The sequence below is a fragment of the Psychrobacter sp. genome (genome assembly GCF_049295055.1).
Taxonomy (GTDB): Bacteria; Pseudomonadota; Gammaproteobacteria; order Pseudomonadales; family Moraxellaceae; genus Psychrobacter.
On record NZ_JBAQQF010000023.1, the window covers coordinates 1 to 45,699 of the forward strand.

The 45,699-nt window shown below is 42.2% G+C and carries 37 protein-coding genes; 26 read left to right on the plus strand and 11 right to left on the minus strand.

Going from position 1 to position 45,699, the window contains the following annotated elements; genetic code table 11:
• Nucleotides 1–443 precede the first annotated feature (443 nt).
• The 7 genes from ahcY (at nucleotide 444) to WAZ74_RS03145 (ending at nucleotide 12,876) form a co-directional block, all read left to right on the plus strand.
• The gene (ahcY, locus tag WAZ74_RS03115; protein WP_422305697.1) at nucleotides 444–1,868 is read left to right on the plus strand and encodes an adenosylhomocysteinase; all 1,425 of its coding nucleotides are present in this window, start codon (nucleotides 444–446) and stop codon (nucleotides 1,866–1,868) included.
• A 13-nt stretch (nucleotides 1,869–1,881) separates the two neighbouring features.
• Nucleotides 1,882–2,727 carry a methylenetetrahydrofolate reductase gene (locus WAZ74_RS03120; RefSeq protein WP_422305699.1) on the plus strand — a complete coding sequence of 282 codons (846 nt, stop codon included), beginning with the start codon at nucleotides 1,882–1,884 and terminating at the stop codon, nucleotides 2,725–2,727.
• Nucleotides 2,728–2,990: 263 nt separating this feature from the next.
• Nucleotides 2,991–3,878: a 16S rRNA (uracil(1498)-N(3))-methyltransferase gene (locus WAZ74_RS03125; RefSeq protein WP_422305701.1), complete on the plus strand. Its 888-nt coding sequence runs from the start codon at nucleotides 2,991–2,993 to the stop codon at nucleotides 3,876–3,878.
• A gap of 116 nt (nucleotides 3,879–3,994) precedes the next feature.
• Complete coding sequence (locus WAZ74_RS03130; protein ID WP_422305703.1) at nucleotides 3,995–5,719, plus strand: putative bifunctional diguanylate cyclase/phosphodiesterase; 1,725 nt, start codon at nucleotides 3,995–3,997, stop codon at nucleotides 5,717–5,719.
• Nucleotides 5,720–6,088: 369 nt separating this feature from the next.
• On the plus strand, nucleotides 6,089–7,882 hold the full coding sequence (locus WAZ74_RS03135) for an acyl-CoA dehydrogenase C-terminal domain-containing protein (protein WP_422305705.1): 1,794 nt from the start codon (nucleotides 6,089–6,091) through the stop codon (nucleotides 7,880–7,882).
• A gap of 279 nt (nucleotides 7,883–8,161) precedes the next feature.
• Entirely contained in the window at nucleotides 8,162–9,946 is a 1,785-nt protein-coding gene (locus WAZ74_RS03140; RefSeq protein ID WP_422305707.1) for an acyl-CoA dehydrogenase C-terminal domain-containing protein, read from the plus strand.
• Between the two features lie 452 nt (nucleotides 9,947–10,398).
• Complete coding sequence (locus WAZ74_RS03145) at nucleotides 10,399–12,876, plus strand: site-specific recombinase (RefSeq protein ID WP_422305709.1); 2,478 nt, start codon at nucleotides 10,399–10,401, stop codon at nucleotides 12,874–12,876.
• A gap of 93 nt (nucleotides 12,877–12,969) precedes the next feature.
• Here the strand turns inward: WAZ74_RS03145 and WAZ74_RS03150 are convergent, their stop codons facing one another.
• The 4 genes from WAZ74_RS03150 to pdxA all read right to left on the minus strand — a co-directional run bounded on the left by WAZ74_RS03150 (nucleotide 12,970) and on the right by pdxA (nucleotide 17,857).
• Entirely contained in the window at nucleotides 12,970–13,812 is an 843-nt protein-coding gene (locus WAZ74_RS03150) for a symmetrical bis(5'-nucleosyl)-tetraphosphatase (RefSeq protein ID WP_422305711.1), read from the minus strand.
• Nucleotides 13,813–13,955: 143 nt separating this feature from the next.
• Nucleotides 13,956–14,819, minus strand: coding sequence for a 16S rRNA (adenine(1518)-N(6)/adenine(1519)-N(6))-dimethyltransferase RsmA (gene rsmA / locus WAZ74_RS03155; protein ID WP_422305713.1), 864 nt, complete (start codon nucleotides 14,817–14,819; stop codon nucleotides 13,956–13,958).
• A gap of 322 nt (nucleotides 14,820–15,141) precedes the next feature.
• On the minus strand, nucleotides 15,142–16,434 hold the full coding sequence (locus WAZ74_RS03160) for an ABC transporter ATP-binding protein (protein WP_422305715.1): 1,293 nt from the start codon (nucleotides 16,432–16,434) through the stop codon (nucleotides 15,142–15,144).
• A gap of 304 nt (nucleotides 16,435–16,738) precedes the next feature.
• Nucleotides 16,739–17,857, minus strand: a complete 1,119-nt coding sequence (pdxA, locus tag WAZ74_RS03165) for a 4-hydroxythreonine-4-phosphate dehydrogenase PdxA (RefSeq protein ID WP_422305718.1) — start codon at nucleotides 17,855–17,857, stop codon at nucleotides 16,739–16,741.
• Nucleotides 17,858–18,197: 340 nt separating this feature from the next.
• Here pdxA and dnaB point away from each other — a divergent pair, with 340 nt between their 5' ends.
• The 3 genes from dnaB to argF all read left to right on the plus strand — a co-directional run bounded on the left by dnaB (nucleotide 18,198) and on the right by argF (nucleotide 21,980).
• Nucleotides 18,198–19,601 (plus strand): replicative DNA helicase, encoded by a 1,404-nt coding sequence (gene dnaB / locus WAZ74_RS03170; protein ID WP_079691662.1) that lies wholly within the window; start codon nucleotides 18,198–18,200, stop codon nucleotides 19,599–19,601.
• A 148-nt stretch (nucleotides 19,602–19,749) separates the two neighbouring features.
• On the plus strand, nucleotides 19,750–20,856 hold the full coding sequence (gene alr, locus WAZ74_RS03175; protein WP_422305722.1) for an alanine racemase: 1,107 nt from the start codon (nucleotides 19,750–19,752) through the stop codon (nucleotides 20,854–20,856).
• Nucleotides 20,857–21,062: 206 nt separating this feature from the next.
• Nucleotides 21,063–21,980: an ornithine carbamoyltransferase gene (argF, locus tag WAZ74_RS03180; protein ID WP_422305724.1), complete on the plus strand. Its 918-nt coding sequence runs from the start codon at nucleotides 21,063–21,065 to the stop codon at nucleotides 21,978–21,980.
• Nucleotides 21,981–22,126: 146 nt separating this feature from the next.
• Here argF and rpiA read toward each other — a convergent pair whose 3' ends face one another.
• Nucleotides 22,127–22,786, minus strand: a complete 660-nt coding sequence (gene rpiA / locus WAZ74_RS03185) for a ribose-5-phosphate isomerase RpiA (protein WP_422305726.1) — start codon at nucleotides 22,784–22,786, stop codon at nucleotides 22,127–22,129.
• Nucleotides 22,787–23,136: 350 nt separating this feature from the next.
• Between rpiA and ilvA the strand changes: the two genes are divergently transcribed.
• The 9 genes from ilvA to WAZ74_RS03230 all read left to right on the plus strand — a co-directional run bounded on the left by ilvA (nucleotide 23,137) and on the right by WAZ74_RS03230 (nucleotide 30,707).
• Nucleotides 23,137–24,690 (plus strand): threonine ammonia-lyase, biosynthetic, encoded by a 1,554-nt coding sequence (gene ilvA / locus WAZ74_RS03190; protein WP_422305728.1) that lies wholly within the window; start codon nucleotides 23,137–23,139, stop codon nucleotides 24,688–24,690.
• 253 nt (nucleotides 24,691–24,943) lie between these two features.
• Nucleotides 24,944–25,360 carry an excalibur calcium-binding domain-containing protein gene (locus WAZ74_RS03195; RefSeq protein ID WP_422305730.1) on the plus strand — a complete coding sequence of 139 codons (417 nt, stop codon included), beginning with the start codon at nucleotides 24,944–24,946 and terminating at the stop codon, nucleotides 25,358–25,360.
• Nucleotides 25,361–25,450: 90 nt separating this feature from the next.
• The gene (locus WAZ74_RS03200; RefSeq protein WP_422305732.1) at nucleotides 25,451–26,098 is read left to right on the plus strand and encodes an FMN-binding negative transcriptional regulator; all 648 of its coding nucleotides are present in this window, start codon (nucleotides 25,451–25,453) and stop codon (nucleotides 26,096–26,098) included.
• 54 nt (nucleotides 26,099–26,152) lie between these two features.
• Entirely contained in the window at nucleotides 26,153–26,593 is a 441-nt protein-coding gene (locus WAZ74_RS03205) for an RNA-binding S4 domain-containing protein (RefSeq protein ID WP_422305734.1), read from the plus strand.
• A gap of 207 nt (nucleotides 26,594–26,800) precedes the next feature.
• Nucleotides 26,801–27,298, plus strand: a complete 498-nt coding sequence (locus WAZ74_RS03210; protein ID WP_422305736.1) for a low molecular weight protein-tyrosine-phosphatase — start codon at nucleotides 26,801–26,803, stop codon at nucleotides 27,296–27,298.
• Nucleotides 27,299–27,499: 201 nt separating this feature from the next.
• Nucleotides 27,500–28,540: a UDP-N-acetylmuramate dehydrogenase gene (gene murB, locus WAZ74_RS03215; protein WP_422305772.1), complete on the plus strand. Its 1,041-nt coding sequence runs from the start codon at nucleotides 27,500–27,502 to the stop codon at nucleotides 28,538–28,540.
• Nucleotides 28,530–29,303 carry a YdcF family protein gene (locus WAZ74_RS03220; RefSeq protein ID WP_422305738.1) on the plus strand — a complete coding sequence of 258 codons (774 nt, stop codon included), beginning with the start codon at nucleotides 28,530–28,532 and terminating at the stop codon, nucleotides 29,301–29,303. Before murB ends, WAZ74_RS03220 begins: the two co-directional genes overlap by 11 nt.
• Nucleotides 29,304–29,462: 159 nt before the next feature.
• Complete coding sequence (gene ccoS, locus WAZ74_RS03225; RefSeq protein ID WP_422305740.1) at nucleotides 29,463–29,753, plus strand: cbb3-type cytochrome oxidase assembly protein CcoS; 291 nt, start codon at nucleotides 29,463–29,465, stop codon at nucleotides 29,751–29,753.
• Between the two features lie 99 nt (nucleotides 29,754–29,852).
• Nucleotides 29,853–30,707, plus strand: a complete 855-nt coding sequence (locus WAZ74_RS03230) for a sulfite exporter TauE/SafE family protein (protein ID WP_422305742.1) — start codon at nucleotides 29,853–29,855, stop codon at nucleotides 30,705–30,707.
• A gap of 97 nt (nucleotides 30,708–30,804) precedes the next feature.
• Here the strand turns inward: WAZ74_RS03230 and WAZ74_RS03235 are convergent, their stop codons facing one another.
• Complete coding sequence (locus WAZ74_RS03235) at nucleotides 30,805–31,995, minus strand: DEAD/DEAH box helicase (RefSeq protein WP_422305744.1); 1,191 nt, start codon at nucleotides 31,993–31,995, stop codon at nucleotides 30,805–30,807.
• 242 nt (nucleotides 31,996–32,237) lie between these two features.
• Complete coding sequence (locus WAZ74_RS03240; protein WP_011513806.1) at nucleotides 32,238–32,453, minus strand: cold-shock protein; 216 nt, start codon at nucleotides 32,451–32,453, stop codon at nucleotides 32,238–32,240.
• Between the two features lie 606 nt (nucleotides 32,454–33,059).
• Between WAZ74_RS03240 and aroQ the strand changes: the two genes are divergently transcribed.
• Together aroQ and WAZ74_RS03250 are read left to right on the plus strand one after the other, a co-directional pair.
• Nucleotides 33,060–33,551 carry a type II 3-dehydroquinate dehydratase gene (gene aroQ, locus WAZ74_RS03245; protein ID WP_422305774.1) on the plus strand — a complete coding sequence of 164 codons (492 nt, stop codon included), beginning with the start codon at nucleotides 33,060–33,062 and terminating at the stop codon, nucleotides 33,549–33,551.
• Between the two features lie 155 nt (nucleotides 33,552–33,706).
• Complete coding sequence (locus tag WAZ74_RS03250; protein WP_422305754.1) at nucleotides 33,707–35,008, plus strand: ABC1 kinase family protein; 1,302 nt, start codon at nucleotides 33,707–33,709, stop codon at nucleotides 35,006–35,008.
• Nucleotides 35,009–35,066: 58 nt separating this feature from the next.
• On the opposite strand, the gene WAZ74_RS03255 is transcribed toward WAZ74_RS03250, so the two are convergent.
• Nucleotides 35,067–35,897 (minus strand): ion transporter, encoded by an 831-nt coding sequence (locus tag WAZ74_RS03255; RefSeq protein ID WP_422305756.1) that lies wholly within the window; start codon nucleotides 35,895–35,897, stop codon nucleotides 35,067–35,069.
• A 353-nt stretch (nucleotides 35,898–36,250) separates the two neighbouring features.
• Between WAZ74_RS03255 and WAZ74_RS03260 the strand changes: the two genes are divergently transcribed.
• Complete coding sequence (locus tag WAZ74_RS03260) at nucleotides 36,251–37,006, plus strand: YebC/PmpR family DNA-binding transcriptional regulator (RefSeq protein ID WP_422305758.1); 756 nt, start codon at nucleotides 36,251–36,253, stop codon at nucleotides 37,004–37,006.
• A 114-nt stretch (nucleotides 37,007–37,120) separates the two neighbouring features.
• On the opposite strand, the gene WAZ74_RS03265 is transcribed toward WAZ74_RS03260, so the two are convergent.
• Both WAZ74_RS03265 and ftsY read right to left on the minus strand, forming a co-directional pair.
• Complete coding sequence (locus WAZ74_RS03265; protein ID WP_422305760.1) at nucleotides 37,121–37,693, minus strand: methylated-DNA--[protein]-cysteine S-methyltransferase; 573 nt, start codon at nucleotides 37,691–37,693, stop codon at nucleotides 37,121–37,123.
• A gap of 65 nt (nucleotides 37,694–37,758) precedes the next feature.
• Entirely contained in the window at nucleotides 37,759–38,670 is a 912-nt protein-coding gene (ftsY, locus tag WAZ74_RS03270) for a signal recognition particle-docking protein FtsY (RefSeq protein WP_422305776.1), read from the minus strand.
• 896 nt (nucleotides 38,671–39,566) lie between these two features.
• On the opposite strand from ftsY, the gene WAZ74_RS03275 reads away from it, so the two are divergent.
• The 3 genes from WAZ74_RS03275 to WAZ74_RS03285 all read left to right on the plus strand — a co-directional run bounded on the left by WAZ74_RS03275 (nucleotide 39,567) and on the right by WAZ74_RS03285 (nucleotide 43,041).
• Nucleotides 39,567–39,719 (plus strand): hypothetical protein, encoded by a 153-nt coding sequence (locus tag WAZ74_RS03275; protein WP_422305762.1) that lies wholly within the window; start codon nucleotides 39,567–39,569, stop codon nucleotides 39,717–39,719.
• Between the two features lie 128 nt (nucleotides 39,720–39,847).
• The gene (locus tag WAZ74_RS03280; protein ID WP_422305764.1) at nucleotides 39,848–41,413 is read left to right on the plus strand and encodes a M16 family metallopeptidase; all 1,566 of its coding nucleotides are present in this window, start codon (nucleotides 39,848–39,850) and stop codon (nucleotides 41,411–41,413) included.
• Between the two features lie 68 nt (nucleotides 41,414–41,481).
• On the plus strand, nucleotides 41,482–43,041 hold the full coding sequence (locus tag WAZ74_RS03285) for a M16 family metallopeptidase (RefSeq protein WP_422305766.1): 1,560 nt from the start codon (nucleotides 41,482–41,484) through the stop codon (nucleotides 43,039–43,041).
• 150 nt (nucleotides 43,042–43,191) lie between these two features.
• On the opposite strand, the gene WAZ74_RS03290 is transcribed toward WAZ74_RS03285, so the two are convergent.
• Nucleotides 43,192–44,124, minus strand: a complete 933-nt coding sequence (locus tag WAZ74_RS03290) for a D-Ala-D-Ala carboxypeptidase family metallohydrolase (protein WP_422305768.1) — start codon at nucleotides 44,122–44,124, stop codon at nucleotides 43,192–43,194.
• 260 nt (nucleotides 44,125–44,384) lie between these two features.
• Between WAZ74_RS03290 and rodA the strand changes: the two genes are divergently transcribed.
• The gene (rodA, locus tag WAZ74_RS03295) at nucleotides 44,385–45,527 is read left to right on the plus strand and encodes a rod shape-determining protein RodA (RefSeq protein WP_422305770.1); all 1,143 of its coding nucleotides are present in this window, start codon (nucleotides 44,385–44,387) and stop codon (nucleotides 45,525–45,527) included.
• Nucleotides 45,528–45,699 lie beyond the last annotated feature (172 nt).

The following is a 45,699-nucleotide window of genomic DNA, read 5'->3' on the forward strand; positions in this document are numbered from 1 at the left end:
TCCCAGAGGCTATCGGTTAATGCTTGTCTGGCCATCTTTTTTATATGCCTCTTATTTTATAAAGTGTACGCCTTATTTTAGAAGATATATGCGTGCTTTCCAATTAGGGACACTCCCTAATAATAAAGGCCATCAGTCGATGGCCTTTTTTTATGGCTGTTAATAATACAAACCAGTTTTATATATCATGACCGCTTACTATTTTCCACAGCCAATAGGTGACAAATTAACCGTCATGAATTACAATAACGAGCTCCGAGAGGTGTTGCACCATATGAATTGATGGTTACGTTTGCGCTTTATAAACAAACGGCACTGATTAATTCGTCATGTTAGGCTCGGTAAACTGTTTGATACTGGTTATTCCAGCCTTTGACAGCATAACAACGGCACCTGCGCTATTATTCTTTTTATCATAAATTAACCACTGATAGGAGCATATTATGGACGCAGTGTCTAAAGCCCCCTCTGCCCATACGATCGACCCCTCTTTCACTGACTATAAAGTCGCTGACATTAGCTTAGCTGATTACGGCCGCCGCGAAATCACCCTTGCCGAAGCGGAAATGCCTGCCCTTATGGGTTTGCGTCGTCGCTACGAAGCAAACCAGCCACTTAAAGGCGCGAAAATCGTCGGCTGTATCCACATGACAATTCAAACTGCCGTCCTTATCGAGACCTTAATTGCGCTCGGTGCTGAAGTACGTTGGACATCATGTAATATCTTCTCAACCCAAGACCATGCTGCTGCTGCGATTGCTGCTGCCGGTATTCCGGTCTTCGCTTGGAAAGGCGAAACTGACGCAGAATACGAATGGTGCTTACGTCAACAAGTACATATTGGTGGCGAAGAATCAGGTCAGCTTTGGGATGCTAACCTAATTTTGGATGATGGCGGTGATTTGACTGCATTGATTCATAACGATTATGCACAATTGCTTGATAACATGCATGGTATCTCAGAAGAGACGACTACCGGCGTGCATCGCTTGATCGAGATGTTGAATAAAGGCACGCTAAAAGTTCCTGCTATCAACGTCAATGACGCAGTCACTAAGTCTAAAAACGACAATAAATACGGCTGCCGTCATAGCTTAAATGACGCGATTAAACGCGGAACCGATATGTTCCTTGCTGGTCGTCGCGCTTTAGTTATCGGTTATGGCGATGTAGGTAAAGGTTCTGCGCAAAGCTTACGTCAAGAAGGCATGATTGTTCGTGTCTCAGAAGTTGATCCTATCTGTGCCATGCAGGCTTGTATGGACGGCTACGAAGTATTGTCACCGTACATTAATGGCGACAACACAGGCGGTGCAGACAGCATCAACACTCGCCTGTTAGATGACACAGACATGGTTGTCACGACTACCGGCAACTATCATGTTTGCGACAAACACATGCTAGCTGCTCTAAAACCAGGTGCGGTGGTTTGTAATATCGGTCACTTTGATACCGAAATCGATACTCAGTTTATGCGTGATAACTGGCGCTGGGAAGAAGTTAAGCCACAAGTCCATCAAATTTTCCGCTCTGATGACGTGAACGATTACTTGATTCTATTGGCTGAAGGTCGTTTGGTAAACTTGGGTAATGCGACTGGTCACCCATCACGCGTGATGGACGGCTCATTTGCTAACCAAGTATTGGCGCAAATGTATCTATTTGAAGAAAAATTTGCTGACTTGCCAGCTGATACGCGTGCTGACAACTTGTACGTAAAAGTATTGCCGAAGAAGCTAGACGAAGAAGTGGCTGCGGCGATGGTTGCCGGCTTTAACGGTACGTTAACTAAGCTGACTGAAAAACAAGCTGAGTATTTAGGTGTGCCTGTCGAAGGTCCATTTAAGCCTGACGCTTATAAATACTAAAAGGAGCCAGACTGTGACTAAGCCTGCTTTCTCCTTCGAGTTTTTCCCGGCCAAAACCGAGCAAGGTCATGAAAAGCTACTCAGTACTTACGATGAGCTAAATAAGCTATCACCGAGCTACTTTTCGGTAACCTACGGTGCGGGCGGTTCAACCCGTAGTCGCACTTTGGATATCGTACAAGCCTTGTGCGCACGTGGTAATACTGATGTCGCGCCACATATGTCTTGTATTGGCGATGACAAAGCGCAAATCGCTGAATTGCTCGATCTTTATAAGAGCTTAGGCATCAAACGCTTGGTCGCGTTACGTGGTGACTTGCCATCGGGGCAAGTAGGTATGGGTGAGTTGCCATTTGCGCTAGACTTGGTAAAGTTTATCCGCGAATATTCAGGCGATCATTTCCGTATTGAGGTCGCAGCCTATCCTGAGATGCATCCGCAAGCGCGTAGCTTTGAGCATGATGTTGATAACTTATTTAATAAGTACCAAGCGGGTGCAAACTCATCGATTACGCAGTTTTTCTATAACGCCGATAGCTATTTATATCTGCGTGATACCTTAGAGAAACGTGGTATTGATACGATTGCGCAGCCTTTGGTTGCTGGCATTATGCCGATTACCAACTCGAGTAATTTGATGCGTTTTGCTGATAGCTGTGGCGCGGATATTCCACGTTACGTGCGTAAGCAGTTGGCTGACTTTGGCGATGATAGCAAAGCCATTCGCGAATTTGGTTTTGATGTCGTCTATCGTTTATGTGAGCGTTTAATCAGCGAGGGCGTACCGGCCATGCATTTTTATAGCATGAATAAGGTTGAGCCTAATAAACGCTTGGTTGAAGCTTTAGGGCTTGCTTAGTGTTTGGCTTATAAGCAATAATTCAATAAATAGTTTAATAACTGGCGTTCTTAGGAGCGCCAGTTTTTTTATTGTAGCTTGCATTTTTTATGAGAATAGCAAGTTGTTAGACCCATAAAATATTAATAATCAATGTTAGAGAACAAGTCTTGGAACATAAGCATTAGAATTATTGTATTCAAGAATATACCTTTACCAAATTAAACGATATTCTGCTAAGATATTTAAAAGTATCAGTATTCAAATTATAGGACTAAGCAACCGTGCGACGTTTTTTTTATGCTACTAGCAATGACATCAGTAATAAAACAGATAATAACTACCCTCACCTTAGCACTTTGCCTATTGGCGCTAGCGTTGAATTAACAGAAAGTATCGCCCATCATTGGTGCCGTGTATTACGCGCAAATATTGGCGATCACGGTATTCTATTCGATGGCTTTGGCGGTGAGTATCAAGTACAGCTACAAACCATGAGTAAAAAGCACGCTACTGCGACGCTGATTACTCATATAAATGATGATCGTAGCGCACCTTTACTGACCAAAATCGGTCTGGTCATAAGTCGCGGCGAACGTATGGATTATGCGATCCAAAAGTCAACAGAGCTTGGTGTGACTGCTATTCAGCTACTTAGCAGCCATCATGGCGAGGTTAATTTAAAACCTGCTCAAGTAGAAAAAAAATTGGCACATTGGCAGCAAGTCGCTATTGCCGCTTGTGAGCAATGCGGTCTTAATCGCCCACCTGTTATTCTTGCTCCATTATCTATCAATGATTGGTTACGCGATCCAGTTACCGATATAGAAATAGCTATCAGCTCTGCGGTTAGCCCTATTGTCGCCGCACTAAGTAAAGACCATTATTATCAATTGTTGCAACAGCCAGCAGATTTACGCTTGCAACTGAGTGTGCCAGCGGCAGGTCAGCCTTTGATTCCAAAAGCACTATCAACTGTATTGGCACAAGAGCTGCCTTATATTGAGTTATTAATTGGTCCTGAGGGCGGATTAAGTGATGAAGAATGTCTAAAAGCACAAAGCGTCGGCTTTGAGCCTTGGCAAATTGGGGCAAGGGTTTTACGCACTGAAACTGCGCCCGTGGTGGCACTAGCAACGTTGCATGCGCTTTTACCTCTTGTTAGTCATTAAGAGCAGCGTAAAAGGCTGACACTTAAAATAACGATTTAGACTTAAGATGACGATTGTCAATTGCCCATACCACAAGCTTTGTTTATCGATTTTAATTCCACTTTATGAGTCTAGTTATGAGCACTTTTACACCAATGCCACTGGCAGACAAACAGCAATTATTGGTCAAATTATGTGAGCAATTTGAAGATGCTATATTCATATTAGATGCAAATTTACGCTATTTGTCAGTCAATGCTACCTATGAGTTGATGCTTGGTTATACGGAATCTTTTTTGATTGGACGCCCACTTGGTGTATACGCGATTGAATTCTTGTCAGAAGAAGAACAAACGGTATTAAAAAACCTGATCAATAGCTTAGACAGTACTGGGTTTTGTGAAATCGATTTTTCCATGGCAACCCGCTACGGTCAAATCCTAGATTGCCATATAACCTACCGCAAAATTTATTTGGAAGACACGGCATATTATGTCGGTACGATTCGTGATACGTCTAGCGTTACTAAAAATAAGAAAAAGATGGTGCATTTACTTAATTACGATCAACTCACCGGACTGCCCAACCGTAAAGTATTTTTGAGTCAGACAAGCGAGCTGCTATTAGAAAGCTACCAAGAAGTGGTTATTGTCCGCTTAAATATTGACGGTTATCGCAACCTTGCTATTCTGTTAGGACCTGATTACATCAATACTTTAGTAGAAAAATTTGTCCTGCGAATTAAAGCGCTAGAGCTGGATCATTTACGCTGTTTTTCTCATTTTGGCGGTGATGACTTTGCGTTATTGTTTGAATGTAGTGACGCCAATACGGTACGCATTCAATTAGACAGCTTAATGCAAATGTGTGAGCGTCCCTTCTTTCTCAATGACGATAAAGTCACAAATACCGAAGTGTATTGTCATGTGTCTGTCGGGGTCAGCTACTTCCCTGAAAATGACAATGAGTTTACTGGCTTATTAACCAAAGCGGAGAAAGCCTTAAATTATGTCAAGCAACACGGTGGCGATGATGTTTGTTGGTATCACAAATCCATTAATGAATTTAACGCTCATCATATACAACTAGAATCCGAGCTTAGAGCGGCCACCAGCGAAGGTCAGTTTATTGCTTATTATCAGCCTAAATTTGCGTTAGATACGGGTGATATTACCGGTTTTGAAGCATTGGTACGCTGGCAACATCCTACTCGCGGATTACTAACCCCTATTGATTTTATTGATGCCATCATTTCTCATAAACTGTCGCTTGAGCTATTTTCTCAAATGGCAAACCAAATCGCTGAGCAGTTGACTGTCTGGCAAAAAATTGGTTTCAACCAACATATCTGTATCAATGCTGATGCGGCTGAATTTAGCCATCCTGATTTTTTTGATCTGGTCAGAAACTTGCTCACAAAACATGAGATTGCAGCGCATCAATTACATATTGAGGTGACAGAATCCTCTTTAATAAAGCGCCATTCTGATGTTAAAAAACAGCTTAATTCGCTTAAAGAGTTAGGGATTCTTCTGGCGTTAGATGACTTTGGTACTGGCTACGCCTCCTTAAGCTATCTACAGGAATACCCCTTTGATTTTATCAAAATCGATAAGAGCTTTATCTCAAAAATTGTTACCGATCAAACCCAACTCGCTATTGTAAAAGCTATTTTGGCGTTAGCAGAGGCACTCGATATGCAGGTCATTGCAGAAGGCATCGAAAACGAGCAACAACGTGATTTACTGTTAGACATGGGTTGCCAATATGGTCAAGGTTATTGGTTTGGCAAGCCTATGACTGCTGAAATTGCAACTGACATGTTAATACAACAGTATTGGTCTAAAAACAAAGGTTGTTAGAGCGCTACCGTAAAAAATATTAATTGAGCTCTCCTACAATTATTATTAAGTATTTTAATGTGTAGGCTATATCGTACATAGGATGCAAGACAGGTTGATGACTTATCAGTATTGTCACTAAACTTGTATATTTGCCAGTGAAAGCCTATCTTTTACCAAGAATTTACGAAACTAAGAATTTACGAATTCATTCATAATTCTTTTTACGCTTCTCAATGTTATCTCATATGATCGGTATCATTGTTTGTTAATAATACAGACAACAAAGCCAGACACTAGCAACTGAGACTTAAATATTATATATAGTCATACTATTGCTTAGTCGCAGTAGCGCTGTCGGTCATACACTAAAAAAAAGGACAGGAAGTTATGCAATATAAAGCACCCCTACGTGATATGAAATTTGTCATGCATGAACTTTTAAACAGCACAGCACATTATCAAACGATTGATGCGTTCGCTCATATTGAAGCTGACATTGTAGACAGCTATCTAGAAGCTGCCGCAAGTTTTGCTGAAAATGAGCTGTCACCATTGAACATGAGCGGTGATGCTGAAGGCTGTCATTTTGATAATGGCGAAGTCACTACCCCTAAAGGCTTCAAAGAAGCTTATAAGCAATATTGTGAGCTTGGCTTTACCTCTTTAACTGCTGATGAAGAGTTCGGTGGTCAAGGCATGCCAATGTCTCTAAACTCCTCTATTTCTGAGTTTGTAGGTACCGCTAACTGGTCGTTTGGTATGTATCCAGGATTATCTGAAGGCTGTGTCTCTACGCTTGAACATCATGGCACTAACGAGCAAAAACAAAAATACTTGCCAAAACTGGTCGCAGGCGAATGGACTGGCGTGATGTGTTTGACTGAACCACAATGTGGCTCTGATTTAAACTTAGTGCGCACCAAAGCTGAGCCTAATACTGATGGCACTTATAAAATTAACGGCGGTAAAATCTGGATTTCGGCAGGCGAGCACGATATGTCTGACAATATCATCCATATTGTTCTAGCGCGTCTTCCAGATGCACCAGCGGGCACCAAAGGCTTGTCTTTATTTGTAGTACCAAAGTTCATGGTAAATGACGACGGTAGCTTAGGCGAGCGTAATGCTGTCTCTTGCGGCTCGATTGAACACAAAATGGGCATCAAAGCCTCAGCGACTTGCGTTATCAACTATGACGGCGCAATCGGCTATTTAATTGGTGAAGAGAACCGTGGTCTAAACTACATGTTCACCTTTATGAATGTGGCACGAATCGGCACCTCTATTCAAGGTGTTACCGCTTCTCAGTATGCTTTCCAAGGTGCCTTGGCTTTTGCCAATGAACGCTTAGCATTCCGTTCGTTAGACGGTGCTAAATTCCCTGAAAAACCTGCCGACCCTATCATCGTTCATCCTGCTGTGCGTGACATGATATTGACCACTAAAGCCTTTGCTGAAGGCGGCCGTGCATTAATCGGTTATATGTCACAGTTTGCGGATACGGTTGCAAAGGGTGAAGGTGATGCTCGCAAATACGCAGATCAAATGTTGTCACTGCTCACGCCTATTGGTAAAGCGTTCTTGACCGAAACGGGTCTTGAGTCTGCTAGACATGGCGTTCAAGCATTAGGCGGCAGTGGCTTCTGTGTCGAATATGGCATGGAGCAAAACGTCCGTGATACTACTATTGCTTGTATCTATGAAGGCACGACTCAAATTCAAGCACTTGATCTGATTGGTCGTAAAGTCTTGGGCTCGCAAGGTAAATTGCTTGCGAACTTTACCACCGTTATTCAGCAATTCTGTGACGACAATAAAGACAATGATGAGATGGGTCAATTCATCCGTCCGCTTGTCAAGCATATTAAAGAATGGGGCGAATTAACGACCCGTATTGGTATGCAAGCCACTGAAAACCCTGAAGCGGTCGGCGGCGCGGCAGTCGATTACATGTACTTTAGCGGTTACGTTACCCTTGCCTACTTATGGGCTCGTATGGCATTAATTGCGCAAACTGAAATAGCCAATGGCAGCAGCGAACAGGCCTTTTACGATGCCAAAGTAAAAACGGCTCAGTTCTACTTTGCTAAGTTATTGCCGCGTACGACTACTCACGTACAGCGCATCGCTACTGGCGTCGAGCCGTACATGAGCATGGATGTTGAGCAGTTTTCATTCTAATAAACGCTTTTAACGGTTAGTTGATTCACCAAAGCTGTTTAATGATCGGCAACATACCAAGGTGTGTTGCCGATTTTCTTAATATGGATTGATAACTAACAAGATAGCTGTCTTGCTAAATAATAAGAACTTTTGGTGTACGCATAATTCACGAAGAAATACAGCGGTTGATACGCTAATTTGCTAAACTTTAGCTATTAATAGTTAAGTTCAACTCAAAAGAACAACTGAAAATCTTTGCCCAACTCACTTTTATTCATTTGAACCAAAGGAATGTTTATGGCTACTTATAATGCCCCTCTTAACGACATGCGTTTTATTTTAACTGACGTGTTTAAAGCTCATGAATTTTGGCAAAATAACGAAAGCTTATCTCATGTTGACATGGAAACGGTCGACATGGTTTTAGAAGAAATGGCAAAAATCTCCAAAAATATTCTGCTGCCGATTAACCGTAGCGGCGATGAAGAAGGCGCTACTTACCAAGGTGATGGCGTCGTGACGACTCCAGCAGGCTTCAAAGAAGCTTATAAGCAATATGCTGAGTCTGGTTGGGTAGGTCTTGGCGGCAACCCTGAATACGGCGGTCAAGGTTTTCCAAAGATGGTAACCATGCTAGCTGAAGAAATGGTTTTTACCGCCAATCAGTCGTTTGCCCTGTACCCTAACCTGACCGTTGGTGCGACACTATGTTTGAACGCTGCTGGTAGTGAAGAGCAAAAACAAACTTATTTAGAAAAAATGTATTCTGGCGAATGGTCAGGTACGATGTGCTTAACTGAACCGCATGCGGGTACAGATTTAGGTATCATCAAAACCAAAGCTGTCCCGAATGAAGATGGTAGCTTCAACATCTCAGGTACCAAAATCTTTATCACTGGCGGTGAACATGACCTAACTGACAATATCATTCATTTGGTATTGGCAAAAACCCCAGACGCGCCTGCTGGCTCAAAAGGTATCTCACTATTTGTTGTGCCAAAATTCTTGGTCAACGAAGATGGCAGCTTAGGCGAGCGCAATACCCTAGCCGCTGGCTCTATCGAGCACAAAATGGGTATCAAAGCCTCTGCGACTTGCGTGATGAACTTTGATAATGCCAAAGGCTGGATGGTTGGCCCAGAAAATACCGGTCTATCATCGATGTTTATCATGATGAACTATGAGCGCGTAACCATGGGTCTGCAAGGTCTTGGTGGTACTGAACTTGCTTATCAAAATGCTGCTCTATATGCACTTGATCGTGGTCAAGGTCGTAGCGACACGCAAATCCAAAGCCCAGAGAAACCAGCTGACGCCATCATTCATCATGCCGATGTACGTCGTATGTTATTGAATGCTAAAGTAAACTCTGAAGCCTCACGCTGTTTTGCGATGTATGTTGCCAAACAACTTGATACTGAAAAATTCAGTACTGATCCTGAAGCAGCTCAAGCGGCGTCGGCTCGTGTGGCACTATTGACACCAGTGGCTAAAGCATTCTTAACGGATAAAGCGCTAGAAGCAACGGTTGATTGCCAGCAAGTATTTGGCGGTCATGGTTATGTGCGCGAATGGGGTATGGAGCAAATCGTTCGTGATACGCGTATTGCCCAGATTTATGAAGGCGCAAACGGTATTCAAGCCCTTGATTTGTTGGGTCGTAAAGTGGCGCGCAATGACGGTAAATATATCACCCATTTCTTAGGTGAGATTCGTGATTATATCAGCAGCATGCAAGCTGATCATGGTATCAAACAAGCGACTTTAGGTGCTGCCGATACCGTTGAAGAGCTAACTAAGACTGTCCTTGCCAATATCAGTACGCGTAAGAGTGAAATTAACGGCTGTGCGGTAGATTATCTACACGCGGTCGGTTACTTATGCTACTCATATATGTTTGCTATGATGATAGAAGCAGCTGACGGCAAAGAAGGTGAGTTTTATACCAACAAAGCCAAACTTGCCGACTACTTCGTTGGTCGTGTATTACCACGCATCGACGCTCATGCCCAAATGGTCAAAGCAGGTAGTGATCCAATTATGAGTTTTGATCTTGACTACTTTAATATTGCTATCAGCTAAGTAGCTCTTACCTAAGTGATTGTCATAAATAATTCATAAAATACTTATTAAAGGGACAGTCCATACTGTCCCTTTTTTTGCCCAAACAATGTAATAAAATAAAAATAATATTAAAAATTTCTTAATAAACTACCTAAAAACTGTCTAAAAATTACCTAAAAATTACCTAAAAAATAACTGCTAACAAAATAATTAACCTTATAGGCGTGCTTGCGATTAAAATAACGCAAAGCTGAAGCAGCTTTAGCTTCACTAAACCACTTATAAAATTTTCAACTCAAAAATCAATAGTGGCATTTATTGCAGACTTACTTCAATGTTATTGCAATATTACCGCAATATTGATAACGCCATTTACTGCAGATAACACTAAAAATCCACTATAAGCACCGATAGCATTGCAAATACTGAATAATAACAATGATTGAATTAATCCCAATGAAGGATGTGATGTGCCAGAAATAAAACACATTTTACAACAGATTACTGCATTAAGTGATGTGCCTGATCCTGCGGTACTAAAACGCTTAATTGATGCGCTGCGGGTCAGTGACAAAGAACCTGCTTTAGCCAATCAAAACATTCAGCATCTGATTGAAATTCTACGCCAGCATCCAGAGTATGGAGATGGACTGTCAAGCTTCGTTCTAAAGCTCATTATTCAATATCGCCAAATTGCGCTCTACACTGACACTGGCATCATGTCAGACCAAGGGTTTTTTAATAGTTTACGCCGTTTAATTGGTCATCGTTTTTTGCCATTATTGCCGCAAGAAGATTCTGTCGTTGAGCTGGTTGGGTATTTGTTTGATAAACGCACTGATGAGCGTTGGCTGAGTAATATCGATACAGACAAGTGGGATGCGCTGGTTGATTTACTAAAAGTGAATGATGAACATTTACACTTAATTGCTACCGCGAAAAATAGTATTTTAAACGCTATTATCATTTTATCTTATCGTATTAGCGGCATTGGTCTGCATCCAGATTTGATGGATTCTTATCCGCAAATGCTGAACTATTCAGCCTCATTTGTGGCGCAAAATCAAGAAGCAGTACTGTACGTCAATCAATATCGTGAAGCGCATGAGCTTGATACTTTAACAGATGTTATCCCTGAAAAAGCAGTAGATCCCGCGCCTTTATTGGTCATGATTGAGCAATGTGAAGACATTGTGGCCACCATACGTAAGCGCATTTATAAAACCGGTATTTCCATCCGCTTAACCAACATGATGTTGCGCTTAGATCAAAGTCTACAACGTATGCGTATTTTAACTGAGCTGGTTTCAGACAACTACGATAAGCGTGATCAGGCAGTGATTGAGCTGATTCAAGCGCTGATTACGACGGCTAGTCGCCGCTATAGCATCGGTTATTTAATTGACAACAATACCAAACTGCTATCACGCAAAGTCACCGAAAATGCCGGCCGTGTCGGCGAGCATTATATTAGTACCGATAAAGCTGGCTACCGAAAGATGTTTCAAAAAGCCTCCATCGGTGGCTTTATCATTGCTTTTATGGCCACGACTAAGATATTGACGTACCATCTAGCACTTGCACCGATGGGACGCGCTTTCATAAACAGTATGATTTATGGATTGGGGTTTGTTTTTATTCATATCGTCCATGGTACGGTAGCCACCAAGCAGCCAGCCATGACTGCTGCTGCCATCGCCTCTACCATATCGGATAGCTCTGGAAAAAAATCACACCAACTTAATAAGTTATCAGAATTGGTAGTCGATATTTTACGTACCCAGTTTGTCGCGATTATGGGCAATATTATGGTAGCAGTACCAGTCGCCCTTATTATCTCTTTTGCGTGGCTACAGTATACGGGTACACCGATGATCAATACTGATAAGGCGGCGCACTTATTACATGAACTAGACCCCTTTCGCTCACTAGCACTGCCTCATGCCGCCATTGCTGGCGTGTATTTATTCTTATCAGGTCTGATTGCGGGCTATTACGACAATTTAGCAGTCTACAACCAAATCGGTGCTCGCATTCAGCGCCATAAACTCCTAAAATATTTACTCCCCAGAGCATGGCTACAACGTTTAGGCGGCTTTGTAGAAGCTAATCTTGGCGCTATTATGGGTAACTTTTTATTCGGGGTCTTTTTAGGTAGTACCGCAACCATTGGCTTCTTATTTGGTTTACCGATTGATATTCGCCATATCGCCTTTGCTTCAGCAAACTTAGCGCACGGATTGTTCAATATATCAGCCAACCAATTAGATTGGCAGATTGTGCTACTTTCTATGCTTGGTGTTGCACTTATCGGTATGGTCAACTTAATGGTCAGCTTTTCATTGGCGCTTTTTGTAGCATTACGCTCAAAAGAGGTGAAGTTTATCGATTGGAGTCGTCTGACCAAGCAGCTTTTCAGTCACGTCTTAACCCATCCATCCGATTTTTTCTGGCCACGCGATAAGCCGATGAAATACGCACGTATCGATAGCCAAGGGCATATGATTTTTGACGATACCAGCTCTAATAAAAGCGGACAACCCATACCCAACAACTATGTCGTGCGCCGCTTATCTGAGGTGAAAATCCTACCTAAATCCAAACAGAAAAGTATGCAAAATCAGCAAGTAGTCACGGATATAGATTATGGTAATCAAACATCAAATGACAATGTCGATGTTGCGTTAAAAAGTCGTGAAATACCTACTATCAATAACCAAGTGAGCACTAGAAAAATAATTGACCTTGATGATGGTCTGATAGATGAGGCACTCAACAGCGTCCCTTATAGTCAGGATATTCAGTATGACAGTGCTCATGCGTTTGATGAAGATAATCAGACGATAGCTGATCATGAAAGTGATGCTAGTAATCCTGACAATAAAGCCGCTGGTGATGCCAAAACGCCACTTCCTAAGCCAAAAAAGCCACCAAATCTGCCCAGTTAATGGGTGATTTGATGGCTTTTGTATTTACAGTAATAGAAGTAAAATTGCAGCAATACATTATAGAACTGAAACTAACATATCCAGATTAAAGCACTAGGATGATGGCGGCAAACAATGTGTACTTGAGGTTATTACTTTGCTGTCACCCAAACGATAGGCCAATAAATAATTACCCCAAACGCAGCCACCATCAAGCGCCCGAGCATGAGGCAAATCAACTTCACCTTTCAGCGCCGCCCAATGACCAAATAACACCTTACGGTTGCGCGGTACTTGCCATTCAAACCATGGCAAAAAATCCTTTGGCATAGGCTCATCTAACCCTGCCGTAAAACTAAATTCAAGTAACCCATCCTGCTTACATAGGCGCATGCGAGTAAAATAATTGGCAATCGCTCGCATTTTGGTAAAACCATTAATGCCTGCATGCCAATCATCGACCGTCTTGCTATATAAATTCGGTAGCAACTTATCAAGTTGTTCTAGACTACTTTGCAGCTGTGACTCTAACTGCTGTGCATAGTTCGCAGCTTCCTCAATACTCCAGTGCGGTGGGATACCAGCATGCACCAGTACCGTATGCTCGTCAGGATAAGCTAATATGGGTTGATGACGTAACCAATCTAATAGCTCATCACAGTCATCGGCTGCAAAAATCGGTGCAGTCTTATCTTTTTTCTTAATTTTCGTCGCTCCGCGCCATACCGCTAGCAAATTTATATCATGATTGCCAAGCACTGTCGCTGCTGCACCTTGCTCACATAGTGCTTTGACATGACGCAACGTATTTAACGAATCTTCACCGCGTGCCACCAAGTCACCGGCAAACCATAATTTATCTTGGGTCGGATCAAAATCTAATATCTCAAGTAACTGCAGATAAGCAGCATAGCAGCCTTGCAAATCACCGATGACATACTGGTGGCGAAAACTCATAAACCCTCTATACTTTTTGTCTGATGGCTCTTTAATAATAATTTTTGGATGACGATTATTTGTGACAGAAATTAGCAATTATGATAGGCAAGCGATATCAGCTAAAGTTAGCAATAACTTCTAGAGGTAGATATCTTAATAACTTAAACCTCTACCTTGCTCGCCTGATTGCTTAAGTTCACAAAATCTTTCACGCTTAGCGTTTCAGGGCGGGCTTGTGGGTCGATGCTACACGCTGCAAAATCCTCTTCGCTCAACGTCGGTAACAAGGTCGACTTCTTAAATATAGCGCGTAACGTTTTACGGCGATGATTAAAGGTTTCGCGCACCACAATGGCAAAATATTCCTCATCTTCTGCTACGACCGGCTTAGTAATATGCGGCGTCAGTCTAAAGACAGCGCTGGTCACTTTTGGCGGCGGATTGAATGCACCGCGGGGTACGGTCAGCAGATAATCTGTATCGCAGTGATATTGCATGATGACAGACAAACGACCATAAGTCTTGCTACCGACATCAGCGGTGATACGCTCGACCACCTCTTTTTGCAACATAAAGTGCATGTCTTGAATCACATCGGCATAGCTGAGCAGATGAAATAAGATAGGCGTAGAAATGTTATATGGCAGATTACCCACTACGCGCAGCTTGCCGCGTTCTTCGCTATACAGCTTACGATAATCGACATGCATGGCATTGTTTTTGATAATCGTAAAGTTTGGATGGCTGTTGGCACCGATACGAATGCGCAGGCTATCTGCCAAATCACGATCGAGCTCGATCACCGTCATTGCATCCACTTCAGCCAATAGCGGCTCAGTCAAAGCACCCATACCCGGCCCAATCTCGATTAAATTATCATCGCGCTCTAGGCGAATGCTCTCGACAATCTCACGGATAACACTACGGTCATGTAAGAAGTTTTGACCAAAGCGCTTACGCGGTTGGTGCTTGGCAGCGCGTAGGCTGTTAGTAATAGACTGAGCATCAAACGAAATTTTGGACATAAAAAGGTCTTAATAGATGAAAAATAAATGGGTGTTAAATTAACGGCAGCAATATGCGGGTTCTATAATGGCAAATTATAACACAGCTCATAATTGCACTGTATTTTTGAGATATTTTATTAGTAAACCACCCATACCTTAGCGCAACCGACACAGTTCTTTTTTGTTCTTAAACTATTTTCTATAATGTTGGTTATATACGGTACCCTAGTGAAGACTTGAATCTTTGGCTATAAATTAATGTTATCCATGTTTTAACTCATTGAGCTAGTCACGGTGTGCTTCATTGTGTACCTATCGATAAGATTAATATCTTTTTAACTCAATGTCTAACCTCTATGACAAGCCTAGTCTGAGCAAGATCATCAATATATTGATCTATGATTTGAGTATTCTTTTTATCCAAATGTGCATCCCATTCATCAAGCATAACAATCGTACTTTGGTCGTTCACTCTAATTTCTTGGATTTGTTTGATAAGTTGTTGTCCTGTTGATCCTTGATGCGTTTGGTCCGTTTTATAATTAAAATACAAATTGTGCTTGGCAGGTAGATAATATGCCTGTTCTTGGTAGTGGTTTTTTAGTTTAAGTAACATACATGATTTACCAACACCATTATCACCACCTAAGGTTATCCTACCTTGCGTGGGCAACTGTGTTGAATCAAAAATCTCTCCTGTTTGCTTCACACGTATTTGGTCTGCTTGAATGTAGGTATCTAAATCGACAGCGTTAGGTCGTAAAACCTCCAAAACACCCTCTAGCATTGTTTTAATAACGCCAATATTAGTATGGTAGCCAACCAATTCATAGCACATTTGCAATAGCTGAATTTGTCTTGGCAGCGTGGCAATCAATACTGCTATCGTTGCAGCATCGTGCCAATGTTTATTAAAAATAAAAGCAGTGACTACAAAGACAGGTAGCATCAGTATGATCATGCCTAGGCTTGAATTAATGTGCTGTATCGAGGTGAATTTAACGCTATTATTTTTGGCTATCGCGAAGCTTTTTTGAATAATATTGTTATAAAGCGTGTAATTATGCTTATTAAAAATAACAACATTATCCCAACTGTCAAAAAGTTTAGCCGTCAAGCCTAGCCGCGTTTGTTGGTCTGTTTTGGCAGCCGTTTTTAGAGCGTGTCGTCTAAAATGTACAAACATGAAAGCAAAAGTAATGCCTACTGCATAACCAAGCAGTAAGCTACCATCCAAAAACCAAGCGATGACCAACACGTTAAATAAGACGTTCAGTACCAAAGCTGAAATGTCGAAAATACTATCAATGACGGTCTCAAGGGTGTAGTTGCTTTCTTGGGCGAGCGTCGCTGTTGCTGTGCTCTGTAACTCGGCGCTAGATAACAAATAGGTATTGCCTAAAAACACAGTATTAAAATCATCGTTGTACAGCTTATGAGCGTCATATTTGGCGCGCTCCGTATTGATCACACAAAAATAGGCAGGCACATAAACGACTACTAAAGAGATGGCAAATGGCACCATATATAAAATTGAAATAGTGTCTTCGGTCAGACTTTGAGCAAGTCGAGCAATAAAATACGTTGATGAAGCAATAATCATTTGCTGAATTAGCAAAAATACCAATGCCATACGCAAATGCTTGTTTGAGATAACTTTATAGATCAAGATTTATTATTACCCTTTAAAATCAAAACTCATTAGTCTAGTCAATAATGGCTTCTTGCTGACGTATAATCTTCTTATTAACTCTTAGAATTTTTTGAATATATCCCAAAGGAACCACTTATTTTAACCTCTAAACCTACTAATAAACCACTCAAATAGACCGCTATAATGGAACCACTTATATCAGGGCATGTTTGACGATTTATAAATAGGGATTGCTGACATTAAAGTTACCCAATACTGCGTTACAAATTTTGCTAATGCATCCTTATATAAGAGGTCTATTAATAAGCGATTTATCTGCCATCTCGTTTGCCATAATCAATGCTTGATACAAACTAGTAGCACTCGCACCGCCGCGTCCTGCTAAATCAAGCGCGGTGCCATGATCGACTGATGTTCGAATATAAGGTAATCCTAAGGTAAGATTCACCGTATCGCCAAAGCCGTGCGATTTAAGCACTGGCAGTCCTTGGTCGTGATACATGGCAATCACTGCATCACAATTCGCCAAATGCCTTGGGGTGAATAGCGTATCAGCAGGCATCGCCTCAGAGATATTTACGCCTGCTTTTATAAACTCTTGTAATACTGGATTAATAATATCAATTTCTTCAGTACCTAAATGCCCACCCTCGCCTGCATGCGGATTGAGACCACAAACCAAGATACGTGGCTGCGTTAAACCAAACTTCTCCCGCATATCATCGATAACAATTTGTACCGTTTGGCGCACATTATCTTTGGTAATAGCGGCAGGCACATCTTTTAATGCTAAATGCGTCGTAACCAGTGCCACTTTCATGGCTTCATTAGCGAGCATCATTACGACTTTTTCACAGCCACTTTGCTGCATAAAAAACTCAGTATGACCGCTAAACATAGTGCCATCTAACAGTTTAATGCCTGCATCAATCAGCGCAGATTTTTGTAGTGGACCCGTTACAATCGCAGCAACCGTATTACTTGACGCCAGCTGGTGAGCAATCTCTAATTGCTGAGCAACCATTATGGCATTATTAATATCAATATGACCTGCGACTACAGGAGCACCGCAAGGAATATCAAGTAGAATAAACGTATATTTATCATCATTATTATTAGAAGCAGCTGTCTGCTGTGCAATTTGCTCTACAAAATCATCAGCATTTACTTGTGCCGTGATTGTTTGCCAAGAGGGACAAGTGGTTAATACGCCAGCAGCGACCAATTCATCAGCCCGTGCTTGCATGGCTTCAGCTTCAGCAGTTACCCAGATAGGTCGCGCAAAATCCTGTAACTTACCTTGTTGTGCTAATAGCAGTACGACGTCCATACCAATACCAGCAGACTCTCCAGTAGTAATCAATAACGGTAGTTTTTTTTGTATATCTGACATATCCTTCATAACAACGGCACCTTTATATTTATAGTAAGCAGTTAATTTTATTATATTTTTTGGTAAAAAAATAAATACTAACATCCATATTATATAGATGATTTCTTTACTTATTACAACCCCAATCTAGGAGTGATAGTTGTTTATAGCGCCCGAAAAAATCGTATTATGTGTTAAACTTTCGCTTTTCATTGTAGCATCTACAAACAGATACTGAGGTCATGTTTTGATACTTCTATTATAGCGGCGCGTAGCGTTTTATTTGCTATGTCAGCATCTAGCTATATCCTTATATTACATAATTTTTTATACCAACTTTTGAAACTGACTTTTAAGATATTAGGCACTCATGGCAGATACCGAAAAAACCGACGACTTACTCAATCAGACACCGCCGCACAATATCGATATTGAAAAGGCATTGCTCGCGTCTTTGATGAGTATCGAAGAGGCATATGACAAAATTGCAGATATTGTCACCAAGGACGACTTTTATGCTGGGCGACACCAGTATATTTTTGATGCTATCGCCCATTTAGCAGCGGTCAACGAGCCTTATGATACGGTCATGGTACATGATTGGTTAGAAGCACAAAAACTGCTTAAAAGCGCCGGTGGTGACAGCTATTTGGCGGATATTTTGAGCCAAAGCCCTGCTACCTTGTTTAACCTGACTGCTTATGCTCAGCGCGTACGCGAGCTCTCTACGCTACGTCAGCTCATTACTACTGGCAATGACATGCTGACACTTGCTTATAATCCAAAGGATCAAACGGTCAGCGATATCTTAGACAACGTTGAAGCAAAAATATTTAGTATTAATGAGCAGCATAATAAACGTGCTGAGCAGCGTGGTCCCGTTGGCATTACCTCAGTATTGACCAATGTCATTGATAAAATCCAAGAACTTAAATCAAACCCTGATGGCATGATTGGTCTGCAAACACCCTTTGTGGAGCTCAACAATAAAACCCAAGGTTTGCAAGCAGGCGACTTAGTCATCGTGGCTGCGCGTCCTTCTATGGGTAAAACGACCTTTGCCATGAACTTGGCAGAAGGGATTTTATTTAATGAAGATTTACCCGTGGTTGTATTTTCGATGGAGATGCCAGCAGAATCTATCGTCATGCGCTTGCTGTCATCGTGGGGCGCGATTAATCAGACGCATCTGCGCTCTGGACAAATGAATGAAGATGAATGGGCAAAAATGATGAACGCCATTCAGCATCTACAATCAAAGCATCTTTATATTGATGACAGTACAGCTCTACCCCCTTCCGAGCTACGCTCGCGCTGTCGCCGCATTGCCAAAAATCATGATGGAAAGTTAGGCGCTATTATCGTCGATTATCTACAATTAATGAAAGTTCCTGGTCTTGATACCAACCGTGTTGGAGAAATCTCTGAGATCTCTCGTAGTCTTAAAGCGCTGGCACGCGAGCTTGAATGTCCCGTTATTGCGTTGTCGCAGCTTAACCGTAGTCTAGAAAATCGTCCCAATAAGCGCCCTATTATGTCGGATTTGCGTGAATCTGGTGCAATTGAGCAGGATGCAGATTTGATTATGTTCATCTACCGCGATGAGGTTTATAATGAGAATACAGACCACAAAGGTGTGGCTGAAATCATCATTGGTAAGCAGCGTAACGGCCCTATCGGCACCATACGTTTGGGTTTTGAAGGACAATTTACCCGCTTTATCAATTTGACGCCAGAATACTATCAAAATGCCAGTTTTGAGAATGATGAGTAATAAATTAAAGAAAATCAATGCTCAACTATGAGCGACTAACGTCAATAAACGATTACTTATAAAAATAGCCAGTGCGTTATCAGCCCATGATAAGTCACTGGCTTTATCACTTTACTCATTCATAACTTTGCTAAAAAAGAAGCCGATTATGCGCACTATTACTATTAAACCTGCCGCCATCACCCATAATCTCAATCGAGTAAAAGAATTGGCACCAACCTCTAAAGTACTTGCCATGGTAAAAGCCAATGCTTATGGTCATGGCGTCGCTGCTGTCCTGCCAGCGTTGCAACAAGCTGATGCTATCGGCGTAGCAACGTTGAGAGAGGCGCTAGAGGCAAGGCAGTTGGGCTGGGATAAAACGATTGGTCTTATCGAAGGTGCATTTACTGCCGATGAATGGCTACAAGCGATTGAACATGATATTAGCTGTGTGATTCACCATGCGCCGCAATTAGAGTGGGCATTAGAACATAGGCCAGCCGCTAATAGCGCAACTCAGGTGGTTTGGCTTAAATACAATACCGGTATGAATCGCTTAGGTTTTAATGAACAAACTATTATGACAGCCGCAAAATTGCTGCATGATGCTGGTTATCAACTGATTTTGGCCACCCACTTTGCCAATGCCGATGACCACAGCCACCCACTAAACGCCATTCAAATTCAACGTTTTAATGACATGCTTAAGACCTTGCAAGAGACTGTTAGCCCTGATATTAAAGGGTCATTGTGCAACTCTGCTGGTATCGTTAATTTCTCAGAGCATCATCACGATTGGGTGCGTCCAGGCATTATGTTATATGGTAGCGCCCCTGTCATTGACCAAAGTGCGCATGAGTTAGACTTGCAACCAGCAATGGATTTTAGCGCACAAATTATGGCTTTACAAACCATAAAAGTGGGCGACGCTATTGGTTATGGTAGCCACTGGATTGCGTTGGAAGAAACCAGAACTGCCTTGGTCAGTATCGGCTATGGAGATGGCTATCCACGTATCATTAGCAAGGATGCTTATGTTTCTGTCATCGATGCGACAACCAATCAAAGCTATCCGTGCCCAGTTCGTGGTAGGGTCGCCATGGATATGATTGTGATTGATATCAGCTCAACACCCAAGAATATGGCAATAAATAGTAAAGTGATACTTTGGGGTAGCGTTCCACATGTTGATGAAGTCGCAGTACATGCAGGTACGATTGGTTACGAGTTGCTGTGCAGACTAAGTACTCGTCCAGAGCGCACATTAGCTTAACGGTTTTAATTTTACTACTCAGTCTCAGTAATTAGCATTAGTACCCTTTCATTAGCGCAAAATTGGACATTTACATTGAGAGTAATTGCGCTATACTAAAAGTTTGTTGTTATTCCAGTATAAGCGCACTGATGAATTGACGCGATATGATTACTGGCTGACAACTTATCATTTTTCATTGACTGTGTTCGACTGCTAGGATTGCTATGAGCTTGCGCCATTTTTTGACCTTATCTGATTTAACCAAACAAGAACTAGAAAACCTAATCAAACGCGCCAGTGAATTGCGTAAGATGCAGCATGCAGGCGAGATTTACCAGCCTTTTGTCGGTCGTACGCTTGGTATGATATTTGAAAAATCATCAACGCGTACGCGTATCTCGTTTGAGACTGGCATGGGGCAATTTGGTGGCAATGCTATCTTTTTGTCGCCAAATGATACTCAGCTTGGTCGCGGTGAGCCATTAGAAGATTCAGCACGCGTTATCTCTAGCATGGTCGATATCATTATGATTCGTACCTTTGGACATGAGAAAGTTGAAACCTTTGCTGAATACTCTAGCGTGCCTATTATCAACGCGCTGACCGACGAATACCATCCCTGCCAGTTACTTGCTGATATGCAGACCTATTATGAGCATCGCGGTAGTATCGAAAATAAAATCGTCACTTGGGTTGGGGACGGCAATAATATGTGCGCATCCTACATGCAAGCGGCCAATCAGTTTGGCTTTGAGCTACGAGTAGCTGCGCCTTATGGCTTCGAGCCTGACCCTGAGCTGATGAAACGTTTTTCGCATTGCGTTAGCATTGTTGAAAACGTGCAAGAGGCGGCAAAAGACTCTAATCTGATTGTCACTGATGTGTGGGCAAGTATGGGTCAAGAGTCTGAGCAAAGTACGCGCGCGCGTCGTTTTGCCTCTTATCAAGTCACGCCATCGCTACTCGATAAAGCCGATCCTGAAGTGGTATTCATGCACTGCTTGCCTGCGCATCGCGGCGAAGAGATCTCCCATGATATGCTCGATGATCCGCGCTCTGTCGTATGGCATGAAGCTGAAAACCGCTTACATGCGCAAAAGGCTTTGATGGAGTTTTTATTAAAAGACAAAATAAAATTATAGCGATACATTTAATAGACACACATCTTTATAAGCTATATAAAGATGTGTGTCTATTATTTATACCGTTATAAACTGTTTATAAAGTCATAAAAAAGGCAGCGCACATAAATTGTGCGCTGCCTTTTTAGTTTACAATAACTTATTTATTAACGAGTCAGCACTTCAACCCCATTACTGCTAGCTTTTAACAACACATCGGCTTGATTGGCAGCAAAAATACCATTACAAACCACGCCAACGATATTGTTTAATTGCTGCTCAAGTGCTATTGGGTTACTCACATCCAAGTCATAAGTATCTAAAATTACATTGCCATAATCAGTAACAAAGTCTTCACGATAAACCGGCTCGCCGCCCATCTGTGCTAATTGCCGTGCCACATATGAGCGCGCTTGCGGTAACACTTCTATCGGTACTGGAAACTCACGCCCCAGTATTTTGACGCTTTTACTCTCATCGACCATACATATGAATTTATTGGATGCTGCAGCGACAATTTTTTCACGAGTAAGCGCGCCGCCTCCACCTTTAATTAATTGTAAATGCTCGTTTACTTCATCAGCACCATCTATATAGATATCAAGCTGACCTGCGAAGTTTAAATCAACAATTTCAATACCAAGTGCACGAAGCTTATCTTCCGTGACCTGCGAGCTAGCAACCGCGCCAGCCAGCCTTAATGTCGGCAACAACTCAATCAAACAGTTGACTGTGCTGCCTGTTCCCACGCCAAGTATCATATCGTCTTCGATATAGCGTAGAGCGGCTTTGGCGGCGGCTTGCTTTTGTGCTTGCTGATCACTCATCATAAATCCTTGGCAGAATAGACGTATCGTTTTAAAAACATAAATGGTAAAAGAGGTAAAATGCGCGGCTATTATAACCGATGCTTTTGATGGATGTTAGCGTAATAGCCATTCGATATATCAATCTTAATTTATACTTTGTATTGGTAGATATTTATGATGACTTAGCTGATGAATGAGCGGATAACATTCATTACTGCATTAAAAGCTGCAATTGTGTCTTGCAAGATAGATAAAATCAGCATAGGCTAATCTATTTCGTTTTTATACTTATCTAGACTGATTTATAGCCATCTATTTATCTCCATTTACGCTTTTTATATTCATTCACACTTTATTTAGGAATCATTATGCTGTCACACTGGGTACGAGCCATCTTGCAAGCCACCGTCTATGACGTTGCTATTCAAACACCACTTGAAGCGGCACCCAAGCTGACCCAGCGTTTTGACAATGACATTCGTTTTAAACGTGAAGACCTACAACCGGTCAAATCCTTTAAATTACGCGGTGCTTATAACCGTATTAGCCAATTGAGCGATGAACAAAAAGCGCGTGGCGTTATTTGCGCATCGGCAGGTAATCATGCACAAGGGGTTGCCTACTCTGCCCGTAAGCTCGCACTTAATAACATCATCGTTATGCCAACCACCACACCCGATATCAAAGTAGATGCCGTTAGAGCGCTTGGTGGCAATGTCGATTTGTATGGCGATAGCTTCGATGAGGCCAACCGTTATGCAATCAATCGTGCTGAGAATGAAGGCTTAACCTTCATCCCCCCTTATGATGACGAATTGGTTATCGCCGGACAAGGTACTATCGGACTTGAGCTGACCCAGCAGTGGCGTAATATGGATTATGTTTTCGTTGCGGTCGGCGGTGGCGGTCTTATCTCAGGCGTCGCGGCGTTTTTAGGTGAAGTTGCCCCGCACGTCAAAGTTATCGCCATAGAAGCTGAACAATCAGCCTGTCTAAAAGCGGCACTCGAAGCAAATGAGCGTGTGAAACTCGAACAAGTCGGGCTGTTCGTCGATGGAGTGGCAGTCGCCCAAATTGGTGAATTACCTTTTGATATCGTTCGTATGCAAAAGAGCGATAAATCAGGTCCAGTGGTCGAGCCTGAAGTCGTCACTTGTAGCAATGATGAAGTTTGTGCTGCCGTCAAAGATATCTTTGAAGAGAATCGTAGTATCGTTGAGCCTGCTGGCGCGTTACCAGTTGCTGGTATGAAAAAATATATCGAGGCCAATAACATACAAGGCAAAAATTGCGTCGCCATTATCTGCGGTGCCAATATGAACTTTGACCGCTTGCGTTATATCGCTGAGCGTACTGAGATTGGTGAGAAAAAAGAAGCCATCTTTGGGGTAACTATCCCTGAGCAGACTGGGGCGTTCTTAAACTTCTGTCGTAGCCTACACGGACGTAATATTACTGAGTTTAACTACCGTGCCGATAGCAAGAAATCGCCAGATTCCATGGATCCTGCAGCAATCTTTGTAGGTATCGCACTAAAAGAAGGTGATAAAGAACGACAAACCATTAGTGATCAATTGGCCGCTGATGGTTATCTAGCACATGATTTAACTGATGACGATATCGCCAAATCGCATATTCGTCATTTGATTGGCGGTCATGCCCATGTTGAAAATGAGCAATTATTAAAGGTTACTTTTCCAGAACGTCCAGGTGCCTTGCTGACATTCTTAGAAAAATTGGGCGACGATTTTAATATCACCCTTTTCCATTATCGCAACCATGGTGCTGCCGAAGGTCGTGTATTAGTCGGCCTACAAGCTTCTGAGAGCAACTCTCGTCAGCTGCAAGATGCCCTTCTCGATATTGGTTATGACTGTACCATGCTCAATGACAATATTGGTTATCAGTTGTTTTTGAAGTAGGAAGAATAGGCGCAAATTATTATGTATCTATTTATCATGACAGCTTTTTAATTTATCAAAAAACTTCCATAGTCAGTTCTAAATAAAAAAAGTACAACTATTATCAGGCGCTACTGGTGTAAATTTTACTTGCTTGCTGTGCCTGCGCAGACAGAGGCTGCGTAAAATTTATTTCAGTAGCGCTGTATTTATTTAATAGTGGATCGACTATATTGATAAATGAATAGCAATTATTAATAGGTATTAAGCAGTGATGAAAAAAGTATTGATTGTTATAGTGTTGCTTATTTTGGCACTTGTCGGTTATAAAATCCTTCAACCTAAAAATTCGATAAGAGAATCTACAACTACTGTTGCGACGGATAATTCAACTGGCAATTTAACCGACTCTGCTTTTACATCTGCTGACTTTGATGATATACCACCAACTTACGTTGATTCAGGTTCAGAACCAGATTCAATTTCAGTTGCAGTCGCGCCAGTGAACCCAGTAGTAAATTCAGTTATCAACACACAGCCAGCAGCGCCAAGCTTTTCCTGTGATGGGCGAAAGCATTGCTCACAAATGACCTCATGTGCCGAAGCGACTTACTTTCTAAAAAATTGCCCTAATACAAAAATGGATGGTAACAATGATGGCATACCCTGCGAACAACAGTGGTGTAAATAGTTTTAAACTATTACCTTAAGAGCGACCTACTGTTTTAGAATTGATCGCTTATTAATTTTATAATTTTAAAAGTTTGATATAGAGAATGCGATGCACATCCCTTCAATTTTTGTCGAAGAAAACCTTGAAAACATCCTTGATTTTATAGCCGCTAACCCTCTAGCTACTATGATTGCTCAAACCAATAATGGCATTGAAGCCTGTCATATACCGCTATTTTGGCATAATGATAATTCTGGGCACGGCTGCCTTTATGGTCATTTCGGTCGTAAAAATTCTATTTATTTGGACGTTTTACCAAATACTTCTTGGCTCATTATTTTTCAAGATACAGGGCACTATATCAGCCCCAATTGGTATCCTAGCAAAGCACAGACCCACAAAGAAGTGCCCACTTGGAACTATCAAAGTGTACATATTCAATCTAAGATAGAGTTGATCGAAGATACAGATGAGCTTAAGTGGATATTAGAAACTATGACGGCGCAGCAAGAGGTTGTTTCAGATAACCCTTGGTCACTAGAGGATGCGCCCGCAGCTTATATCGATGCCATGTGCCGAGGTATTATTGGTTTTAGACTCACCATAGACTCCATCCAAGCCCAATTTAAATTAAGCCAAAACAAAACAGCAGAAAATATCACAGGTGTCATAAACGGCTTGGAGCAGTTAAATACGAGTGATGCTGCAGCTATGGCTGTAAAAGTTGCTCATCATAATAACCAAGCACCCTTTTAATTAGCAAAAAAGCCACCATTATTATCTTACGTTATTGATAGCTATGAGGTTTTGATGAGTAAACATAACAAAAACCACAATCAGCCCAGCCATAGCCAACCGGGTGCAGTGCGTATGCGTCTCGATAAATGGCTATGGGCAGCGCGCTTTTATCGTACTCGTACCCTTGCTAAAGAAGCTATTGAAAGCGGACGCGTACATTATGCCGGTAGCCGCGTAAAGACCAGCAAAGAGATTGCGGTCGGAGATGAACTGAGCATTCGGCAAGGCTCAGCGACTGCCATGACTGAAAAGACGGTGGTCGTTGAAGCGCTAACAGCACAACGTGGTAATGCTAGCGCTGCTGAAGTGCTTTATTCAGAGACTGATGAAAGTGAAGAGCGCCGTGCTTATTACGCCGAGCAGCGCAAACTTGCTAACCTTGCTCGACCCGATAATAAACCCAATAAAAAAGAGCGCCGAGATTTACAGCGTTTTAAAAGTAATCAAGATTAAATCCATTAATAACATCAACAAAAGTATCAGTGGCTAAATATGAACTGCTGACTCTTTTGTTTATCCTCTGCCCTTGCCATTCAAGGCATTAACCGTTACGCTATAGCCAGTTAATTTACTCGATAGCATGCTGATAAACCACACTTCTAACATTGGTTTTGATAGCATGTTTTTTCGTTATTATAAGTTGTGATAAAAGGTCATATTATGCTGATGAAAACCTGTACTCCATCGTCTGTATTATTGGTTTGCTTGGGGAACATTTGCCGTTCACCAACTGCTGAAGAGATCTTCCGTCAGCAAGCAGCGATTGCAGGGCTATCAATGAAGGTAGATTCAGCAGGCACTGGGGATTGGCATATTGGTCATGCACCCGATGAACGCGCGCAACGTCATGCTAAAGCTCATGGTTATAACATCAGCAAACTGGTCGGACGCCAAGTCAGTGTTGATGACTTTCACAATTTTGATTTGATTTTGGCCATGGATGCGCAAAACTTAGCGGACTTGCAAGTAATCAAAGACGGTATTGCAGATACCGAAGCTAACTTAGCCAAGCTGGCGCTATTCAGTGAAGAAGATCCTACCTATGGCGGCGATGACGTGCCAGATCCTTATACAGGGGATGCCGATGCGTTCGAAGAAGTGATTGAACGTATTGAATCAAGCGCACAAGCTTGGATTGAAAGCTGGAAAACTTGCTAGCGATATAGCCTATATTTATGCTACTTTTGTAGGCCGCATCCTTTATAATAAACACCGCATGATTTTTTGTTTATTTGCCATATAGGCTATGTTATGACCTCAGCTTCACGCCTTAATTACAGTACTAAAAATGCCCTATCAATTAATGATCTAGCGATTTTTTCATGCCGTCAACTAATAGATTTGTCCCATAGCAATACTATGGCTCTGGCGTGTATTGCGGATACTGTTGTGACATTGACCGATGAGGCGCAGCTTGATACTTTTATGGCAAACTATGTAGAAGATGTTGAGCATAGACAGCCATTATTCGTACTCTCTGGCGGCAGCAATGTGTTATTACCAGCGCAGCTAAATGCTACCGTATTGCAACCACAGATGCGCGGCATCAATGTGACGGCGCAAACGGATAGCTACGTTGATATAGAGGTAATGGCAGGTGAAAACTGGCATGATTTGGTCATGCATACTGTGGCTCAAGGTTGGTATGGACTTGAAAACCTTGCCCTAATACCCGGCCTTACTGGTGCTGCGCCTGTACAAAATATCGGTGCATACGGTGTACAGCTAGAGGACAGTTTACAGTACGTGCGCGCCTATCATTTGCCAACCCAAACTTGGCATCAACTGACAGCGGCAGACTGCGAGTTTGGCTATCGCGACAGCCTATTTAAACGTCATCCAAATACCTGGCTCATCAGCCGTGTAGGCTTTAGGTTACATACGGATGCGACAAAAGTGTTGGCCAGCTATGGCGATGTACAAACCGTCGCCCAAAGTTATGCTAAGCAGCAAGGTCGCAAACAGCCTGCTCCAGCTGATGTCATGCATGCCATTATTGATATCCGCCAGCAAAAGCTACCTGATCCTAAACAGTTACCAAATTGCGGCAGTTTTTTTCAGAATCCCATTATTCCTCAAGCGCAATTTACAGCGCTGCAAGCGCGCTATCCTGCTATTGTTGGCTATGCAATGCCTGAAGCGAAGATGAAAGTCGCTGCTGGTTGGCTTATTGAACAAGCGAGTCTAAAAGGTGGCGGTATAGCACCTATTATCACCCATCAGCAGCAAGCCTTAGTGCTGACCAATCACGCCCCCTATCAAGCAACCCAAGATGATGTGGCAGCCGCCCAGCGTTATATCGCCGATGTCGTATATCAAAATTTTACGATACAATTATCGCGTGAGCCGGTGTGGGTAAATGCTGATGGCTCTATTGGGTATGACGAGCATGAGGTCTAAACAGTCATGGTCTAATCGTCTATGGCGACATTATTTGCGTTCAGCTGAGCGTATGATCAAGCTGTTCCGGATTATCAACGCCACATTTTTGCTAGGCTCAACGGCAGTTATTCTAGTACTTATTAGTTTATTTACTCCCCTATTTTCCCAAGCCGTTGTTTATATACTGACCCATTTGCCCTTACCACATATGTCATCTGCCGCTATGAGCTCTCCGCCGACTGCGTATGTTGTGCTAGGTGGCGGTCTGACCAACGACCACAACAACCAAATTATTCTAAATAGCTATAGTCTCAATCGTGCCCGTACTGCGGCAACTGCCTACCATGATCTGCCACTCCCCATCGTACTAAGCGGTGCTGAAGCGCCTTGGCTTGGTCAATGGCTGATCGAACATGGCATCGATGGATTAATCAGCGAAAATGCGAGCATGAATACCTGCGAAAATGCACGCTTTACTGCTAAACGCATCCCCCTCTATCATGTTTACCTGATTACCGATCGCTACCATATGGCCCGTGCCCGCAGACAGTTTGCGTTAAATGGTATCAATAGCACTGCGATTAATGCCCCTTTGCCAGTCAGGCGTGATTGGATGGAACCGGCGCAAAACTTGAGTCACTCACGGCGCGCAGTTTATGAAATTGCCGCTTATCTACGTGATGTGCTACGCCCACAAGCCAACTGCCGCCAAGCTAAAGACGTGACTTCACAGCAGCTCATGACACCAAGAGGTAAGGTAGCAAAAGCAGCTGATGAATAGATGTTGATACTATTTTGAGCAAATGATATCTCATAACTTTTCGCGCACTTACTTTTCGCGCACTTACTTTTCGCGCGCTTACTTTTATCACTACAGATTATCCACCACACTTGCATTAAGTGTATAATAATGAAAGAAACTGCAATAAAGAGATTTACCATGCTCAGTATATTTTTATTAATTCCATTAAGTCTCATGCTCTTTGTGGTGGCGATTTGGGCCGTACGCTATGCCGTAAAATCGAACCAATTTGAAGATTTAGACAACGCATCACAGCGTATTATCTTGGATGATCGCCAAGAGCGTCGGCAAACCATACAAGCTCATGAGCGTACAGAGCTTATTCAACAAGACTCTCATACAGCAGTAACTAACAAAGTTGATGAAATAAATAACGCTGATATAGAATCAACCGCTCCTTCTGATACAGATAAAAACTCAAAAATATAGCCTTGGGCTATCTTACAGATGCGTTATCTACTTATTTTTTCGCTATATACGATAAAGATAAGTCGGTGCGCTTTTTACCATTTTTAGGAGAATCTTCCCATGACCACAGCTTTACTGGTTGCTGCATTGTTAATGGGTTTTTTTGGTTCACCGCATTGCTTAGGTATGTGTGGCGGACTAGTGACCGCATTTGGTCTATCTATGAAAGACGTCAGCCCAGCTAAGCGTCGTGCATTGGTTGCGACCTATCATTTAGGTCGTCTAACCAGCTATGCATTTTTGGGCTTAGTCGCAGGACTTATTGGCACAACCTTATTAGAGCCTTTAATGAAAGGTAACAGTCTACCGCGTATTTTATTGGGTTTGGTACTGGTATTTGTAGGCGTGACGATGCTTGGCGCACCATTTTTAAATAAGCTTGAGCGTTTTGGTATGCGCTTTTGGCAATATCTTAGCCCTGTACGCCAAAAAGTATTTCCACTAAACACCTTCCCGCGGGCATTATCTGCAGGTCTTCTATGGGGCTTTTTGCCTTGTGGATTGGTATATGGCGCCCTACTTATCGCAGTAGTCGCTCACAACCCGTTAAGTGGTGCGGCGCTGATGTTTGTTTTTGGCTTAGGAACAGTACCAATGCTGGTTGCCACCCACGAAACCGTCGGCTGGTTGCGTGACAAAATTGGACGTTTTCGCTTAAGACAGCTTAATGGCGCTATTATGGTATTATCTGGCTTAGCTGTCGTTTTCGTTCCTATGATCATGATGAATATGCATGGTGGTCATGATATGGGTAGTGGTGCTAATGGTGCAGGTAGTCATGCACAAATGGATCATAGTAGTTCTTCTGCTATGATTTCTGACGCAGATGACCCCACTCGTCACGATATGAGCCAAATGGATCACAGCATGCATAATATGGATGACAATTCAGCGACTGTGGAAGACACTCAGTAGTTAATTTATTATCATCAGAGCAAAAAATCATGTCACCAAAAAAAAGCCCTCAACGATTTGTTGAGGGCTTTTTTGATACTTACTAGCTAATGACTTGCTACTGCTGCCACTGCTCAAGACTAAACTTAGTATCCAAGTGCTTCTCTAATGCAGGTATATTGAAAGCATCATCTTCACTCACAAAGCTAATACTAATACCTGTTTGCCCAGCACGCCCTGTACGACCAATACGGTGTACATAATCATCTGGCTGATCCGGCAACGTATAGTTAATCACATGACTAACATCATCGACATGAATACCGCGTCCTGCTACATCGGTCGCGACCAAAATAGATGCGTGACCGTCTTTGAAACGCTGTAAATATTTTTCACGTTTCTGTTGAATCACATCGCCCGACAGCATGACGATTTTATGCCCTTGGCGTAGCTTATGATAAAGACGTTTTACTTGATCTTTACGATTAGCAAAGACAATCACTTTCTCTACTGCGGTATCAGTGATGATACGCTCTAAAGCTTCTAGTTTTTGATCTTCTGTTAGCAAGTAAAAATGTTGGTCTACCAACTCACTAGTCTTATGCTCAGGCTCAATTTCGACAAACGCTGGTTCATGTAACCAGCGATAAGCCAAATTCATCACATCTTGGTTAAAGGTTGCAGAAAATAACAGGCTTTGACGATCCGTATTCGGCGGCATGCGACCGACTAAACGTTTGATATCTGGGATAAACCCCATATCCAGCATACGATCTGCTTCGTCTAATACCAGTACTTCGACACGATCAAGATATACCATACCTTTATTCATCAAATCAATCAGACGACCAGGCGTTGCAACCAAAATATCGAGATATTGACGCTCAATCTCATGCTGCTGGGTCTCATAATTGGTACCACCCATTATACAAACGCTATGTAAGGAGGTGTATTTAGTCAAAGCGATACAGTCATCAAATATTTGCTGAGCAAGCTCACGGGTTGGCGCCATAACGACTGCTCGCGGCTCACCTAAATAACGCTCTTCATCAGTCGCAAAAGGACGCTTAAGTAACGCCTCCATTATGGTCAGTAAAAACGTTGCCGTCTTGCCAGTACCCGTTTGTGCCTGCCCTATAGCATCTTGATTTGCTAGAGTATGCGGTAGTATCTGTGCTTGAATAGGTGTCAGTTCAGTAAAGCCCAAATCGCTTACTGCACGTAAAGTCGCTGCTGAGAGTGGCAAATCCGTGAACGTCGTAAAGTTACTCAAAAAAATATCCTTTTGTATGAATCGCTTGTATATCATCAATAAATAAATGGCTTATTATAAGGCTTAACTGCCTCTGCTAAACGATAGCCATCAACCAATAGCAATCGTCAGGCAAAATGCTGTAAAACTATAAGCATAAAAAAGCCAAGCCTCATGTCTAACCTTACCAAATATGCTGCATTAAACTCAACATAAGTAAGACCAAACCGGCTTGACTCAGTAGTATATCAGTAGTTTGTACAGCCATTATAGCTAAACTGCGATAATGACTCTAGCGATTACTCTTCTACTTTTCTGACTTCTTCAGCTTGCAGGCCTTTATCGCCTTCTACAACACTGAACTCAACCTTTTCGCCATCTTTAAGAGAGCGATAACCATCACCTTGGATCGCGCGGAAATGCACAAAAATATCTTCTCCGCTATCACGTTGAATGAAACCAAAGCCTTTTGAGTCATTAAACCACTTAACGATACCTTGCTCACGAGCTGACATAATATTACTTCCTAAAAAGTTTACTTAGTCCCAAATTCCTTTGCAACATTGCATATAAACGGGTACTAAGATTATGAAATCAAAATTTAAGAGTCCTACTTCATCGACCATTAGCGAAATATAAAAGTTTTATACTGACCTTTATTATTTAGCGTATAGTAAATTCCCCACTTCTAGTCTTTGGCAAAAAAATAAAATTACTTTAGTGAAAAAGCATTAATCATTAGCCAAATTAGAATGAGCAACAAACATGTAATATTTATTGCCTAAAAAATATCATAACACGGGTTTTTAGCAACACAAAGACTTTTAACACGATTTTTGGCAGTTAGGTTAACTTTTGATGTAATTTTTTTATAACGTCACTGGCAAGCTGTTATCATAAAGGGATAAAGGCTAGAATATTAAGCTTAGGCTAGTATTCTAGATAGGTGCTAGACGATAGCCAAATCTTTTGTTATACGACCATTCTATTTGACTATCACTTATAAAATTCTGTATTACTTGTTAACCACTTTCAGCAGCCACTTGATCGCCATAGAGATTATTATGACCACCCCTTCTCCATCAATAAAAACGGCAAAACCTTCTCATAACAAGACCGGTATGACATTGACGCATCAATTAAAGTATAAGTTACTGTTGATTAATGGCGTTAATCTGAACTTATTGGGTAAACGTGAGCCTGATATTTACGGTCATACCACCCTTGCAGATATCGAAAAGTCCTTAATCGAGCGCGCAGCAGCGCATGGTGTAGAACTGATTTGCATACAATCAAATCACGAAGGTAAACTTGTCGATGAGATTCAGCATCATGGATTATTAGCAGACGCCAGCGCTCAAGTCGATGCGATAATTATCAATCCTGCCGCCTTTACTCATACTTCTGTCGCGATACGCGATGCGCTCTTAGCGACACAAAAGCCATTTATAGAAGTTCACTTATCTAACGTTCATGCCCGTGAATCTTTCCGCCAGCATTCTTATTTCAGTGATGTGGCCGTCGGTGTTATTTGTGGTCTCGGGCATCTAGGTTACCAAATGGCGCTAGATTATTGGTTAACCAATACTTATTCCATAACAATCAATGATTAAGATTTTATGGTTCATATTTATATAAATATCAATAATAAAAACCATAATGATTTAAGCAAAACAACGTTAGCTTTAGCACACTAGTCAAACAGCAATTGCCTGATTAAAATAATAGAATTATGGCTGAGCAAACAATCCAATATATGGTGATATGAATGGCAAAATCGTCCGGAAAACGTTTTATGAAACTTGCTGGTATGACAGCAAGCATTGCCGGCAAAGCAGCTAAAAACTCATTAAGACATCTCTCAAGTGATGAAGAAAAACGTCTACAAGCACGCTCAGAATTGATGCAAGACGTCGGTATTCAAATTGCTGAAACTCTCGGCGAAATGAAAGGTGCTGTCATGAAAGTGGGACAAATTGCCTCACAATATAAAGATGTTTTTCCGCCAGAAGTTGCAAATGCTTTAGAAAAACTACAAAAAGATGCGCCGCCTATGCCGTATGCGCAGATACGTGCACAAATAGAACGTGAGCTCAAAGCGCCTGTTAGCGAGTTATTTAATGAGTTTGAAGAAACACCATTTGCCGCCGCCTCTATTGGACAAGTGCATAGAGCAGTTTTACCATCTGGGCAAAGAGTCGTCGTAAAAGTGCAGTACCCTGATGTCGATGAAAACTGTGATAGCGATCTTAAGCAAGTACGTATGGCGCTAAAAATTGCTGGTGTGCTAAATATGAGTAAGCAGTTGCAAGAACAGCTGTTTAATGAGATTCGCCAAAGTTTACATGATGAGCTGGACTATATTAAAGAGGCGCATAACCTACGAGTATTTGGTGCCTTTCATGCAGAAGATACAGGTCTCATTATTCCTAAAGTTATCAGCAGTCATTCTTCTAAGCGGATTTTGACCTTGACTGAAGAGATGGGCGAGACTCTGACCGTCGCAGCGACATGGGATAATGAGATTAAACAGAAAATTGCAGCGCGACTGTTCCATTTTAGTGCAGGACAGCTGTTTGGATTATACCGAATGCACTGTGATCCGCACCCAGGTAACTTTGCTTTTCGCGCTGATGGTAGTGTTGTGGCATACGATTTCGGTGGTATTCGTAGCTATAGTGACAGTGAAGTGAAGCTATTCCGTCGCTTTGCTAAGCATGCTCTAAAGGGTGATGTGACCGCACTTGAGCAGGACTTAATTGCCCTAGATATTCGCCGTGATGATAATAAAATCGTGCCTGGCGAGTTTTACGAAAAGTGGCTAGAGATTGGCCTTAAACCCATGTCTATAAAACCGTATCAAGACGGCGCTTTTGATTTTGCGAGCAGTCAGACCCATCATGAGGCTATCGCACAAATGCGCACCTCTCTGAAATATTTTGGTCAGTTCCAGCCATCAGCAACCACAATGATGCTAGATCGTACGATCTCTGGTCAGTATTGGAATCTAGTCAACCTAGGGGTGACAATAGATTTGTCGCCGCTAGTTAAGGAATATATAGAATTCTAGATGCTGACCAGTAAAAATTCAGATCATTGCAAAATGCTAGAGTAAATTTTAGTGCTTACTATACGTGCAGTGCATGGCCACAGCGATCACAAAAATCTGCGGCAACTGCATGACCAAATTTACCACAGTTTGGGCAGGCTATAGGATTCAACTGCGGACGCATATTACGAGCCAGCTCAGCAGTGAAAATACCTGTCGGTACGGCAATAATAGAATAACCCGCTATCATCACCATGGATGCAATCGCTTGCCCGATTGGTGTTTTGGGTGACATATCGCCATAGCCGGTTGTGGTTACCGTCACAACTGCCCAATAAATAGACACTGGAATACTGGTGAATCCGTTCTCTGGCCCTTCTACAACGTAGATAATCGAGCCAAAGATGGTCACCAATAAGACCAATGATAAGAAAAAGACCGTAATTTTTTGCTGACTGGTTCTAAGCGCAGAAGCCAAAAAACCTGCTTGTTGCATATATACTTCGAGTTTGAGTACGCGAAATACACGTAAGATGCGTAGTATGCGAATAACCAATAGATACTGTGCACCGCCAAATAGTAGGCTTAAGTAGCTTGGTAGTACCGACAATAGATCGACTACCCCAAAAAAACTAAATGCATAGCGAAACCGATTGGGCGCTGAAAACAACCTTAGACTGTATTCGACCGTAAACAAAATGGTAAAAAACCATTCTGCATAGCGAAATAGTGTTCCATATTGCAAACGCATATAGAGTACGCTATCAAGCATCACGACAGCCACGCTGGCTAAAATCGCAAACAACAGTACGATATCAAACAGCTTACCCAAACGAGTATCTGTGCCTTCAATAATGATATGAATGCGGTTACGCAAATGAGTAATGGCTTCGGTATTTGGTTGCTTCATAGAGTCAATAAAGTCACAGGATCAGTGGATAGAAAAATCGAACGATTTAGGTTGGCATGAATAAGCCAAGTTGGTCAAAATGCGCTAAAGTGGTTTATAATATTGGAAAAATTATTGCTATCGACCGCTATCGCAATAATCGATAGTTGGTCAATAGCTAGAAAATAGCAGTGTAGCAAAAAAGCGCTATTAACAACATACAAATTGTTAACTTACCGATAGATCGATTACCTTGGACTTACAGCTCAATTATATAAGTCATATAATAAAAATATCTCATCAGGTACAAAACGTTTTTATCAATAACTTTTTTATCCGTACCATACATAACTCGCAACACTTAAGGAAGTCATATGGCAGGCCATTCAAAATGGGCAAATATCAAACACCGTAAAGCCCGTCAGGATGCGGTAAAAGGGAAAGTATTTACCAAAATTATTCGCGAAATTGTTTCTGCTGCCAAGCAAGGTGACCCCGACCCTGATAAGAATCCACGTCTGCGAGCTGTTATTGAAAAAGCACTATCAGTCAATATGACTCGAGATACCATCAATCGTGCAGTAGCTCGCGGTACCGGCGGCGATGACAATGACAATATGGATGAAGTCAGCTACGAAGGCTATGGTATCGGCGGCGTCGCTGTATTGGTCGAAACTTTGACTGACAATCTAAACCGAACGGTCAGTGAAGTACGTCATGCCTTTACCAAAAACGAAGGCAATCTTGGGACGACAGGTTCAGTTGCTTATCTATTTAACAAGCGCGGTGAAATTATCTTTAATGATATAGGCTTAGAAGATGATGTCATGCTGGTCGCGTTAGATGCAGGCGCCATTGATATTGAAAATGATGGTGAGCAGTTGCTTGTCATTACCGAATGGGAGAGCTTTGGACAAGTCAAAGATGCCTTAAATGCGGCAGGCTTAGTATCTGACAATGCTGAAGTGACCATGGCACCGTCTACCAGCGCTGAAATCGATAATATCGATGATGCCCTAAAAGTGATGAAAATGATTGATATGTTAGAAGATATCGATGACGTACAAGAGGTTTATAGCAATGTGAACTTCTCAGATGCGGTGATGGCACAGCTTGAGGAACAAGAATAGTCATTTGGTTATTAATCAGTCAACTATCTATCCAACATTGAGCTAAAATAAAAAAGCCAAACGCGATAATAACGTTTGGCTTTTTTACGAGCATTGTTTTAAAGCAAATGTTTACTATAACTTATAGGTGATGCCTTCAAGCGCGAGTAAATACTCTTTTTTATCAAGACCACCTGTATAACCACCCAACTTACCATCACTAGCAATGACTCGGTGACAAGGAATAACAATACTAAAAGGGTTTTTACCGTTAGCATTAGCAACTGCGCGAAAGCCTTTGGGATTATCCACATTTTTTGCCAGTGTTGCATAGCTGATAGTTTCACCGTGATTGATGTCTTGCAATGCTTTCCATACGCTTTGCTGAAATGGTGTTCCCAAACCAGTATCAAGTGGCAAGTCAAAATCCTGACGTTTACCCTTAAAATACTCGTCCAATTGTTCTATAGCCTCTATTAATAAAGCTTGAGCAGCTTCACTTTTACTTAGGCTATCTTTATCTATAAACGTAAAACTTTGATCTACAAGACCATAATGCTTTTTAATTTTGGGAATGGATTTTGAGCTGTGCCAAGCGTTACCTGCCAGCAGCCAATTGACTTCAACCAACTTAGGACTACTATGCTCATTGACACTAGCAATTAATGTTAACTGGTGCGATCCAAAAACGGCTGTGGTAACTATCATGACTTTTCCTTCCAAATCGTTATATTTTCAAGACCCGTTTATTAGCTAGAACGGCCTATCAAGCGCTACTCTTTATCATCAGTCTCAAACAATGCCGCGACAAACTGTTTTGGACTAAAGGCACGTAAGTCATCAATCGACTCACCGACACCAATATAACGAATAGGAACATCTGTGGTCTCAGCGATGTTAAAGACCACGCCGCCTTTAGCAGTACCATCTAGCTTGGTAATCGTAATACCGGTTAATGGCACCACTTTATTAAATAACTCGACTTGGTTAATCGCATTTTGACCTGTGCCAGCATCAAGGACAATCATGCCTTCATGCGGTGCGCTTGGGTCTGCTTTACGCATCACACGCACCACTTTTTCAAGCTCTGCCATCAGATGAGTTTTATTTTGCAAGCGCCCAGCCGTATCGGCTATTAGCACATCAATGTTTTTTGCTTTGGCAGACTGCATAGCATCAAAGATAACAGAAGCACTATCAGCGCCATGACCTTGCGCCACGACTGGAATGTTATTGCGATCACCCCATATTTGTAGCTGTTCAGTGGCGGCAGCGCGGAAAGTATCACCAGCAGCCAGCATAACTGACTTACCCTCACCTTGTAGACGTTTAGCAAGCTTACCGATAGTGGTGGTTTTACCCACGCCATTCACGCCTACGACTAAGATAACAAAAGGCTTTTTGCTGGTATCAATAACAAGCGGCGCAACTTTTGGCGTTAAGATATCGACCAGCTCAGTTTGTAATGCCTTATATAATGAATGCGCATAGATTAGATCACCACGCGCTGTTTGCTCAGTAAGACTTTTGATAATACGATTGGTGGCATTGACACCGATATCAGCAACCAATAATTGGTCTTCGACTTCCTCTAACAGCTCATCATCAATCTCTTTGCCACCGATAAGGATACTTACCATCCCTTCGGCTAAGTTTTTGCGCGACTTACTCAGACCAGTTTTCATCCGGTTAAACCAGCTGCCTTTTTTGCTGTTTTCCTGATCTTCTTGCAGCTCTTTAGTATCTTGCGACTCTACTACCGTTGTTTTCTGAACTGCAGATGGCTCGTTGTTTATATTAATGTTGGTATTAGTGTTGGTATTGGCATTGCTACTAGTATTAGCAGAAGTAACGCTTGGGCGCTCCCCCAACTGATCTTGTAACGGCATGGTGGGAATTTTTGGCGCAGAAATAGACTGCGTTGCACTCTCTATTTTATTGGTATTTAAAAAGCTTTCTGAGCTACTCTCAGTGGTGCTTCGCTTTTCTGTCATGATAATAGGCGCGCCCAAAGCAATACTTTCTGCGGCATCGGTACTTGAGACTTCTTTATTGATGATAGGCGTTATTTGGCTATCTATAGCACTTTCATCAATATCCGACTTAGTTGGGGCAGTATTTTCAGGCTCATCAATGATGGGCACAGATTGCACCGGTAGACTGGGTAAGGTAATATCATCGTCATCCAAGTCATCAAGACCGCCATCAAGATTAATGACCACACGATTGCTGTTATTGGGGTTATTCATAAGCTTGCCCTAAAAGTTATCATTATCAGTAATTTGTTTACTCTAAAGTTTGCTCTGTCTATCGTCAGTTTTCTATGACTTAACTGGAAGATTATTTTTAGCCTAGTTTAGCATAATTCAAGTTGCGCTCAGCTTTTAGCATCGTAGTTCGCAGTCAAATGGCAAAAACCATCAAGCAATGCCCTATATAACGCGTTTTGTTGAGCAAGTTTCGCTTAAGGTTTAGACACAAAAATCCGACCTTTGCTATGCCGAACTTCACCTACTCTTAGCGAGTCTTATTTAATCACCTTTATGTGCTTTATCTAACCACTTTATATTAGGATTAACTTATGCGATCTCTGGCTACTCATTATAAAAAAATTACTCATATTGGCACCGCTTTACTGCTAACAACGATGGCACTATCAGCAACAGGCTGCAGTACAACGCATGAATTCAAACCAACCGCAAGCGTAATGGTTGGGGCGCACAAGTCTTTATAAGCCTTTAAGCACTAAAACAAATTAAACACCATGATAAATTAAGCACTATGATAAAAATTGATATACTCACTCATCAATTTACAAGCTGCCCGTTTAAGAGTTTCCCTTTTATATAAGTAGAACATACCATGTCATCATCTTTATCGCTAAATGCTCTCTCTCTACGTCTTGCCTGCGCATTAGCCATGGCAACCACGCTTGCCGCTTGCCAAACCAATGCCATTAATTCTAATACAGTGTCTGCCGTTAAAAGCCCAGTCCCTCAAATTTCAGTGTCTCAAAATCCTTTAGGTCAAAATAAAGTAGGTCAGAATAAAGTAGGTCAGAATAAAGCTACTAAAGATGCTGAGCAATTATCAGCGCTGACCATGGATATGTCCGGTCGCCATGAGTATCAGCTAGAGAATGGTCTAAAAATCATAGTCAAAGAAGATCACCGTGCGCCTGTTGTCATGACTCAGATTTGGTATCGCGTAGGGTCAACCGATGAGCCGCTTGATAAAGGTGGTATCTCTCATGTGCTCGAGCATATGATGTTTAAGGGCACTAGCGATGTTTCAAGTGCTGATTATGAACGCTTGATTGCAAAATTCGGCGGCGTCAATAATGCCTTTACCAGCTACGATTATACGGGCTATTACGAGCTGTTCCCTGCCAACCGCTTTCCTTTAGCGCTTGAGCTTGAAGCGGATCGTATGAAAAACTTAGTGTTTGATGAGAAAGAGTTTGTCAAAGAACATCAAGTCGTTATGGAAGAACGCCGTCAGCGTACCGATGACAATCCCCTTGCCAAAGCTTATGAATCATTTCGCTTGCTCGCTCTACCGAATAGCCCTAAAGGGCAGTCAGTCATCGGGCCAATGAATGAGCTTGAATCGATTACGCTCGCAGATTTAAAGGACTGGTATAAAATATGGTATGCGCCAAATAATGCAACCTTAGTTATCGTCGGCGATGTTGAGCCGAGCGAAGTGTTAGCACAAGTGAAGCGTTACTTTGACGAGCTGACACCAAGCAAGCTACCTAAGCGTCCTGCCGTTAGTCAAAAAGGCTTTCGTGGTTATCAGCAAGTGGCATCCGAGCAAGCTGTGCAAGTGCCGGTTTTGTTGATGGGCTATAACGTACCGAGCCTTACGACAGTAGGCACAAATAATGAAAAACAAGCCTATGCATTGTCACTTGCTCAGGATGTATTAGATGGTGGTTTATCTGCGCGCCTCGAGAGTAGATTGGTACGCGAGCAAGGTTTGCTCACCACAGTGGGCACATCGTACGATTTACTGGATCGCGGTGATGGACTGTTTTTAATACAAGCAACCCCGCGTGAAGGCGTAAGCTTAGAGCAAGCACAGCAAGCGATAATCTCTGAGATAGACAAGCTTAAAACTGATCCGATTGCCGCAGATGAAATCGATCGTGCCAAAACCAATACGGTCACGGGTCTTGTGTACGCGCAAGACAGTATGGAAGGTCAGGCGCGTATGATTGGCTCATTACAATCTATCGGTCTTGATGATAGGCTACTGGCCCAACTACCAACCAAGCTCGATAGCGTAACAATTGCAGATATACAAGCGGCGAGCAAAAAGTATTTAGTAAAAGACAATTTGACGGTGATGCATATCGTGCCACCTAAAGACCAAACTAAAACGCCCGTTAAAAAGCCTGCTAAGAAGCAAGCCAAAGGCAAATAAAGGTGAAGTTTAGTCAGATTATCTCATCAAAAACTACTACTAAAAACGCTATTAATAAGAAGAAAGCTATGACTCAGAATACTGCTTTAAATACTAGCAAGAAGACCAGAAATAAGACCGTTTTGCTGTCGTTAATAAAGCCAACATTTAAGCAACTACCTTGTTTTAGTATCGGCCTGTTTTTGGGGCTGACTACATTAACCATGACGGCTCAGGCTGACATGGCTGCTAGCGAAGACAATCGCTCTCAGCCCTCTACGGTCGATATCAGTGCGCCAATTGCCGCTTTGTCAAAATTGACCAGCCTTGATGATGCCAAACCTTTAAAAGTTACGGTACCGAAGATTCAACAGTTTAAGACTAAAGCCGGTGTGCCGGTACTTTTTGTACCGACGACTGCTCTACCTATTGTCGATATTGATTTGCGCTTTAACGCTGGTAGCGCTCGTGATGGCAGCATAAACAGTACAGGCTTTGGTATCGCCAATATGACGGCGACGATGCTTGAACAAGGCGCTAAGCGTTTAGATGAAAACGAGTTCACCCGCGCGGTTGAAACCTTGGGCATTAATCTAGGCAGCAGCGCCTACAAAGATATGTTCACCGTCTCTTTACGCAGTTTATCTGATGATAAGCACTTACTACCTGCCATCGATTTGATGACCCAAATGCTCACCGAACCGAGCTTTGATGAACAAGTTTTAGCGCGTAACAAAGCACGGCTATTGGTTGGTTTGCAGCAGCAAAAACAGGATCCTAACAGCCTTGCTAGTATTGCCTTTAGCAAAGCACTGTATGGCAGCCATCCTTACGCTCACCCATCAGTTGGGACACTTGAAACGGTTCCTAATATCACAAGACAACATCTTATAGCGTTTAAAAATCGCTATTTGGTTGCCGCTAATGCTTCACTTGCTATGACAGGCAATCTCACATTAGAACAAGCAAAAAATCTGGCTGAAAACATCACAGCTAATCTACCGGTTGGTCAAGCCGCACCAACTCTACCCGAACCAAAACCACTGACCAAAGCTCAGCATATTCATATTCCGTTTCCTAGCACTCAAACCACTGTACTAATGGGACAATTAGGTGATAAGCGTGCAACGGAGACGCAAGCACAGCAAAAGCAAACCAACTTTGCGGTAGGCAATGAGGTACTAGCAGGGGGTGATTTTAACGCGCGATTGATGACTGAGGTCAGACAAAACCTGGGTTATACTTATGGTATTTCAGGCTCTATGAATCCCATGCTGGCACGCGGACCTTATCAGATTGGTTTTTCGACTCGCAATGACAAGGCACGCGCAGCGATTGATGCCAGTTTAGCAGTCATTGATGACACATTAAAAAATGGCATCACCAGTGATGAGATGAAACTGACCACGGATAATCTAAAAAATAGTTTCCCGATGGGTTTTGCCAGTAATGCGGGGATTAATGGTTTGCTCAGTATGATGAACTTTTATCAGCTACCCACAAGCTATCTCAGTAATTATGTCAACCGTATTGAAAAAGTAACATTACCAGAAGTTAATAAAACTATGCGTGACACATTAAAACCTGATGATTTTCTAATCGTGACCGTGGGGCAAGACAATCCTTGGGAAGAAAAGACTGCTAAATAATATCTATTATATTCATTCTAAAAGCGATCCAATGCGACGCAGTGCGGTAATGATACTTTTAGCATTAAGTCTTTAGCATTTCTATAAAAAATAAGCTCAGTCAGTAATATTTACTGGCTGAGCTTATTTTTTTCATCTATTTCATAACCATTAATAACGGCAAGGCGAGCCGCTACTGGCATGATTAAAGCCCCATTTACGATAACCATCGGTATCCAAATGAATAGCACCGGTGGAGTACAACCCTAGCCCAAAGTTATGGGACTGACCCTGATATTGCCAAAACTCGCATAAGCGGTCTTGCATACTGCTCAGCTGCCAAGAGTTACCTTCATATTGAGGTACCCAGATATCGATCGCGCCAGCAGTCATATGCTTACTACTACTAGCTCCGCCAGCACAGTCATTTAGTCCGGGACTGCGATATACTGAACGTATCTCAGTACTGGCAGGCAAAATACCTTGATTTTTTAGCTGACCATATAACTGTAATGTCGGTACAATATTTGACCATAGCTCTTGCGGTGGTAGCTGATAAGGCTCATAGCCACATTTATCCCAACTACGAGCAGTCGTAAGCAATTGCGATAAAGGCGGTACATTTTGAGCGCCTACTCGTGAGTTCAGATAGCGTTGAAAATTCGACACTTGTCCTGCGCGGTAGCTATTACTATTTAACCAAGTATTAAAGTCCATACTGGTAAAATCATTGTAGCTATTATTACCCGTGCTATAAGTGGTGTTATAGCGTGGTGTCCCTTTATTGGTAATGACACCTTTGCTCTCTTCTATCGATAAGCTGGCATCAAATTCAAACTCACGCTGTTTTTGTTGGATAAGTCCTTGCATACTATCGCCACTTAGCATAGTAACGCCACCACTAGAGCCAGCCTGTTGCTTAGAAGGCGTGATGTAAGCATTCGTGCTGTTATTGGTAGCGCTACTACCATGACGTATTTGAATACGGCGCTCACTATTATCACTTATGATGGCAGCATTGGCACTAATACTACTGGCACAAATAAACAGTGCAATAATAGGCTTATGAATTTGCCCATAAACTTGTTTTTTGATATTGATCATTGCAAGAAACTACCGCTAAAAACGTTTTATCGATACTATCAAATTTTAAGCAAGCAAGCTAAACTATCGTCACTAATCAGCAGCGACCTATTCGTTATTAACACTTATCCTCAATATTTTTATATTGACGTTACTTTATTACTCGTAAGTTACTTTATTCGTTACTGTCTGATCGAATAAACGCCTTATAATCGCTGATTATTCATTTACTTGTCAAAAATCACTTTTCTTTCACGCCAATTGCCAGTCACACTTTGCCTATGTCTTCTAACCCGCAATACCGTTTTTCCCGTCAAAGCCACCATTTAGGTCAAGGTCATACACCGACAATCTGGCAGCGTATTCATATCGATCCATGGTTGACCCTGCTTTTACTGACCGTTTGCTGCATTGGTTTGACGATTTTATACAGTGCGGCCAGTCAAGATACGGATATGGTCATACGGCAAATGGTCAGCTACGGTGTTGGATTTACGGTCATGGCTGTCATGGCACAAATACCGCCTAGTATTTATCGCACCTTTACGCCTATCTTTTATGTATTGGGCCTGATACTACTGGTATTGGTTGACATCATTGGTGAGGTGCGCATGGGCGCGCAGCGCTGGATTAATTTACCAGGATTTGGCAGTGTACAGCCGTCAGAATTTATGAAGCTCGGTATGCCAATGATGTGTGCGTGGTTTTTGTCCAAACGCGACTTACCACCCTCATTATCAAGTATCGGCATTACCTTAGCGTTAATCGTGGTACCGGTATTATTAATTGCGAAAGAGCCTGACCTTGGCACTTCATTGTTGGTCGCCGCGAGCGGTATCTTTGTGTTGTTTTTAGCAGGGCTATCGTGGCGACTGATTGCAAGCGCTGTGGCTTTATCAATCCCAGTTATTGCCGTCGCTTGGAACTTTTTATTACACGATTACCAACGCACGCGGGTACTCACTCTATTTAATCCTGAGGCTGATGTACAAGGCGCAGGCTGGAATATTATTCAGTCCAAAACGGCGATCGGTGCCGGCGGTCTGACCGGCAAAGGCTATTTGGAAGGCACGCAATCTCATTTACACTTCTTACCAGAAGGTCATACCGACTTTATAATCGCCGCTTTTTCTGAAGAGTTTGGTTTGCTAGGCGTCATACTGTTAATGTTCATTTATGCCTGCTTACTGACACGAGCGTTATACATCGCTTTCGCCCATCCTGATACTTATAGCCGATTATTGGCAGGCGCTATCGCCATGTCCTTCTTTGTTTACGTATTCGTCAATGTCGGTATGGTTGGCGGTATTTTACCTGTGGTTGGTGTCCCCTTGCCTTTCATTAGCTATGGTGGTACCGCCGTCGTCACTTTAATGGCAGGTTTTGGCTTATTGATGTCTATTCATACTCACAAATCTGGCTAATATTTGCCAATATTTTTATAACTTAAGGGACTATACACTTACGTTGTATGAGCTATGCTGAAGAAACCGTACAAGTAAACTTGGTAAACTAAGCATATTCCTAGGAGTTTACCATGATCAAGAAAATCAGAAGCTACAGTGCAGAATTCAAAGCCGCAGCCGTCAAGAAGAT

What these genes read in the sequence shown, in the direction of transcription:
- ahcY (WP_422305697.1), top strand. Translation starts at nt 444, where the DNA reads ATGGACGCAGTGTCTAAAGCCCCCTCTGCCCATACGATCGACCCCTCT.
- WAZ74_RS03130 (WP_422305703.1), top strand. Translation starts at nt 3,995, where the DNA reads ATGAGCACTTTTACACCAATGCCACTGGCAGACAAACAGCAATTATTG.
- WAZ74_RS03135 (WP_422305705.1), top strand. Translation starts at nt 6,089, where the DNA reads ATGCAATATAAAGCACCCCTACGTGATATGAAATTTGTCATGCATGAA.
- WAZ74_RS03140 (WP_422305707.1), top strand. Translation starts at nt 8,162, where the DNA reads ATGGCTACTTATAATGCCCCTCTTAACGACATGCGTTTTATTTTAACT.
- WAZ74_RS03150 (WP_422305711.1), bottom strand. Translation starts at nt 13,812, where the DNA reads ATGAGTTTTCGCCACCAGTATGTCATCGGTGATTTGCAAGGCTGCTAT.
- rsmA (WP_422305713.1), bottom strand. Translation starts at nt 14,819, where the DNA reads ATGTCCAAAATTTCGTTTGATGCTCAGTCTATTACTAACAGCCTACGC.
- WAZ74_RS03160 (WP_422305715.1), bottom strand. Translation starts at nt 16,434, where the DNA reads ATGGCATTGGTATTTTTGCTAATTCAGCAAATGATTATTGCTTCATCA.
- pdxA (WP_422305718.1), bottom strand. Translation starts at nt 17,857, where the DNA reads ATGAAGGATATGTCAGATATACAAAAAAAACTACCGTTATTGATTACT.
- dnaB (WP_079691662.1), top strand. Translation starts at nt 18,198, where the DNA reads ATGGCAGATACCGAAAAAACCGACGACTTACTCAATCAGACACCGCCG.
- alr (WP_422305722.1), top strand. Translation starts at nt 19,750, where the DNA reads ATGCGCACTATTACTATTAAACCTGCCGCCATCACCCATAATCTCAAT.
- argF (WP_422305724.1), top strand. Translation starts at nt 21,063, where the DNA reads ATGAGCTTGCGCCATTTTTTGACCTTATCTGATTTAACCAAACAAGAA.
- rpiA (WP_422305726.1), bottom strand. Translation starts at nt 22,786, where the DNA reads ATGAGTGATCAGCAAGCACAAAAGCAAGCCGCCGCCAAAGCCGCTCTA.
- ilvA (WP_422305728.1), top strand. Translation starts at nt 23,137, where the DNA reads ATGCTGTCACACTGGGTACGAGCCATCTTGCAAGCCACCGTCTATGAC.
- WAZ74_RS03195 (WP_422305730.1), top strand. Translation starts at nt 24,944, where the DNA reads ATGAAAAAAGTATTGATTGTTATAGTGTTGCTTATTTTGGCACTTGTC.
- WAZ74_RS03200 (WP_422305732.1), top strand. Translation starts at nt 25,451, where the DNA reads ATGCACATCCCTTCAATTTTTGTCGAAGAAAACCTTGAAAACATCCTT.
- WAZ74_RS03205 (WP_422305734.1), top strand. Translation starts at nt 26,153, where the DNA reads ATGAGTAAACATAACAAAAACCACAATCAGCCCAGCCATAGCCAACCG.
- WAZ74_RS03210 (WP_422305736.1), top strand. Translation starts at nt 26,801, where the DNA reads ATGCTGATGAAAACCTGTACTCCATCGTCTGTATTATTGGTTTGCTTG.
- murB (WP_422305772.1), top strand. Translation starts at nt 27,500, where the DNA reads ATGGCTCTGGCGTGTATTGCGGATACTGTTGTGACATTGACCGATGAG.
- WAZ74_RS03220 (WP_422305738.1), top strand. Translation starts at nt 28,530, where the DNA reads ATGAGGTCTAAACAGTCATGGTCTAATCGTCTATGGCGACATTATTTG.
- ccoS (WP_422305740.1), top strand. Translation starts at nt 29,463, where the DNA reads ATGCTCAGTATATTTTTATTAATTCCATTAAGTCTCATGCTCTTTGTG.
- WAZ74_RS03230 (WP_422305742.1), top strand. Translation starts at nt 29,853, where the DNA reads ATGACCACAGCTTTACTGGTTGCTGCATTGTTAATGGGTTTTTTTGGT.
- WAZ74_RS03235 (WP_422305744.1), bottom strand. Translation starts at nt 31,995, where the DNA reads ATGATATACAAGCGATTCATACAAAAGGATATTTTTTTGAGTAACTTT.
- WAZ74_RS03240 (WP_011513806.1), bottom strand. Translation starts at nt 32,453, where the DNA reads ATGTCAGCTCGTGAGCAAGGTATCGTTAAGTGGTTTAATGACTCAAAA.
- aroQ (WP_422305774.1), top strand. Translation starts at nt 33,060, where the DNA reads ATGACATTGACGCATCAATTAAAGTATAAGTTACTGTTGATTAATGGC.
- WAZ74_RS03250 (WP_422305754.1), top strand. Translation starts at nt 33,707, where the DNA reads ATGGCAAAATCGTCCGGAAAACGTTTTATGAAACTTGCTGGTATGACA.
- WAZ74_RS03255 (WP_422305756.1), bottom strand. Translation starts at nt 35,897, where the DNA reads ATGAAGCAACCAAATACCGAAGCCATTACTCATTTGCGTAACCGCATT.
- WAZ74_RS03260 (WP_422305758.1), top strand. Translation starts at nt 36,251, where the DNA reads ATGGCAGGCCATTCAAAATGGGCAAATATCAAACACCGTAAAGCCCGT.
- WAZ74_RS03265 (WP_422305760.1), bottom strand. Translation starts at nt 37,693, where the DNA reads ATGATAGTTACCACAGCCGTTTTTGGATCGCACCAGTTAACATTAATT.
- ftsY (WP_422305776.1), bottom strand. Translation starts at nt 38,670, where the DNA reads ATGAAAACTGGTCTGAGTAAGTCGCGCAAAAACTTAGCCGAAGGGATG.
- WAZ74_RS03275 (WP_422305762.1), top strand. Translation starts at nt 39,567, where the DNA reads ATGCGATCTCTGGCTACTCATTATAAAAAAATTACTCATATTGGCACC.
- WAZ74_RS03280 (WP_422305764.1), top strand. Translation starts at nt 39,848, where the DNA reads ATGTCATCATCTTTATCGCTAAATGCTCTCTCTCTACGTCTTGCCTGC.
- WAZ74_RS03285 (WP_422305766.1), top strand. Translation starts at nt 41,482, where the DNA reads ATGACTCAGAATACTGCTTTAAATACTAGCAAGAAGACCAGAAATAAG.
- WAZ74_RS03290 (WP_422305768.1), bottom strand. Translation starts at nt 44,124, where the DNA reads ATGATCAATATCAAAAAACAAGTTTATGGGCAAATTCATAAGCCTATT.
- rodA (WP_422305770.1), top strand. Translation starts at nt 44,385, where the DNA reads ATGTCTTCTAACCCGCAATACCGTTTTTCCCGTCAAAGCCACCATTTA.